The 54,904-nt window shown below is 62.6% G+C and carries 58 protein-coding genes (2 of these 58 running past the window's edge); 30 read left to right on the top strand and 28 right to left on the bottom strand.

Annotation, left to right across the window (positions count from 1 at the left end; translation table 11 throughout):
- On the top strand, positions 1-359 hold the final stretch of the coding sequence (locus tag ACVTFQ_RS16670; RefSeq protein ID WP_111562616.1) for a Bax inhibitor-1/YccA family protein. 379 nt of this gene lie to the left of the window's left edge; 359 of the gene's 738 nt are visible here — the last part of the coding sequence; its start codon lies off the left edge, out of view; the stop codon is at positions 357-359.
- A 132-nt stretch (positions 360-491) separates the two neighbouring features.
- On the opposite strand, the gene ACVTFQ_RS16665 is transcribed toward ACVTFQ_RS16670, so the two are convergent.
- Complete coding sequence (locus ACVTFQ_RS16665; protein ID WP_111562615.1) at positions 492-962, bottom strand: hypothetical protein; 471 nt, start codon at positions 960-962, stop codon at positions 492-494.
- Positions 963-1,413: 451 nt separating this feature from the next.
- Between ACVTFQ_RS16665 and ACVTFQ_RS16660 the strand changes: the two genes are divergently transcribed.
- A complete protein-coding gene (locus ACVTFQ_RS16660; RefSeq protein WP_111562613.1) occupies positions 1,414-1,971 on the top strand; it encodes a GNAT family N-acetyltransferase in 558 nt (185 codons plus the stop codon).
- Positions 1,972-1,977: 6 nt separating this feature from the next.
- Here ACVTFQ_RS16660 and ACVTFQ_RS16655 read toward each other — a convergent pair whose 3' ends face one another.
- From ACVTFQ_RS16655 to acnA, 3 genes are all read right to left on the bottom strand, one after another.
- Positions 1,978-2,379, bottom strand: a complete 402-nt coding sequence (locus ACVTFQ_RS16655; RefSeq protein WP_111562612.1) for a DUF2794 domain-containing protein — start codon at positions 2,377-2,379, stop codon at positions 1,978-1,980.
- 471 nt (positions 2,380-2,850) lie between these two features.
- Positions 2,851-3,588, bottom strand: a complete 738-nt coding sequence (locus ACVTFQ_RS16650) for a DUF1223 domain-containing protein (protein ID WP_047508816.1) — start codon at positions 3,586-3,588, stop codon at positions 2,851-2,853.
- 255 nt (positions 3,589-3,843) lie between these two features.
- Positions 3,844-6,534 (bottom strand): aconitate hydratase AcnA, encoded by a 2,691-nt coding sequence (gene acnA, locus ACVTFQ_RS16645; protein ID WP_111562611.1) that lies wholly within the window; start codon positions 6,532-6,534, stop codon positions 3,844-3,846.
- 256 nt (positions 6,535-6,790) lie between these two features.
- Between acnA and ccmA the strand changes: the two genes are divergently transcribed.
- The 5 genes from ccmA to ACVTFQ_RS16620 all read left to right on the top strand — a co-directional run bounded on the left by ccmA (position 6,791) and on the right by ACVTFQ_RS16620 (position 10,186).
- Positions 6,791-7,438: a heme ABC exporter ATP-binding protein CcmA gene (ccmA, locus tag ACVTFQ_RS16640; protein ID WP_111562610.1), complete on the top strand. Its 648-nt coding sequence runs from the start codon at positions 6,791-6,793 to the stop codon at positions 7,436-7,438.
- Between the two features lie 442 nt (positions 7,439-7,880).
- Entirely contained in the window at positions 7,881-8,540 is a 660-nt protein-coding gene (gene ccmB, locus ACVTFQ_RS16635; protein WP_111562609.1) for a heme exporter protein CcmB, read from the top strand.
- 47 nt (positions 8,541-8,587) lie between these two features.
- A complete protein-coding gene (locus ACVTFQ_RS16630; RefSeq protein ID WP_111562608.1) occupies positions 8,588-9,349 on the top strand; it encodes a heme ABC transporter permease in 762 nt (253 codons plus the stop codon).
- A gap of 4 nt (positions 9,350-9,353) precedes the next feature.
- Positions 9,354-9,545, top strand: coding sequence for a heme exporter protein CcmD (ccmD, locus tag ACVTFQ_RS16625; protein WP_111562607.1), 192 nt, complete (start codon positions 9,354-9,356; stop codon positions 9,543-9,545).
- The gene (locus ACVTFQ_RS16620; protein ID WP_313760030.1) at positions 9,542-10,186 is read left to right on the top strand and encodes a DsbE family thiol:disulfide interchange protein; all 645 of its coding nucleotides are present in this window, start codon (positions 9,542-9,544) and stop codon (positions 10,184-10,186) included. Before ccmD ends, ACVTFQ_RS16620 begins: the two co-directional genes overlap by 4 nt.
- Before the next feature lie 229 nt (positions 10,187-10,415).
- On the opposite strand, the gene ACVTFQ_RS16615 is transcribed toward ACVTFQ_RS16620, so the two are convergent.
- The 4 genes from ACVTFQ_RS16615 to ACVTFQ_RS16600 all read right to left on the bottom strand — a co-directional run bounded on the left by ACVTFQ_RS16615 (position 10,416) and on the right by ACVTFQ_RS16600 (position 14,422).
- Positions 10,416-10,946, bottom strand: coding sequence for a SixA phosphatase family protein (locus ACVTFQ_RS16615; RefSeq protein ID WP_111562605.1), 531 nt, complete (start codon positions 10,944-10,946; stop codon positions 10,416-10,418).
- 119 nt (positions 10,947-11,065) lie between these two features.
- The gene (gene leuC / locus ACVTFQ_RS16610; RefSeq protein ID WP_111562604.1) at positions 11,066-12,475 is read right to left on the bottom strand and encodes a 3-isopropylmalate dehydratase large subunit; all 1,410 of its coding nucleotides are present in this window, start codon (positions 12,473-12,475) and stop codon (positions 11,066-11,068) included.
- Positions 12,476-12,756: 281 nt separating this feature from the next.
- Positions 12,757-13,581: an amino acid ABC transporter permease gene (locus ACVTFQ_RS16605; RefSeq protein ID WP_111562603.1), complete on the bottom strand. Its 825-nt coding sequence runs from the start codon at positions 13,579-13,581 to the stop codon at positions 12,757-12,759.
- Positions 13,582-13,624: 43 nt separating this feature from the next.
- Positions 13,625-14,422 carry a transporter substrate-binding domain-containing protein gene (locus ACVTFQ_RS16600; RefSeq protein WP_111562602.1) on the bottom strand — a complete coding sequence of 266 codons (798 nt, stop codon included), beginning with the start codon at positions 14,420-14,422 and terminating at the stop codon, positions 13,625-13,627.
- A 443-nt stretch (positions 14,423-14,865) separates the two neighbouring features.
- Between ACVTFQ_RS16600 and ACVTFQ_RS16595 the strand changes: the two genes are divergently transcribed.
- From ACVTFQ_RS16595 to ACVTFQ_RS16580, 4 genes are all read left to right on the top strand, one after another.
- A complete protein-coding gene (locus tag ACVTFQ_RS16595) occupies positions 14,866-15,309 on the top strand; it encodes an SRPBCC family protein (protein WP_111562601.1) in 444 nt (147 codons plus the stop codon).
- Between the two features lie 174 nt (positions 15,310-15,483).
- Positions 15,484-15,846 (top strand): hypothetical protein, encoded by a 363-nt coding sequence (locus ACVTFQ_RS16590; RefSeq protein ID WP_111562600.1) that lies wholly within the window; start codon positions 15,484-15,486, stop codon positions 15,844-15,846.
- 89 nt (positions 15,847-15,935) lie between these two features.
- A complete protein-coding gene (locus ACVTFQ_RS16585; RefSeq protein ID WP_313760032.1) occupies positions 15,936-16,655 on the top strand; it encodes a hypothetical protein in 720 nt (239 codons plus the stop codon).
- A 20-nt stretch (positions 16,656-16,675) separates the two neighbouring features.
- Positions 16,676-16,852, top strand: a complete 177-nt coding sequence (locus tag ACVTFQ_RS16580) for a hypothetical protein (RefSeq protein ID WP_313760033.1) — start codon at positions 16,676-16,678, stop codon at positions 16,850-16,852.
- A 113-nt stretch (positions 16,853-16,965) separates the two neighbouring features.
- Here ACVTFQ_RS16580 and rplS read toward each other — a convergent pair whose 3' ends face one another.
- Positions 16,966-17,502, bottom strand: a complete 537-nt coding sequence (gene rplS / locus ACVTFQ_RS16575; protein WP_047508847.1) for a 50S ribosomal protein L19 — start codon at positions 17,500-17,502, stop codon at positions 16,966-16,968.
- Between the two features lie 541 nt (positions 17,503-18,043).
- Between rplS and ACVTFQ_RS16570 the strand changes: the two genes are divergently transcribed.
- Together ACVTFQ_RS16570 and ACVTFQ_RS16565 are read left to right on the top strand one after the other, a co-directional pair.
- Complete coding sequence (locus tag ACVTFQ_RS16570; RefSeq protein ID WP_111562599.1) at positions 18,044-19,501, top strand: NCS1 family nucleobase:cation symporter-1; 1,458 nt, start codon at positions 18,044-18,046, stop codon at positions 19,499-19,501.
- Positions 19,502-19,640: 139 nt separating this feature from the next.
- Positions 19,641-20,444 carry an exodeoxyribonuclease III gene (locus ACVTFQ_RS16565; protein WP_111562598.1) on the top strand — a complete coding sequence of 268 codons (804 nt, stop codon included), beginning with the start codon at positions 19,641-19,643 and terminating at the stop codon, positions 20,442-20,444.
- Positions 20,445-20,459: 15 nt separating this feature from the next.
- On the opposite strand, the gene ACVTFQ_RS16560 is transcribed toward ACVTFQ_RS16565, so the two are convergent.
- Complete coding sequence (locus ACVTFQ_RS16560) at positions 20,460-20,915, bottom strand: cyclic nucleotide-binding domain-containing protein (protein ID WP_018901914.1); 456 nt, start codon at positions 20,913-20,915, stop codon at positions 20,460-20,462.
- A gap of 2 nt (positions 20,916-20,917) precedes the next feature.
- Positions 20,918-21,601 (bottom strand): response regulator transcription factor, encoded by a 684-nt coding sequence (locus tag ACVTFQ_RS16555; protein WP_018901915.1) that lies wholly within the window; start codon positions 21,599-21,601, stop codon positions 20,918-20,920.
- A 145-nt stretch (positions 21,602-21,746) separates the two neighbouring features.
- Here ACVTFQ_RS16555 and ACVTFQ_RS16550 point away from each other — a divergent pair, with 145 nt between their 5' ends.
- Together ACVTFQ_RS16550 and ACVTFQ_RS16545 are read left to right on the top strand one after the other, a co-directional pair.
- Positions 21,747-22,295: a L,D-transpeptidase family protein gene (locus ACVTFQ_RS16550; RefSeq protein WP_409527885.1), complete on the top strand. Its 549-nt coding sequence runs from the start codon at positions 21,747-21,749 to the stop codon at positions 22,293-22,295.
- A gap of 152 nt (positions 22,296-22,447) precedes the next feature.
- Positions 22,448-23,278: an aldo/keto reductase gene (locus tag ACVTFQ_RS16545; protein WP_111562596.1), complete on the top strand. Its 831-nt coding sequence runs from the start codon at positions 22,448-22,450 to the stop codon at positions 23,276-23,278.
- A gap of 51 nt (positions 23,279-23,329) precedes the next feature.
- On the opposite strand, the gene ACVTFQ_RS16540 is transcribed toward ACVTFQ_RS16545, so the two are convergent.
- The 6 genes from ACVTFQ_RS16540 to ACVTFQ_RS16515 form a co-directional block, all read right to left on the bottom strand.
- Positions 23,330-23,917 carry a DUF2585 domain-containing protein gene (locus ACVTFQ_RS16540; RefSeq protein ID WP_111562595.1) on the bottom strand — a complete coding sequence of 196 codons (588 nt, stop codon included), beginning with the start codon at positions 23,915-23,917 and terminating at the stop codon, positions 23,330-23,332.
- Positions 23,914-24,558, bottom strand: a complete 645-nt coding sequence (locus ACVTFQ_RS16535; RefSeq protein WP_047508800.1) for a septation protein A — start codon at positions 24,556-24,558, stop codon at positions 23,914-23,916. The genes ACVTFQ_RS16540 and ACVTFQ_RS16535 overlap by 4 nt, the downstream gene beginning before the upstream one ends.
- Positions 24,559-24,690: 132 nt before the next feature.
- Complete coding sequence (gene ftsY / locus ACVTFQ_RS16530) at positions 24,691-26,358, bottom strand: signal recognition particle-docking protein FtsY (protein WP_470423912.1); 1,668 nt, start codon at positions 26,356-26,358, stop codon at positions 24,691-24,693.
- A gap of 15 nt (positions 26,359-26,373) precedes the next feature.
- The gene (gene mtaB / locus ACVTFQ_RS16525; RefSeq protein WP_470423911.1) at positions 26,374-27,648 is read right to left on the bottom strand and encodes a tRNA (N(6)-L-threonylcarbamoyladenosine(37)-C(2))-methylthiotransferase MtaB; all 1,275 of its coding nucleotides are present in this window, start codon (positions 27,646-27,648) and stop codon (positions 26,374-26,376) included.
- Entirely contained in the window at positions 27,645-28,556 is a 912-nt protein-coding gene (gene dapF, locus ACVTFQ_RS16520) for a diaminopimelate epimerase (RefSeq protein ID WP_111562592.1), read from the bottom strand. Before dapF ends, mtaB begins: the two co-directional genes overlap by 4 nt.
- A 718-nt stretch (positions 28,557-29,274) precedes the next feature.
- Positions 29,275-30,294, bottom strand: a complete 1,020-nt coding sequence (locus tag ACVTFQ_RS16515; protein WP_111562591.1) for an MBL fold metallo-hydrolase — start codon at positions 30,292-30,294, stop codon at positions 29,275-29,277.
- 315 nt (positions 30,295-30,609) lie between these two features.
- On the opposite strand from ACVTFQ_RS16515, the gene ffh reads away from it, so the two are divergent.
- The 5 genes from ffh (at position 30,610) to trmD (ending at position 34,322) form a co-directional block, all read left to right on the top strand.
- Positions 30,610-32,187, top strand: coding sequence for a signal recognition particle protein (gene ffh / locus ACVTFQ_RS16510; protein WP_112437456.1), 1,578 nt, complete (start codon positions 30,610-30,612; stop codon positions 32,185-32,187).
- Positions 32,188-32,203: 16 nt separating this feature from the next.
- On the top strand, positions 32,204-32,524 hold the full coding sequence (locus ACVTFQ_RS16505) for a chorismate mutase (RefSeq protein ID WP_047508787.1): 321 nt from the start codon (positions 32,204-32,206) through the stop codon (positions 32,522-32,524).
- 51 nt (positions 32,525-32,575) lie between these two features.
- Positions 32,576-32,944 carry a 30S ribosomal protein S16 gene (gene rpsP, locus ACVTFQ_RS16500; RefSeq protein WP_111562588.1) on the top strand — a complete coding sequence of 123 codons (369 nt, stop codon included), beginning with the start codon at positions 32,576-32,578 and terminating at the stop codon, positions 32,942-32,944.
- Between the two features lie 119 nt (positions 32,945-33,063).
- Positions 33,064-33,633: a ribosome maturation factor RimM gene (rimM, locus tag ACVTFQ_RS16495; protein ID WP_111562768.1), complete on the top strand. Its 570-nt coding sequence runs from the start codon at positions 33,064-33,066 to the stop codon at positions 33,631-33,633.
- Positions 33,634-33,641: 8 nt separating this feature from the next.
- Positions 33,642-34,322 carry a tRNA (guanosine(37)-N1)-methyltransferase TrmD gene (trmD, locus tag ACVTFQ_RS16490; protein ID WP_111562767.1) on the top strand — a complete coding sequence of 227 codons (681 nt, stop codon included), beginning with the start codon at positions 33,642-33,644 and terminating at the stop codon, positions 34,320-34,322.
- Between the two features lie 272 nt (positions 34,323-34,594).
- Here trmD and ACVTFQ_RS16485 read toward each other — a convergent pair whose 3' ends face one another.
- On the bottom strand, positions 34,595-35,227 hold the full coding sequence (locus ACVTFQ_RS16485) for a CatB-related O-acetyltransferase (protein ID WP_111562587.1): 633 nt from the start codon (positions 35,225-35,227) through the stop codon (positions 34,595-34,597).
- A gap of 211 nt (positions 35,228-35,438) precedes the next feature.
- Between ACVTFQ_RS16485 and ACVTFQ_RS16480 the strand changes: the two genes are divergently transcribed.
- Positions 35,439-36,080, top strand: a complete 642-nt coding sequence (locus tag ACVTFQ_RS16480; protein WP_111562586.1) for a LysE family translocator — start codon at positions 35,439-35,441, stop codon at positions 36,078-36,080.
- Positions 36,081-36,111: 31 nt separating this feature from the next.
- Here the strand turns inward: ACVTFQ_RS16480 and ACVTFQ_RS16475 are convergent, their stop codons facing one another.
- Positions 36,112-36,543, bottom strand: a complete 432-nt coding sequence (locus tag ACVTFQ_RS16475; protein WP_111562585.1) for a hypothetical protein — start codon at positions 36,541-36,543, stop codon at positions 36,112-36,114.
- Positions 36,544-36,774: 231 nt separating this feature from the next.
- On the opposite strand from ACVTFQ_RS16475, the gene ACVTFQ_RS16470 reads away from it, so the two are divergent.
- From ACVTFQ_RS16470 to ppa, 5 genes are all read left to right on the top strand, one after another.
- Complete coding sequence (locus ACVTFQ_RS16470; protein ID WP_111562584.1) at positions 36,775-38,853, top strand: M3 family metallopeptidase; 2,079 nt, start codon at positions 36,775-36,777, stop codon at positions 38,851-38,853.
- A 422-nt stretch (positions 38,854-39,275) separates the two neighbouring features.
- The gene (locus ACVTFQ_RS16465; protein WP_162718288.1) at positions 39,276-40,853 is read left to right on the top strand and encodes an alkaline phosphatase D family protein; all 1,578 of its coding nucleotides are present in this window, start codon (positions 39,276-39,278) and stop codon (positions 40,851-40,853) included.
- A gap of 135 nt (positions 40,854-40,988) precedes the next feature.
- Positions 40,989-42,806: a translational GTPase TypA gene (typA, locus tag ACVTFQ_RS16460; RefSeq protein ID WP_018902288.1), complete on the top strand. Its 1,818-nt coding sequence runs from the start codon at positions 40,989-40,991 to the stop codon at positions 42,804-42,806.
- A gap of 204 nt (positions 42,807-43,010) precedes the next feature.
- Positions 43,011-43,517 (top strand): GNAT family N-acetyltransferase, encoded by a 507-nt coding sequence (locus ACVTFQ_RS16455; protein WP_111562582.1) that lies wholly within the window; start codon positions 43,011-43,013, stop codon positions 43,515-43,517.
- Between the two features lie 175 nt (positions 43,518-43,692).
- A complete protein-coding gene (gene ppa, locus ACVTFQ_RS16450; RefSeq protein ID WP_018902290.1) occupies positions 43,693-44,229 on the top strand; it encodes an inorganic diphosphatase in 537 nt (178 codons plus the stop codon).
- On the opposite strand, the gene ACVTFQ_RS16445 is transcribed toward ppa, so the two are convergent.
- Together ACVTFQ_RS16445 and ACVTFQ_RS16440 are read right to left on the bottom strand one after the other, a co-directional pair.
- Entirely contained in the window at positions 44,230-44,571 is a 342-nt protein-coding gene (locus tag ACVTFQ_RS16445) for a DUF167 domain-containing protein (protein ID WP_111562581.1), read from the bottom strand.
- Positions 44,538-44,861, bottom strand: a complete 324-nt coding sequence (locus tag ACVTFQ_RS16440) for a YggT family protein (RefSeq protein ID WP_026283700.1) — start codon at positions 44,859-44,861, stop codon at positions 44,538-44,540. The genes ACVTFQ_RS16445 and ACVTFQ_RS16440 overlap by 34 nt, the downstream gene beginning before the upstream one ends.
- A 108-nt stretch (positions 44,862-44,969) precedes the next feature.
- Between ACVTFQ_RS16440 and ACVTFQ_RS16435 the strand changes: the two genes are divergently transcribed.
- A complete protein-coding gene (locus ACVTFQ_RS16435; RefSeq protein ID WP_047508763.1) occupies positions 44,970-46,217 on the top strand; it encodes an MFS transporter in 1,248 nt (415 codons plus the stop codon).
- Positions 46,218-46,480: 263 nt separating this feature from the next.
- Here ACVTFQ_RS16435 and ACVTFQ_RS16430 read toward each other — a convergent pair whose 3' ends face one another.
- The 5 genes from ACVTFQ_RS16430 to ACVTFQ_RS16410 form a co-directional block, all read right to left on the bottom strand.
- Positions 46,481-46,966 (bottom strand): RidA family protein, encoded by a 486-nt coding sequence (locus ACVTFQ_RS16430; protein ID WP_047508761.1) that lies wholly within the window; start codon positions 46,964-46,966, stop codon positions 46,481-46,483.
- A 140-nt stretch (positions 46,967-47,106) separates the two neighbouring features.
- Complete coding sequence (locus ACVTFQ_RS16425) at positions 47,107-47,925, bottom strand: glutamine amidotransferase (RefSeq protein WP_313761092.1); 819 nt, start codon at positions 47,923-47,925, stop codon at positions 47,107-47,109.
- Entirely contained in the window at positions 47,915-48,400 is a 486-nt protein-coding gene (locus ACVTFQ_RS16420) for a tellurite resistance TerB family protein (protein WP_047508759.1), read from the bottom strand. Before ACVTFQ_RS16420 ends, ACVTFQ_RS16425 begins: the two co-directional genes overlap by 11 nt.
- Positions 48,401-48,415: 15 nt before the next feature.
- Positions 48,416-50,047 (bottom strand): heme biosynthesis protein HemY, encoded by a 1,632-nt coding sequence (locus ACVTFQ_RS16415; RefSeq protein WP_181459268.1) that lies wholly within the window; start codon positions 50,045-50,047, stop codon positions 48,416-48,418.
- Entirely contained in the window at positions 50,047-51,375 is a 1,329-nt protein-coding gene (locus tag ACVTFQ_RS16410) for a COG4223 family protein (protein WP_111562579.1), read from the bottom strand. Before ACVTFQ_RS16410 ends, ACVTFQ_RS16415 begins: the two co-directional genes overlap by 1 nt.
- A 240-nt stretch (positions 51,376-51,615) precedes the next feature.
- Between ACVTFQ_RS16410 and ACVTFQ_RS16405 the strand changes: the two genes are divergently transcribed.
- Positions 51,616-52,278 (top strand): helix-turn-helix domain-containing protein, encoded by a 663-nt coding sequence (locus ACVTFQ_RS16405; RefSeq protein WP_111562578.1) that lies wholly within the window; start codon positions 51,616-51,618, stop codon positions 52,276-52,278.
- Entirely contained in the window at positions 52,271-52,687 is a 417-nt protein-coding gene (locus ACVTFQ_RS16400; protein ID WP_111562577.1) for a hypothetical protein, read from the top strand. The genes ACVTFQ_RS16405 and ACVTFQ_RS16400 overlap by 8 nt, the downstream gene beginning before the upstream one ends.
- A gap of 9 nt (positions 52,688-52,696) precedes the next feature.
- Here ACVTFQ_RS16400 and ACVTFQ_RS16395 read toward each other — a convergent pair whose 3' ends face one another.
- Together ACVTFQ_RS16395 and hemC are read right to left on the bottom strand one after the other, a co-directional pair.
- Positions 52,697-53,422 (bottom strand): uroporphyrinogen-III synthase, encoded by a 726-nt coding sequence (locus ACVTFQ_RS16395; RefSeq protein ID WP_111562576.1) that lies wholly within the window; start codon positions 53,420-53,422, stop codon positions 52,697-52,699.
- Positions 53,423-53,428: 6 nt separating this feature from the next.
- Positions 53,429-54,358, bottom strand: coding sequence for a hydroxymethylbilane synthase (gene hemC, locus ACVTFQ_RS16390; RefSeq protein ID WP_111562575.1), 930 nt, complete (start codon positions 54,356-54,358; stop codon positions 53,429-53,431).
- 73 nt (positions 54,359-54,431) lie between these two features.
- Here hemC and tsaD point away from each other — a divergent pair, with 73 nt between their 5' ends.
- Positions 54,432-54,904, top strand: partial view of a tRNA (adenosine(37)-N6)-threonylcarbamoyltransferase complex transferase subunit TsaD gene (gene tsaD / locus ACVTFQ_RS16385; protein ID WP_111562574.1) — the start only. Its footprint extends 622 nt past the window's final position; 473 of the gene's 1,095 nt are visible here — the first part of the coding sequence; it begins with the start codon at positions 54,432-54,434; the stop codon falls past the right edge of the window.

Here is a 54,904-nt window from a genome sequence, read left to right as displayed (position 1 = left end):
AGACCTTCTTCGTGACGGCCGCCTCGTTTGGCGCGCTCTCGCTCTACGGCTACACGACCCGTCGTGACCTATCGGCCATGGGCTCGTTCCTGATGATGGGTCTCTTCGGCCTGATCATCGCCTCGATCGTCAACATCTTCCTGGCCTCCTCGGCCATGCAGTTCGCGATCTCGGTGATCGGCGTGCTGATCTTCGCGGGCCTGACGGCCTACGACACCCAGCGCATCAAGGAAATGTACTACGCCGCCGACGACGCCACCATGGCCGGCCGCAAGGCGATCATGGGCGCGCTGACGCTCTACCTCGACTTCATCAACCTCTTCATGTTCCTTCTGCAGTTCATGGGCAACCGCAAGTAAGATGAAGAGCGAGAGAGGGCGACACTGTCGCCCTTGATCCAGACGACAAGTTCGAGACGATCAGAACCGCTTGCAGCAGGAATGTTGCAGGCGGTTTTTCTTTGGCCGATCGACGGACCTTAGAAGGCTTGCCTAGTTGCCGGCGAAATCGACCGACGAGATATCGACGGACCATTCGAAGTCACTGGGCGAGGGGCGGCCCGGCAGGGTGTCCAGACCTCGGTAACGGTTCAAAGCCCAGCAGCTGCCGTACTCACTATGCGGCGCGATGATCTTGTCGCTGCTGAAATAATCCGAATAGACCTCGCCGCTGAACCCCGGACGCTTCGCAATCAGCCGGAAGCGCACGATATTGACCTGCCGGTCGGAGGCATTCGACAGCTCGACGAAAACCGGCTTGTCCGGATCCTGGCAACCGCTGGTTCCGCTGCTCGTGCCCGACACCAGGCTTGCCGAGTTCAGGCGGTCGGACTGCTGGAAGTAGAGATAGAGACCGACTGCGGCGCCGACACAGGCAAGGGCGGCAACGACGATCAGCGTGTGGCGGGGAAACAGCAGGAAGCAGACCAAGACGATCGGGACCGCGATTACCATGAAAATCATTAGGTCTGCTCCATTTCACTTCTGAGCTAAAGCAGCCAGCCGCAAGAGGCAAGGCTTTGCGAAAGTGGAAGTTGCAATGCTACTCCAGGGGGAAAGTTCTCGGGCTGGGTATCGGGCTGAGCGGTAGACGGAGCGGTGGTGCTCGGCGAAGCAGGCGATGAACAGCCATCGACGCCGTGCGCGTGGAGGCGTGCTTAGATCCTCGGCACAAGGCCGAGGATGACGTCGAGAGCTAGGAAGCTCTTATGTTTCAATAGGTTACTGGCGGAAACCGCACACTCCGCCGTCATTCTCGGGCTCGTCCCGAGAATCTAAGCACGCTTCCGCATATGCGACGTCAATGGACCTCCCGCCCGCAACCACCACAGCCCGTCTGCTTTCCCCTTGCCAACCGCCGCTGCGAATGCTCTTCAAGCAACGAACACCAGCTCTCCAGACATTGGCCCGCCCCATGCCCGTTCTCCTCCGCGACGCCTCCTTCTCCGACATCGACGCCATCACCGCCATCTACCGCGACTCTGTCCTGAATGGCGTTGCGAGCTACGAGATCACCCCACCGGATCGCGACGAGATGGCGGCGCGATACCAGGCCATTGTCGACAAGGGCTACCCCTATATCGTCGCCGTGGACGAGACAGGCGCGCTCGTCGGCTATGCCTACGCGTCGGCCTTCCGCACGCGGCCGGCCTATCGGTTCATGGTCGAGGATTCGATCTATCTAGCGCCGGAGGCGCGGGGCAAGGGTGTCGGCAAGCGGTTGCTGGAGGAGTTGATAGCGCGTTCGACCACGCTCGGTTTCCGACAGATGATCGCCGTGATCGGCGGTGCGCACCCTGCCTCGATCGCGCTGCATGCAAGCCATGGATTCGAGGAAATCGGCCGCATCAAGGGCTCCGGCTTCAAGCACGGGCGCTGGCTGGACACGATGCTGATGCAGCGTGTGCTCGGCGACGGCACCGCGACCGATCCCGATCCAGGCACCTATCCGGCGACGCTGTTTCTGGGTTGATAGCGCCTATTTCTCGACGAGCTTCAGCGACTTGTTGAACACCTTCAGCACCTGCTGCAGGTCGTGGCCGCGCTTCAGGATCTGGCCGTGGGTGTTGACGACGGAATAGGCGCCCTGCTTGGCGGCGAGCTTGGGATTCTTTTCGATACGGAAGAGCGGCATTTCGCCGGAGCGCTTGAAGACGGAGAAGACGGCCAAGTCCTTCAGGTGGTCGATCGCGTAATCCCGCCACTCTCCCTCGCCGACCATGCGCCCGTAGATCCACAGGATCGCATCCAGCTCTCGCCGGTGAAACGTCACTGGCAACGGGTCCTTGCTCTGCTTGAAGTCCCTGATATCCACGACGACGGGGGAATCGCTGTCGGTGGCCCGATTATTCCCACGCCGCAAATCCGGCTGATCTGTCATCAGTCTCGAATGCCTCCGTTCGTGACACGCGGGTGACAGTTTGCCTTAGCCTTTACAAATTGCAAGCGCGGCCTCGCGCGCATTAAGCATAGTCTGTGCAATCTGCCGCGTGCCGCATTTCAGTCAAAACAGCGCCTCAATTAAAAATGAAATTCGCTCGCACTTGACCGGCGCATCCTCAGCGGATTCGCCGACACTGAATTCTGCGCATCGTCTTTCGGCACTTTGGAGGAGATGTGACTGTTTGGCGCCAGCGCGCCAAAGGGCCCGGCTGACCGTATCGACCTTAACCCCAGCCCCGAATACGATCAGTCGGGCCGCCCCGCTTCCACCTGATAAGACAGATGAAATTCTTGGAAGCGTGTCCCAATCCTTCGGATTCGCTAGTCACGCTTCAAGTCTTTGGTTTGTCGCATGTCGTCGCCGCAAAACCGCTGCACGCTTTTGCGCGACATGCTTATGCCTAACGGCTCAGATGTTCTTGCCGGCCATGACGACGGTGGCGCCAAGGATCGCCGATGGCGTTCCGTCCGTCGTTGACGACTGCAGCAGCACCGCGCAGCCCTCGAGATCGGGCTTCTGCAGCACGGTGGCCGGCAGCGTCAGTTTTGTTTCCTTGCCGTCCCACATGCCAACCGTTTCGACATCCGAAACGCTGTGCGTATAGGCGATCTTCTGGCCGCTGTTTTCGCCCTTTTGCACTTCGATCGTCTTTTCGCGATCGAAATAGACCATGACGACACTGGCCTTGCCCTGGCCGGGGGCGACGTTGATCTCGAGCTGATCGCCCTTGACCTCGGCCTTGATCGGAACGGTCAGACCTTCGCCACCGGTCAGAAAGCCGTCGACCTTCTTCTCGATGCCGCCGATATCCGAGCCCATGACATGATCGCGGCCGTTCACCACCACCTGCGGCGTGTAGACATTGGCGCGGCCCATGGTCTTCGCATAGCCGTACTGGCGCTCGGTGTTTTCCTTTGAGCTCAGCGTGTCGGCCCAGCCCATGTAGTTCCAGTAATCGACATGATAGGCGAGAGCGATGACGTCGCCGCGCTCAACGAGCTTGCGAAAGGCCGCGTCAGCGGGAGGGCAAGAGGCGCAACCCTGGGAGGTGAACAGTTCGACCACGCCTTTGGGCGCCTCCTCGGCGAGCAAAGGGCTCGCCAGAGCGACACCTGCAATCAGCGAAATCAAAAACCGCGGCGACATTGCACCTCTACCTCTTTTCCTCTCCCACCCTTGCCGGACCAAAAAGGTTGGCAGGGTCTCCATCTCTTCAACCTAGAGATAATCGCTCCCGATCCAAACGAAAAATCACGAACGGGTGAGACAGAGCCCGCGTGGGACAACTCCGCAACACTTCGCCGTGAGGCCGGCCCCTCATAGCCCTCCAGACCACGAAAAAGCCGCCGGAAATCGCTTTCCGGCGGCCATTATCAGGCATTTCTTAAAAATCAGCGCCGATCAGGCCGCGAGATCCCGCAATACCGTCTGCAGGATGCCGCCATTGTTGAGGTAGATCACCTCGTCGAGCGTATCAACGCGCGAGAGCAGCGGAACGTCCTTCACGGTGCCGTCGCCATAGGTGATTTTCGCGATCTTCCTCTCGCGCGGCTTGATGTTCTCAAGCCCCTCGATGGTGACCGTCTCGTCGCCCTTCAGCCCCAGCGTCGCCCAGGTCGTACCCTCTTCGAACACGAAGGGGATGACGCCCATGCCGACGAGGTTCGAGCGGTGGATGCGCTCGAAGCTCTGCGCGATCACCGCCTTGACGCCGAGCAGGTTGGTGCCCTTCGCCGCCCAGTCGCGCGACGAGCCGTTGCCATATTCGACACCGGCGAAGATGACGAGCGGCACGCCCTCGGCCTTGTACTGCATGGCCGCGTCGTAGATCGATTCCTCCTCCTTAGACGGATAATGGATGGTGTAGCCACCTTCCTTGCCGTTCGGGCCGAGCATGTGGTTGCGGATGCGGATATTGGCAAACGTGCCGCGCATCATCACCTCGTGATTGCCGCGACGCGTGCCGTACTGGTTGAAATCGGCGACGCCGACATTGTGCTCCAGCAGATAGGCGCCGGCTGGCGAGGCAGCCTTGATCGAACCGGCCGGAGAAATATGGTCGGTGGTGATCTTGTCGCCGAAGAGACCGAGGACGCGGGCGCCCTTGATGTCGGAGACGCCGGAACCGGTCTTGCCCATGCCGACGAAGTAGGGCGGGTTCTGAACATAGGTCGAGTTGTCGTCCCAGGCATAGGTCTGGCCCGGGGGAACCTGCACGGCCTGCCAGTTGGCATCACCCTTGAAGACGTCGGCATACTTCGTCTCGTAGAGTTCGCGGGTGACGTACTTCTGGATGAAAGCCTGCACCTCGTGCGAGGTCGGCCAGATATCCTTGAGGTAGACGGGGTTGCCGCTCTGGTCCTCGCCGATCGGTTCCTTGGTCAGGTCCTTCTGCACCGTACCGGCCAGCGCATAGGCGACGACGAGCGGCGGCGAGGCCAGATAGTTGGCCTGCACGTCGGGCGAGATACGGCCTTCGAAGTTGCGGTTGCCGGAGAGAACGCCCGAAACGATCAGGCCCTTGTCGTTGATCGTCTTCGAGATCGGCGCCGGCAGCGGACCGGAATTGCCGATGCAGGTCGTGCAGCCGAAGCCGACGAGGTTGAAGCCGAGCTTGTCGAGATCGGCCTGTAGGCCGGACTTCGCCAGATACTCGCCGACCACCTGCGACCCAGGCGCCAGCGAGGTCTTCACCCACGGCTTGGTCTTCAGCCCCTTGGCAACGGCGTTGCGGGCAAGCAGGCCGGCGGCGATCAGGACTGATGGGTTCGACGTGTTCGTGCAGGACGTGATGGCGGCGATCGCCACGTCGCCATGGCCGAGATCGAAATCCGTGCCTTCCACCGCATAGCGGTTGGAGAGCTGGCCGGGCTTCTTGTAATCGGCATCCATCGAGCCGGCGAAACCGGACGCGATGTTTTCCAGCGGGATGCGGCCTTCCGGACGCTTCGGGCCGGCCATGGCAGGCACGACGTCGCCGAGATCGAGCTCCAGCGTATCGGTGAAGACGAGATCCGAGCCATCGCCCTCGCGCCACATGTCCTGCGCCTTCGAATAGGCTTCGACCAGCGCGATGCGGTCATGCGAGCGGCCGGACATGGTGAGGTAGTTGATGGTTTCGCCATCAACAGGGAAGAAGCCGCAGGTGGCGCCATATTCCGGGCCCATATTGCCGATCGTCGCGCGGTCGGCGAGCGGCATGTTGTCCATGCCGGGGCCGAAGAACTCGACGAACTTCGAGACCACGCCCTTCTTGCGCAGCATCTGCACGACCATCAGCACGAGGTCAGTGGCGGTCACGCCTTCCTTGAGCTTGCCCGTCAACTTGAAGCCGATGACTTCGGGAAGGAGCATCGACACCGGCTGGCCAAGCATGGCCGCTTCCGCCTCGATCCCGCCCACACCCCAGCCGAGAACGCCGAGACCGTTGATCATCGTCGTGTGGCTGTCCGTGCCGACGCAAGTGTCAGGATAGGCGATCGTCTCGCCGTCTTCTTCCTTCGTCCAGACGGTCTGGCCGAGATATTCGAGATTGACCTGGTGGCAGATGCCGGTGCCGGGAGGCACGACGCGGAAATTCTGGAAGGCCTGCTGGCCCCATTTCAGGAAGCGGTAGCGTTCGCCATTGCGCTGGTATTCCAGCTCGACATTCCTGGAGAAGGCCTGCGGCGTGCCGAATTCGTCGACGATGACGGAGTGGTCGATGACGAGATCGACAGGCACCAGCGGGTTGATCTTTTCCGGATCGCCGCCGAGCGACACCATCGCGTCGCGCATCGCCGCAAGGTCGACCACGGCGGGAACGCCGGTGAAGTCCTGCATCAGAACGCGCGCCGGGCGATAGGCGATTTCGTTTTCGACCGTGCCCTTGTTGTTCAACCATTCCGCGACGCCAAGGATATGTTCCTTGGTGACAGACTGGCCGTCCTCGAAGCGCAACAGGTTCTCAAGTAGAACCTTCATCGAATAGGGAAGCTTGGAAACGCCGGGCAGGCCGTTTGCCTCGGCCTTCGGCAGGCTGAAATAGACATAATCCTTACCATCGACGGTAAGGACGGAACGACAGTGGAAACTATCAAGTGATTTAGACACGAGAGACCCCGTTTCTGATCGCGAACACAATTGTGCGGACGCCTATGCACTAAAGGCACATCAGGATGCGGGTACGGCCATTTCCGCGGTCCGCACATGAAGTCAGACCTCATGTTCGGCGCTAGGATGAAATTCACGCCGACCGCTGGCGTGGTAATCCACATATAGATAACTTCGGCAAAAGCTGCCAGAGAGGGACCAACCATTTCTGATTTTTTTGCATCGCATGACTGAAAACGTGAACCCCGGAACCCCCATGCATCTCCAAGCCTCCGATCTCGCTGCCTTCAGGGGCGAAGAGCTGATTTTCGAAGGCGTGTCCTTTACCCTGGAATCTGGTGAAGCCCTGGTTCTGACTGGCAAAAATGGCTCCGGAAAATCGACCCTGCTGCGCGTGCTGGCAGGCCTGCTGCGCCAGGAAACGGGCACGATCACCGTCACCAATGCGAACGGCGACACCGATATCCGGCTCCCCGAGATCAGCCACTATCTCGGCCACCGCAACGCCATGAAGAGCGAGCTGACGGTGGAGGAGAACCTCGCTTTCTGGCGCCGCTATCTCGGTAATGCCGACGGTGGCACCGGCATGTCGATCGAAGACGCCGCCGATGCGGTAGGGCTGTCAGGGATCACCCATCTCCCCTTCGGCTACCTCTCCGCCGGCCAACAACGCCGCTTCGCCTTCGCCAAGCTGCTTGTCTCCCACCGCCCCGTCTGGATTCTCGACGAGCCGACGGCGGCGCTGGACGCCAGCGCCGACCAACTCTTCGCCGGGTTGATCGAGGCGCACCGTTGGGCTGGCGGCATCGTGATTGCGGCGACGCATCAGCCGTTGGGGCTGAGCGATGCGCGAGAGTTGCGGATGGCGGGGTTTTCGGGCGTGAGTGCGGGGGTGTGGGGGTGATGGCGATGGTTGCGAGAGACATGGTTGTTGCTCAGCGGGTGCGGCCCCCTCATCCGACCCTTCGGGCCACCTTCTCCCCGTTGGGGAGAAGGGGAGGTCGGCGCGAGCGGCTCACCACGAGTCCCTTCTCCCCCACGGGGAGAAGATGCCGGCAGGCAGATGAGGGGGCCACGAGCACTGAGTGTTCTAAGCGCCGTCGCGCCAGGATTACCCCCCTCTGCCCTGCCGGGCATCTCCCCCACAAGGGGGGAGATCGACTCGTTGCAATGGCATCCCCAAACAACGAAGGTAGAGCGAGCGGCCGCGCCCAGCCAATCTCCCCCCTTGTGGGGGAGATGCCCGGCAGGGCAGAGGGGGGTATCCCACCCACCAACCTCTCGAACACCCCACCCACCACCCTCGCCACAGGCCGCCACCACCCCACCCCAAAGAGGGCCCACCCATGACCGCCCTCCTCTTGCGCGACCTCAAGCTCTCCATCCGCGCCGGCGGCGGTGCCCTCGTCGGCGTGCTGTTCTTCCTCACCGTCGTCGCCGTGATCCCCTTCGGCGTCGGTCCGGATCTAGCGCTGCTCGCCCGCATCGGCCCGGCCATCGTCTGGATCGGCGCGCTGCTCGCGGCCCTGCTCGGCCTCGACCGCCTGTTCCAGGCCGAACGTGATGATGGCGCGCTCGATCTGATGCTGATGCAGGAAACGCCGCTGGTCTTGACCGTTCTCGTCAAGTGCCTCGCCCACTGGCTCGCCACCAGCCTGCCGCTGGTGATCGCCTCGCCGCTGCTCGGCCTGTTCATGAACATGAGCGAGAAGGCGATCGGCGCGACCATGCTGACGCTCTTCGTCGGCACGCCCGCCATCACGCTGATCGGCGCGGTGGGCGCAGCAGTTGCCGTGGCACTTCCGCGCGGCGGCCTGCTGGTGTCGATCCTGGTGCTCCCGCTCACCATCCCGGTGCTGATCTTCGGCGTCAGCGCGACTTACGCAGCGGTCGAGGGACCGGCCCCCTTCATGCCGCCCTTCCTGATCCTGATCGCGCTCACACTGTTCTTCGCCGTCATCGGCCCGGCGGCAGCGGCGCTGGCGCTCAGGAACACATCGGATTGATCATCGGCTTGATTGCCCGTGGCGGCGGATCGCGCTAAGGAGACGGCATGACCGAGAATAGCCTTGCCATCACCAAATTCAGCGATCTCGCCAACCCCACGCGGTTCCTGGCGCTCGCTTCCCGCCTCATTCCGTGGATGGCCGGGTTCACCGCCCTCTGTTTTATCGTGGGGCTGTATCTCAGCTTCACGACCGAAGGCGACTACCAGCAGGGCGAAACCGTCCGCATCATGTATATCCACGTGCCGGCGGCCTGGCTGTCGATGATGGGCTACACGATCATGAGTCTCTCGGCGATCGGCACGCTCGTCTGGCGCCACCCGCTGGCCGATGTCTCGGCCAAGGCCGCAGCCCCGCTCGGCGCCGCCTTCACGCTGATCGCGCTCGTTACCGGCTCGCTCTGGGGCAAGCCCATGTGGGGGACGTGGTGGGTCTGGGATGCGCGGCTCACCTCCGTCTTCATCTTGTTCTTGATGTATCTCGGCCTGATCGCGCTCAACCGCGCCATGGAAGACCCGAGCAAGGCGGCCCGCCTCTCGGCCGTGCTGATCCTCGTCGGCTTCGTCAACATCCCGATCATCAAGTTCTCCGTCGACTGGTGGAACACGCTGCATCAGTCGGCAAGCGTGCTTCGCATGGACGGCCCGGCGATCGACCCGGAATTCCTGCGTCCGCTGCTGGTCATGGCAATCGCCTTCACCATGCTCTTCCTGACGCTGCATGTGATGGCGATCCGCAACGAGATCTGGCGCCGCCGGATTGCCGCCCAGCGCCGGCTCGCCGCGCGCCTGGCAAGTCGCGAGGGTTAAAGAGATGACACAGTCCTACGCCTTCTACGTCTATGGTTCCTACCTCTTCGCCGGCCTGATCACCATTGGTGTGACGCTCTGGACCTGGCTCGACGGTCGCGCCCGCCGCCGCGAACTCAAAGCGCTCGAAGCCTCCGGCATCCGCCGCCGCTCCGCCCGCGCCAAGGATGCGCCCGATGCGAAGGCCAACGCATGACTGACGCGCCGAACACCAAGCCGACGCAGTCCACGCAATCCGCCGCGCCCGGCACGCCAAAGGAAAAGCGCGGCCTCGGCCGCTACGCCTTCGCGCTGATCCCGCTTCTCGTCTTCGCCGGCATTGCCGGCACGGCGGGCAAGATGCTCTACGACCAGGATGTGCACGGCAAGAACATCTCCGAGATCCCCTCGGCGCTGCTTGGCACCAAGGCCCCCTCGCTCGACCTGCCGCCGCTTGAGGGCGCCAACCTGCCGGCGCTCACCGACGCCGCCGTCAAGGGCAAGCTGACACTGGTCAACGTCTTCGCTTCCTGGTGCATTCCCTGCCGCGAGGAGCATCCGATATTGAAGGAACTGGCGAAAGATAGCCGGCTCAACATTGTCGCGATCAACTACAAGGACAAGAACGACAACGCGCTGGGCTTCCTCGGCGAACTCGGCAACCCCTACAAGGCGATCGGCGTCGACCCCAAGGGCCAGGCCGCGATCGACTGGGGCGTCTACGGCATCCCCGAAAGCTACCTCGTCGGGCCGGATGGGACGATCCTTTACAAGCGCGTTGGACCGTTCGACGATATCAGTTTGAAAGAGGGGCTTTATCCGGCGATGGAGAAGGTTTTGGGGAAGGCGGGGTCGTAGGGGGAGTTGGTTCTGGGGGATAGAGTAAGCCTTTGCGCTTGTAGCCCCCTCATCCGACCCTTCGGGCCACCTTCTCCCCTATGGGGCGAAGGGGAGGTTGAGCGAGCGGCCCGCTCCCAAGTCTCTTCTCCCCAGCGGGGAGAAGGTGCCGGCAGGCGGATGAGGGGGCTCCGGGCGCCAACGCCAGCCACGGCAAAACGCGCCAACGCCAACCACAACCCAACCCCGATCACCCCACCAAAGACCGCGGCACCACAAACCTCTCCAACACCCCACTCCCAGCGGCCACATCCCCCCAAGCCACCGCAAAATCGATCACCGCCAAGGCCCCCGTCGGAAGCTTCTCCCTGACCTCGGCAAGCCTCTCCCCATCCGAAACAAGATCGATCGCCAGCTCCTGCAACCCCGGATTATGCCCAGCAACCAGCAGCGTCCGAACCGAAGCATCGACACCACGGATAACCCCCGCGATCCGCTCCGCCGCCGCCTCATAGATCTCCCCCACATCCCGCCGCTCGATATCATCAGGCAGTTCGGCGCCGACGAGCGCCCAGCTCTCCTGCGTGCGCCGCGCCGTGGAGATCAGCGCCAGATCGGGAACCAGCCCCTCGCGCGCCATATAGCGCCCCATCAGCGGCGCAGCCTTCAAACCACGACCGCCGAGCGGACGATCATGGTCGTCGACGCCTTCGGGCCAGGCGGATTTGGCGTGGCGTAGCAAAAGCAGGCGGTATCGCGGGAGCGTGGTGTCTGGTGTCATGATGCTCTCCGGATGAGGAATGGGAGTAGTAACCCCATGAACGAGAAAGGACAGGCCAAGCCTGTCCTTTCCAATTCATGCAACCGACCCCTCCCTTCACCGGGAGGGGTCGAAAGTTCTTAGTTCCACTCGCGGATATCGACGAAGTGGCCGGCGATGGCCGCTGCTGCTGCCATGGCGGGCGACACCAGATGGGTGCGGCCCTTGAAGCCCTGGCGGCCTTCGAAGTTGCGGTTGGAGGTCGAGGCGCAACGCTCGCCCGGCTTCAGGCGGTCGTCGTTCATGGCCAGACACATGGAACAGCCAGGCTCGCGCCAGTCGAAACCGGCTGCCTTGAAGATCTTGTCGAGGCCTTCGGCTTCCGCCTGTTCTTTGACGAGGCCGGAGCCCGGGACGATCATGGCGCTGACGGTGCCGGCAACGGTCTTGCCTTCGACGACCTTGGCGGCGGCGCGCAGGTCCTCGATGCGACCGTTGGTACACGAGCCGATGAAGACGCGGTCGACGGCGATGTCGGTGATCTTCGTGCCCGGCTTCAGGCCCATGTAGTCGAGCGCGCGCCACTTCGAGGTACGCTTGTTCTCGTCGGCGATTTCATCCGGGTTCGGAACGATGCCCTGCACCGAGATGACATCCTCGGGCGAGGAGCCCCAGGAGACGATCGGCGGCAGTTCGGCGGCGTTGAGCGTGACGACACGGTCGTAATGCGCGCCTTCGTCCGACTTCAGCGTGTTCCAGTATTTAATCGCCTGGTCGAGCGTCTCGCCCTTCGGCGCGCGCGGCTTGCCCTTGATGTATTCGTAGGTGACGTCGTCAGGCGCGATCAGGCCGGCGCGAGCGCCGCCTTCGATCGACATGTTGCAGATCGTCATGCGGCCTTCCATCGACAGCGCGCGAATGGCTTCGCCGGCATATTCGATGACGTAGCCGGTGCCGCCTGCGGTGCCGATTTCGCCGATGATGGCGAGCACGATGTCCTTGGCGGTGACGCCAGCGGGCAGCACGCCGTCGACCTGCACCAGCATGTTCTTCGCCTTCTTCTGGATCAGCGTCTGGGTGGCCAGAACGTGTTCCACTTCGGACGTGCCGATGCCATGCGCCAGCGAGCCGAAGGCGCCGTGCGTCGAGGTGTGGCTGTCGCCGCAGACGATCGTCATGCCCGGCAGCGTGAAGCCCTGCTCCGGTCCGATGATGTGGACGATGCCCTGGCGCTTGTCGCTCGCCGAATAATATTCGACGCCGAACTCGGCCGCGTTGATCGCCAGCTGCTCGACCTGGATGCGGCTTTCCTCGTTCTTGATGCCGAGGTGGCGATCGGGCGAGGTCGGCACGTTGTGGTCGACGACCGCGAGCGTCTTTTCAGGCGCGCGAACCTTGCGGCCCGTCATGCGCAGCCCTTCGAAGGCCTGCGGCGAGGTGACTTCGTGGACCAGGTGGCGGTCGATGTAGAGAAGACAGGTGCCGTCGTCCTGTTGATCGACCAGGTGGTCGTCCCAGATCTTGTCGTAGAGGGTACGAGGTGCGCTCATGGCGATACATCCGTTATTATGCAAAGGGCGTTTGCTTGCAGTGGGGGTATGGAGCTTGGTGGCGCATAGGCCACCGGCCGTCGGTCGATCAGAAAGGGATCAACGAAGTCGGCTGTTGAGCGCACCGGAAACGGTCGCAAAGAAGCGTGCCGGCAGGCGGTAGTGATCCTGCAGCACGAAAATATGCGCCCCAATGCAACTGAACTTGGATTCCATGAGCAGTCACTTACCAATTTTTCCGATGCTCGGCAATTCGATTCATTAGCGCGATCGCCTGAGCTTTATCGCCGTCCGTCTCTGCCGCGCATCCGCTTCTCGATCTGCCTGAGGCCAAGCGATAGGCCGATCGTCAGGATCAGGTAGATATAGGTGACGATCGAATAGGTTTCAAAGAAGCGGAAGGAGCCGGACGCATAGATCTTGCCCATCTGCGTGATGTCGGACACCCCGAGCACCGAGACCAGCGAACTATCCTTCACCATCGCCACGAAATCGTTCGACAGCGGTGGAAAGATCACCTTGATCGCCTGCGGGAAGACCACGAGCCGGAAGCGATGGTAGCGCGACAGGCCGAGCGCCTTTGCGGCTTCGATCTGCCCCTGATCGACCGACTGGATGCCGGCGCGGAACACTTCGGCGATGAAGGAGGAATAGCCGATCATCAGCGCGATGATCGCCCGCCACATCAAGGAGAAATCGCGCACCAGCACCGGCTCCGCAAGCCCGGCATTCACCAGCGGCGCGGTCAGGAAATTATAGGCGGCAACAAAGGCCGGCGCGCCGACGAAGGCGACGTAGAACAGAAGCACCAGCATCGGGATGCCTCTGATAACCTCGACATAGAAGCGGGCGATCTGGCGCAGCGCGACGCTGTCCGATAGCCCGAGCAGCGCTATGCCGAGCCCAAGCAGCGTCGCCAGCGCGAAGCCGACGAGCGTCACGAAAATGGTGATGCCGACGCCATTGAAAACGGTGCGGAACACCTGCGTATAGACATCGTTGGCGATGATGACGGCGGCGAGCGTAAGGCCGATCACGACAAGGGCGACCAGCCACCAGGGATAATCGCCCCTCTCCTGGCCCCGCGGGTTTGGCTGCGGAGCCATCATGCTTCAGTCCGTGCGCGGCAAGCGATTGAAAAAGACGGGATCATTGACCCATCTTGTAGTCGAGGAACCATGTCTTGTTGAGCTTGTCGAAGGTGCCGTCGGCCTTGAGGCTCGCAATCGCCGCATTGACGGGACCGACCAGATCGGAGCCCTTCGGGAAGATGAAGCCGAAATCCTCGGTGCCGAGCGGCCCGCCGATCACCTTCAGCCCGCCATTCGACGCGTCGACATAGCCCTGCGCCGCGACGCTGTCGGTCAAGACCACGTCGACATCGCCGGCTTTCAGCGCCTGCACCGTGGCGCCGAAGGTCTCGAACAGCTTGATGCGCGGGTTCTGCTCATTGCCGTCAAGAATCTCGTAGACGGCGGCATAGAAGGGCGAGGTGCCCGGCTGCGCGCCAACGAGGCCGTCATTGAAGGCGCCGAAGGTCTTGGCGTCGGTAAAGCGCGTCTCGTCGCCGCGCACCAGCATGAACTGCTGCGAGCGCATGTAGGGATCGGAGAAGTCGACCTTGGCCTTGCGGTCGTCCTTGATGGTGATCCCGGTCATGCCGATGTTGTACTGATTGTCCGACACCGCCTGGATCATCGCGTCCCAGCTGGTGTTCTGGTACTCGACCTTGAAGTTCAGCCGCTTGGCGATCTCGTTCATCGCATCATATTCCCAGCCGATCTGCTTGCCCGTTTTCGGATCGACGAACTGCAGCGGCGGATAGGCGTTCTCGGTGACGACCACGACGGTCTTGCCCTTCAGATCGGGAAGCTCGGCGGCGGCAGCAGCGAGCGGCGAAAGAGCGAGTGCGGTCAGTCCGGCAAGGACGGTGCGACGAAACAGCATGAAATATCTCCCCAAAATAGCGCTCGCGGAAACTGTCATGTTTGCAAAGCCGCTGGCAAGGGGATTGGCGTGCGCGGATGGGGGAAATCGGGAATGACGGTTTAAAAATGGGGGCGTTTGGAGAATGGTAGGCGTAACGGCGCGATCGGCGTCCGTAGCCCCCTCATCCGCCTGCCGGCACCTTCTCCCCGCTGGGGAGAAGGGGAGATGCCGCGCTGTCCCGGCCAAGATAAAACGCTACATGTTTGGTGAGGGGCGCACAACGCCAGCCACCAGCCCCTTCGCCCCAGCGGGGAGAAGTGCCGGAGCGCAGCGAGGCGATGAGGGGGCCACACGGCAAAACACTGGCCACCTCCCCCCTTGAACAAAATCGCAATCGGATGTCGGATCACCCACCGCTCGCCCGTCCTTAGGGTCTCGCATCAACTTCGGAGGAACACCCCATGCCAAGCACCATCCGCCTGCACCGCGTTCTCGCCACCAAGCCGGAGAAGGTCTACCGCGCCTTCATCGAAGCCGACGCGATGGCCAAGTGGCTGCCGCCGAACGGCTTTACCTGCAGCGTCCACCATTTCGAGCCGACCGTCGGCGGCACGTTCAAGATGTCGTTCCGCAACTTCACATCAGGCAACAGCCATTCCTTCGGCGGCGAATATCTCGAGCTCGTTCCCGGCGAACGCGTGCGCTATGTCGACCGCTTCGACGACCCCAATCTGCCGGGCGAGATGGAAGTGACGGTCGACCTGAAGAAGGTCTCCGTCGGCACCGAGATCAACATCACCCAAGCCGGCATCCCCGACCTCATTCCGCCGGAAGCCTGCTATCTCGGCTGGCAGGAATCGCTGCGCAACATGGCCCGGCTGATCGAGCCGGAGATTGCGGAGTAGGCGTGAAGCCTGCTCGCCGACTTCCGCAAGACCCCTCCCCACAAGGGGGAGGGGTTGGGGAGGGGCCTTCGCCCCACCCATCACGCCCTCACCCAACGACCAAATGCGTCTTTTGATTGCATTAACGCAGAACTGCTATCCCGGCGTCGCAATAATCGTCGTCACGGAGCCAGCATGACACCCCGCCCTTCGGATTTCGCCACCGCCGGCTGGGCCTACGGTCCGACGGAAACGGCGTCCGCCCTCTGCGCGCTGGAGGCAGCCGGTATCCGGGTGCTTGCGCACACGCTTCACCACACGACAATGGTTCCCCACTTCATGACGGCGCTTGGCGGTATCGAGCTTCGCGTTCCCTCGGCCGATGCCGAAGCCGCGCGGGAAGTCCTCGCGTCCATTTCGTTTTCAAGTCCGCGCGGCAACATCTGGCTGCGCGCGGTGGGCGGCCTTGTGCTTCTGCTCTGGATCGGGATGCCGCTGCCGGCAAGCGGCCTCTATGGCGTGCGCCCCGTTGCCGCCCCTCAAAGGATCGAGCCCTAGTCGCAGCGCATTCGCCGCGCCACCCTTCGTGACATGATCAAATGCACGGCGAAGTTTTTGTATTTTAATATTTATTGACGGAGACGATTTTGAGCAAGTTCAACCCCATCCGAATGCATGAGGTGATGCCTGGGAGTATCAACCGCGTGGTTCGCACCGAGTACGATCCGGCCAGTCCGATGGGCAATATTGCTGCATATCAGATTCACAGTGCCGTCTCTGCCTTCCTGGTGCGTTATGACCAGCAAACAACGCCTATTCTTCCACGTGCGCTTGAGTGGCTGGACAAGGCCATCGAGGGAAAGGAAGAGGAAAGGTTTGGTGGTCTTCCCTGTGCGCATCGCGTAACCCTGCACTGGGCCAAGGCCCTTGGCCAGTGGATGCACGGCAAGGGAAACGACGAAGCGTCGTGGAAAATCGCACAGGACGCACAAATTGAATACATGCGGACCGGCTTTACCAAGGTATTGGGTCCCGACAAGTTTGATTACAAGCTCCAGCGTTTCGTCCGCCAGGAAACCAGAGGCCTGCCGTATAGCAGAGGAATGCTGCTCACCTACGGCACTCTCGATGATTTCATGGCGTTCAGCTTTCAGGCCGGACAGTACGAAACCGCGGTCGAAGAGTATGAGCGACACTTGAAGCCGAAAGTGCCATCGCTCAAGGCAACGTTAAAGCCAAGGGCTTTTGCCTATGCGCTGTGCTTGAACAAGTTGGGACGGGCGCGGCTTGACGAAAATGACCTCTTTGAGGCTGGGCGGCGAATGTTGCAGGCCAATCTTGAGGAAGAATGGTTGGGATCGGGCTAGATAGGCGCGCGGCCACATGGTTGAAGATCGTCTATTGGCACCACGACCAAACCCTGACACCGCTCGAGACCATCCTCAAAGCCTATGACGACATGCCGAACGTGCCTTTGCCCGATTTCATGCTGGCGCCCCAGGCGGAACCGGCTTCCCCGCGAACGCGGTGGGCGCGGCTATTGGAAAGGCTGCGGTTCAAGTGAGGCTTCGCATTCGTCAATCGCACGACGATTTGCTCTAAATCACGCCACCACACCACCAAAACAAAAAAGGCGACCCGGAGGTCGCCTTTTTCGTCAATCCTTGCGGATGAAGCTTATTCCGCTGCCGGCTCGGCTGCGGCGGCTGCTTCAGCGGCTGCTGCCTTTTCGGCGGCTTCCTGTGCTGCCTTTTCGGCTGCCAGAGCCTGAGCAGCTGCAACCTTTTCAGCTTCCAGACGTGCCTTTTCCTGGGCGAGAGCGGCGCGCTCGGCGTCGTTGAGCTTGCGGGCGCGAACGCCGGTGTCTTCAACGATACGAGCCGACTTGCCGCGACGGTCGCGCAGGTAGTAGAGCTTGGCGCGACGGACCTTACCGCGGCGAACGACTTCTACGCTTTCGATGGCAGGCGAGTAGACCGGGAATACGCGCTCGACGCCTTCGCCGTAGGAGATCTTGCGGACCGTGAAGTTTTCCTGCAGACCGCCGCCGGAGCGAGCGATGCAGACGCCTTCGTAGGCCTGTACGCGGGTACGCGTGCCTTCCGTGACCTTCACGTTGACGCGGACGGTATCACCAGGAGAAAATTCCGGGAGCGTGCGCTTGGCTTCGATCTTGGCGACCTGTTCGGCCTCAAGCTGCTGAATGATGTTCATGTGTCAACCTCATTGTTGGTTCGACAACCAGAGCGCCCGGCGATCGATCCTTGGTCTAGCCTCGGATCTATGCCTCTGTGAGGCAGGGGCGAATGCGTCTGTCTTTCTTTGCTTGGTTGATGGGAGATTCCCATTCCGGGGGTGCGCATACTCTATCACGCGGGCTTTGTCACCCCTTGCGCGTGAGATTCGTCAGGAATAGCGGCACTGTGCGCAAGGCGGGACCTTGCGATGTCGCTGCTGTCGGCGGGTGTGATACCCCCCTCTGCCCTGCCGGGCATCTCCCCCACAAGGAGGGAGATCGACCCGTGGCAACGGCATCCCCAAACAATTGAGGTGGAGCGAGTGGCTGCGCCCAGCCAATCTCCCCACCTGTGGGGGAGATGCCCGGCAGGGCAGAGGGGGGCGCCTCACGGCACAGCGCCAGCCTGAACACCCCACCCCCGGTGCATTATTTGATTAAATATTTGTTAAATGCCCAAATCGGGAGCAAGTTCGATTGTGGCCATTTTGTGGCCCGCAAATCCTAGGAGGGGATTACATGACATCTGGCAATCCGTCGCCCTCGTTGTACAACGAGGATCTGGCGCCCGCTCGGGAGAGGAAGTGGGGCGCCTTCAGCATCTTCAACGTCTGGACCTCGGACGTTCACAGCCTGTGGGGCTATTATCTCGCCGCCAGCCTTTTTCTTCTGTGCGGCAGCTTCATCAATTTCGTCATCGCCATCGGCCTCGGCTCGCTGGTCATCTTCGTGCTGATGAGCCTCGTCGGCAATGCCGGCGTGAAGACGGGCGTGCCGTTCCCGGTGCTGGCGCGCGCCTCCTTCGGCACCTTCGGCGCCAATGCGCCGGCGCTGGTGCGTGCGGTGGTCGCCTGCTTCTGGTATGGCGCGCAAACGGCGGCCGCATCGGGCGCCATCGTGGCGCTGTTGATCCGCCACGAGAGCATTCTCGCCTTCCACCAGAACAGCCATTTCCTCGGCCACTCGACGCTGGAAGTGATCTGCTACGTCATCGTCTGGGCGCTGCAGCTCCTGATCATCCAGCGCGGCATGGAAACGGTGCGCAAGTTCCAGGATTGGGCCGGACCGGCCGTCTGGATCATGATGCTCGTCTTGGCCGTCTATCTCGTCGTCAAGGCAGGCACCTTTTCCTTCGGCAGCGAAATCCCGCGCGACGTGCTGATCGAAAAGACCAAGGATGCCGGCGTCCCTTATGAACCGGGCACCTTCCCTGCGCTCGCCGCCGTCGCCGCCACCTGGATCACCTATTTCGCCGCGCTCTACCTGAACTTCTGCGACTTCTCGCGCTACGCCAAGGACGTGAAGACGCTGCGAAAGGGCAATCTCTGGGGCCTGCCGATCAACCTGCTCGCTTTCTGCCTGGTGGCAGGTGTCACGACCACGGCGGCCTTCACCGTCTATGGCGAGGTGCTGCTGCATCCCGAAGCCATCTCGGCCAAGTTCGACAGCTGGTTCCTGGCGCTTCTGGCGGCACTCACCTTCGCGGTGGCGACGCTCGGCATCAACGTCGTCGCCAACTTCGTCTCGCCTGCCTTCGACTTCTCCAACGTCTTCCCGCGCCACATCAGCTTCAAGCGCGGCGGCTATATCGCGGCGTTGATCGCGCTGGTGCTCTACCCCTTCGCCCCCTGGGAGACGGGTGCCGCCCACTTCGTCAACTTCATCGGCTCGACCATGGGGCCGATCTTCGGAGTGATGATGGTGGATTATTATCTCATCAGAAAGGGCGAACTCGACGTCGCGGCGCTCTACCGCGAAGATGGCGAATTCCGCTTCCAGAGCGGCTGGCACGTCAACGCCTTCATCGCGTTTGCGATCGGCGCGCTGTTCTCGTCGATCCTGCCGACTTTCACGTCTGTTCTGCCGGAATGGTGGGGCACCTATGGCTGGTTCTTCGGCGTCGGCATCGGCGGCGGGGTCTATTATCTCCTGCGCATGACCACCCGCGGCTCCGCAGTCGGTGCCGCCTCGCGATAAATAGAGTGCCCGGCTTCGGCCGGGCATTTTTCTTTGCGAAGGATGCGGATGCCTTCACCCATTTTCTTCACCCCCATCCGTTCCATCCACACGCCCTTTGCTCTAAAGCCCTTCCAACAGAATTGGAAAAGGCAGCGCAATGGGCTTCTCGATCACCACCTGGAACATCAATTCGGTCCGGCTGCGCATGCCGATCGTCGAGCAGCTCTTCCTCAAGCATCGCCCTGATATCATCTGCCTGCAGGAAACCAAGGTGCCGAACGAGCTGTTCCCGTTGGCGCCGTTGAAGGCGATGGGCTACGAGCATGTGATCATCCATGGCCAGAAGGGCTATCACGGGGTGGCGATCGCATCGCGGTTTCCGCTGGTCGAGGATCACAGCACCGATTATTGCAAGGTCGGCGATGCCCGGCATATCTCGGCGGTGTTCGAGCGCGGCGGCAAGCGTATCCGCATCCATAATTTCTATGTGCCCGCCGGTGGCGACGAGCCGGATCGGGCGATCAATCCGAAATTCGGCCACAAGCTCGATTTCATCGAGGAGATGAAGCTCTTGAAGGCTGATGGCGAGGCCAATACCTCGGCGATCCTGGTGGGCGATCTCAATATCGCGCCGATGGAGCACGACGTCTGGTCGCACAAGCAGTTGCTTAAGATCGTCAGCCACACGCCCGTCGAGACCGAGGGCCTGCTTGATGTCATGAAGCGCGGCCAGTGGCTCGACCTGATGCGTCAGAACGTGCCCGACACGCAGAAGCTCTATACGTGGTGGAGCTATCGCGCCAAGGATTGGGAAGCGGCCGATCGTGGCCGGCGTCTCGACCATATCTGGTCGTCGCGTGACCTCGGGCCGCATCTGCAGCGCATCGAGATCCTGAAAGAGGCGCGCGGCTGGGACCGGCCATCCGACCACGTGCCGGTGACGGCGCATTTCGATCTTTAAACGTAGGCAGGCGCCTCAGGCGAAGCGGTGAAGCTCGGCGGCGGCCTTGGCCGCCAATGCCGCGATATTGTCGCGGATGCGCTGTTGGATCAGCAAAGCCGCATCCGGATATTCCTCGATCAGCCGGTGAAACAGCGCGCGGGTAATGCGGATGATCGCCGTGTCCTCGCGGGCGATCGCCGTGAACTTGCGCTCGACGAGCGTGACCAGCGCAAGCTCTGACAAAAGCGTGCCGGACCCGACCACGGCCTGAACCTCAGGCTTGTTGTCGCGTCCGGTGTGGCTCAGTTCGACACTGCCGCTGACGATGACGTAGGCGCTGTCGGCGGGAGAGCTTTCGCGAAAAAGCATCTGCCCGTTCGAGATCACGCGCCGATCCGCGCCGAAGGCGATCAGCCGCAGCTGATCCTCCGACATTCCGTTGAAGAGCGGAAGCTGCGCGAGCAGCTGGATATCGTCATTCAGCGCCATGATTACGGAACGATCTTGTAGCCGCCGTTTTCCGTGACCAGGATTTCGGCGTTCGACGGATCGCGCTCGATCTTCTGGCGCAGGCGGTAGACGTGGGTTTCGAGCGTGTGGGTGGTGACGCCGGAATTGTAGCCCCAGACCTCCTCGAGCAGCACGTCGCGGGTCACGACCTTCTGTTCGGCGCGATAGAGATAGCGGATGATCGCCGCTTCCTTTTCGGTGAGGCGGATCTTCTGGCCGTTCTCCGTGGTGAGCAACTTCTGGCTCGGCTTGAAGACATAAGGCCCGACGCTGAAGGTGGCGTCCTCACTCTGCTCGTGCTGGCGCAGCTGCACGCGGATGCGGGCAAGCAGAACCGCGAAGCGGAACGGCTTCGTCACATAGTCGTTGGCGCCGGCCTCGAGGCCGAGAATGGTATCTGAATCGGTGTCATGGCCCGTCAGCATGATGATCGGCGCCTTGAGGCCGCCCTTGCGCAGAAGCTTCACAGCCTCGCGTCCATCCATGTCGGGAAGGCCCACATCCATGATCAGGAGATCGATGGCCGTCGCGCGGGCGCGTTCGACACCCTTGGCAGCCGTGGATTCCTGGAGAACCGTGAACTCGTCATAGAGCGAGAGCTGCTCCGTGAGGGTCTCGCGGAGGTCGTCGTCATCATCCACCAACAAAATGGTGCGTGCTGTCATGCGGCTATGTCCCTCGCCATCTGGTCTCCTTACTCCTACGCCAACTTGAGAGTGTTGGCAAAGATCAGGATACCAAGCTGTTGTCGTATATGGTGCTATATGATTTCAATCATCGCCCCGGCAATTGCAAAAACATGTGAGAAACATGGAAAAAACAAGGCGGAAACCGTCTATACAACCAACGATCATCACGGTTAGACCGGCACCGGGGCAGAAAAGCCGGGCTTTGCTGCAATTCGGCACAGTCGTGGTGCCCGCGGCGGTTGGTCGCTCGGGGCGTACCACACGCAAGCGTGAAGGCGATGGGGCCACGCCGATCGCCGAAATGCGGCTGATTTCGGGCTTTGCGCGCGGCGAAAAAACCTCCGGTTTGCGAACGCGGCTACCGATTCGCCTTATTCGCGAGAACATGCTCTGGTGCGATCAGCCTGATGACGCCAACTACAACAGACCAGTCAAGGCGCCGTTTAGCAAAAGTCACGAAAAGATGAAGCGCGACGACGGGCTCTATGACGTCTGTCTCGTCATGGACTGGAACATCACCGCGCGTGCCCGCAATCGCGGCTCGGCGATCTTCTTCCATCTCATCCGTCCCGGCTACCAGCCGACGGAGGGCTGCATCGCCATTCACCCGCGCGACATGAAGCGGATCCTGCCCTACTTGCGCAAGGGCACCGTCGTCAGGGTTTTGTAATCCCGGAATAAGAGAGCAGGGGTGATATCGCGGGCCGCCTGACCTATATGCAATCCGACCGACGCCCGGGCTGAAAGGCGTTTCGGGAAACGGCGGGATAGCCGCCGTTCAACCACGCCCCGTTCCATTCATCGCTTTCGCGGAGATTTATTGTGGCACAGCAATCCATCATTACGTTTCACGACGGACATTCCATTCCCCAGGTCGGCCTCGGCGTCTGGCAGACGCCCAACGACATGGCGGCACCCGCGGTGCGCGCGGCAATCGAAGCCGGCTATCGCCATGTCGATACGGCCGCCGTCTATGAAAACGAAGAGGGCGTCGGCGAGGGTATCCGCTCGTCGGGTATCGACCGCAAGGACGTCTTTCTCACGACCAAGCTCTGGAATGCCGACCAGGGCTACGACACGACGCTGAAGGCATTCGACAAGAGCCTGAAGCGCCTCGGTACCGATTATGTCGACCTCTACCTCATTCACTGGCCGGCGCCGAACCGCGACGCCTATGTCGACACGTGGAAAGCCTTCATCAAGCTGCGCGAAGAGGGCCGGGCGAAGTCGATCGGTGTCTCAAATTTCTACCCTGAACATATCGAACGACTGATTGCCGAGACCGGCGTCGTGCCCGTCATCAACCAGATCGAGCTGCATCCGGACTTCCAGCAGAAAATCGCGCAGGAAGCGCACAAGAAGCTCAACATCGCCACGCAGTCCTGGAGCCCGCTCGGCCAGGGCAAGCTGATCGCCCACCCAGTTCTCGCCAAGATCGCCGAGAAGCACGGCAAGACGCCGGCGCAGGTGATCATTCGCTGGCACATGGATAGCGGCCTCGTCGTCATCCCGAAATCGGTGACGCCGTCGCGCATCGTCGAGAACTTCCAGGTCTTCGACTTCAAGCTCGATGGCGACGACATGGCCGAGATCGCCAAGCTCGACAGCAGCTCGGCGCGCATGGGTCCGGACCCGAAGACGGCGACGTTCTAAGGATTTGAATTAGGGTTTGGGCCTGGAGCCGGCTGTAAGTTACTAGCTGCTCTAGGCCCCGCCCTGCCACGTCTTCACCGCCTCCAGCGGCCAGACCAGCATCAGCACGTTGAGCGTCAGGTTGTCCCGGATCATGTAGCCGGTGAAGATCTCGAAGACGATGGCGATCGTAACAGTTAGCCAGACCGGCGCGCGCCAGGCGAAGAAGAAGCCGAGCACCATGAACACCGTGTCCATCGCCGAGTTCAGGATGCTGTCGCCGTAGTAATCGAGCGAGATGGTCGCCGTGCGATAGCGGTCGATGATGATCGGGGAATTCTCCAGCAGCTCCCAGCCGGATTCGATCACCAGCGCCAGAAGCAGCTTCATCGCGATCGGCTTGCCGCGCAGCACGAGATGCGCCAGGCCGTAGAACAGGAAGCCGTGGATGATGTGGGACGGCGTGTACCAGTCCGACATGTGCTGCGAGTTGCCGCTGGAATTGACGGTCCCCTCCCACAGCTTGACGTAGCCGCAGGTGCAGATCGGCGTGCGCCCCATCAGATATTCGGCGACGATCTGCGCGATGAGCACGCCGAGGCAGGCGATGAACCAGTAGGTCTGGTGTTTGGCCCTGTCAGTCGCCTGCAGCGCCGTCACTGGCCGGCCTCGCCCTCGGGCGCGATCGTGTGCTTCATGATCAGCGGCATCTGCGCCAGCGTGAACAGGATGGTGATCGGCATCGTGCCCCAGACCTTGAAGGCTACCCAGGTGTCGTCGGAGAAATTGCGCCAGACCACTTCGTTGAGCACCGCCAGGAACAGGAAGAACACGCCCCAGCGGATGGTGAGCTTGCGCCACCCCTCGGCGTCGAGCTGGAAGGCGGCGTTGAAGACATAGCCGAGCAACGACTTGCCGAAGAGCAGCCCGCCGAGCAGCGTGAGGCCGAACAGCGAATTGATGATCGTCGGCTTCATCTTGATGAAGGTCTCGTCCTGCAGATAGATCGACAGCGAGCCGAAGATCAAAACGACGATGCCCGAGACGAAGGGCATGATCGGCAGATGGCGGAGCACCACCTTGGAGATGACGAGCGAAATGATCGTCGCCGCCATGAACAGCGCGGTCGCCACGAAGAGCGGGCCGCCGAGCGAGGCGAGGGCGGGGAATTTTTCCACCAGCCAGGGGCCGCGCAGATTGGCGAAGAAGAAGATCAGCAACGGCCCGAGCTCCAGCGCCAGCTTGAGCATCGGGTGATGCTTGTCTGTCGCCGACGGGGTGATATCGCTCTCGGTCGTCATGAGGTCCCTAATCCGTTCCCTAATCAGTCTTTGTCGTCAGTTCTTATCGTCAGTCTCTATCCCGGACGCTTGCGCGCCCTTGCGGGCATATCTGTGGCATCAATCGCTTTTGACGGCAATGGTGCGACTTGATCAGCCCCGCGCGTCGCCGAGGCCGGCGATCGCATGGGCGAAATCCTCGGCCTCGAAGGGCTCCAGATCGTCCACACCCTCGCCGACGCCGATGAAATAGACCGGCAGCTTGTGCTTGGCGGAGATGGCGACGAGGATGCCGCCGCGCGCCGTGCCGTCGAGCTTGGTCATGATCAGGCCGTTGACGCCCGCGACATTGCGGAAGATCTCGACCTGGCTCAGCGCGTTCTGGCCGGTGGTGGCGTCGAGCGTTTGCAGCACGGTGTGCGGTGCGTCCGGATCGAGCTTGCCGAGCACGCGCACGATCTTCTCTAGCTCGGCCATCAGCTCCGTCTTGTTCTGCAGCCGGCCGGCGGTGTCGATGATCAGCACATCGCACTTCTTCTGCTTCGCCTGCTCGAAGGCATCGTAGGCAAGCCCCGCCGCATCGGCGCCGAGCTTGGTGCCGATGAATTCCGACTTGGTGCGGTCGGCCCAGATCTTCAACTGCTCGATCGCCGCCGCGCGGAACGTATCGCCGGCCGCGACCATCACCTTCAGCCCGGCGCCGGAAAGCTTGGCGGCGAGCTTGCCGATGGTGGTGGTCTTGCCGGTGCCATTGACGCCGACGACGAGGATGACATGCGGCTTGTGGCTGAGATCGAGCTGCAGCGGCTTTGCCACCGGCTTCAACACCTTGGTGATCTCGGCCGCCATGATGCGGCTCACATCCTCGCCCGACACGTCCTTGCCGTAGCGCTCCGACGCCAGCGTATCGGTGACGCGCAGCGCCGTCTCGACGCCGAGATCGGCCTGGATCAGCAGGTCTTCGAGATCCTGCAGCGTGTCGTCGTCGAGCTTGCGCTTGGTGAAGAGCGCCGAAATCTGGCCGGTCAGCTGCGACGAGGTGCGGGCGAGGCCGGCGCGCAGGCGCTGGAACCAGTTGAGCTTGGCTGGCGTCACGATGGTGACGGGTTCGGGGGTCTCGGTGGCGGTGGAGAAGCCCTTGGGGAGGATGGGGGTGTCGGAGTCGGTCGGCGTTGGTTCGGGGGCGTCGATAGAAGCTGGCTCGGCGGGTGCGATACCCCCCTCTGCCCTGCCGGGCATCTCCCCCACAGGTGGGGAGATTGGCTGGGAGGGCTCGCTCGTTTCATTCTCGACCGTTTCGTCGATCTCGTCCGCAGTGTCTGCGACCGGCTCAGCCTTGCCACTCTCATCAACATCAGAGGTCTGGTCGGAAGCTTCCCGCGAGTCGATCTCCCCCCTTGTGGAGGAGATGTCCGGCAGGACAGAGGGGGGTACCGCACCCACTGAGCCAACGTCTTTCGCCTCAGCAACAGGCTCCGCCTCCGCCTCAGCCTCCAGCAAGGACAACGGCACCAGCCCGACATCATCGGTCGTAAGCGCCGTCGGCAAATCCTCGGAAACCTCGTCTTCGGCAACACTCTCGCCATCGGCCGAAGGCCCACCGGCCGTCTCCACCTCCTCCGGCAACACCGGATCGGCCGCAACAGGCAGCTCCTCCACCGGCGCCGACCGCACCGGCGCCGTCACGTCAGCAACAGGCGCCTCCGCGACCGGCTCGACCGCAACCTCGGCGGCCTTGGTCTCGACCGTATCCGGCGCCTGCTCTTCCGCCGTCTTGTCGGGGCCGAAGGTGAAGACCTTTTTGATGAAGCTGAACGCCATGAGAATTCCGTCAGATCAGGCCGCAGAGGCGGCCGTCAGTTGCATGTCGAGGTGCTTGCCGTTGTGGCCGACGATGTCGACCTCGACCAGCGCGCGGGGGCTTAAGCCCGGCGCTGCGACAAGCGTGAAGTTTTCCGTATGCGCCAGTCCGTTGTTTTCCACCAGCAGCCATTGCCGCGTGCCGACCATGCGATCGAGATGGGACTGGTGCAGCATATGTCCAGTGGCGCGCAGCCGTGCGGCCCGCTCCTTGACGAGCGCCCGGTCGAGCTGCGGCATACGTGCCGCCGGCGTTCCCGGTCGCGGGCTGTAGGGGAAGACGTGGAGATGCGCGATCCGTGCGTCCTCGGCGAGCCTCACGGCATTGCCGAACATCTCTTCCGTCTCGGTCGGGAAGCCGGCGATCATGTCGGCGCCGATCGAGATCTCCGGCCGCAGCCTTCTGACCTCGTTGACGAAATGAAGCGCTTCGGCGCTGGAATGCCTGCGCTTCATCCGCTTCAGGATCATGTCGTCGCCATGCTGCAGCGACAGATGCAGATGCGGCATGAAACGCGCTTCGTCGGCGATGAGATCAAGGAGATGCCGGTCCGCCTCGATGCTGGCGATCGACGACAGACGGAGACGCCGGATGTCGGGCACCTGCTTCAGAAGCGTCTTCGCCAGCAGCCCGAGCGTCGGCTCGCCCGGCAGGTCGGCGCCGTAGCTGGTGGCGTCGACGCCCGTCAGCACGATCTCGCGATAACCGCTCTCGGTGAGCTTGCGCGCCTGATCGACCACCGATCCCATCGGCACCGAGCGCGAATTGCCGCGGCCATAGGGGATGATGCAGAAGGTGCAGCGGTGGTCGCAGCCGTTCTGCACCTGGATGAAGGCGCGCACGTGGCCGTCGATGTGCTTGACCATCTGCGGCGCGGTCGCCTTGACGCTCATGATATCGTTGACGCGCAGCTTCTCTTCGGCCGAGACGCCGAAATCCGGCAGTGCGCGATAATTTGCGCTCGCAAGCTTCTCTTCGTTGCCAAGCACCGCGTCGACCTCGGCCATCTCGGCGAAGGTGTGTTTCTCGGTCTGCGCGGCGCAGCCGGTGACGATGATGCGGGCATGCGGATTGTCGCGACGCGCCCGGCGGATCGCCTGGCGCGCCTGGCGCACGGCTTCGCCGGTCACGGCGCAGGTATTGACCAGAATGGCGTTGTTCAAGCCCGCCTTCTCGGCCTCGGCCCGCATCACTTCGGATTCGTAGGTATTCAGACGACAGCCGAAGGTGATGACCTCGACCCCGCTCACTTGGCTTCCGCCCCCGGAGCCTCGACCGCCTCATCGCGCTGCCAAGCGCCGGTCACGGGATCGACGGTGCCGGACCATTCCCATTCGGCCGGACCGGTCATGACAACATGGTCGTCCTCACGCCATTCGATGGTGAGCGGCTGCCGGCTTGGCGCGGTGGCGACGTCGATCGTGACCTTGCGGCCTGTGCGGCCGGTGCGCGCGGCGGAAACGCCGGCGGCGCAGGCGGCCGAACCGCAGGCAAGCGTCAGGCCTGCGCCGCGTTCCCAGGTGCGGGTGCGCAGGCTTGCATCGGACGTCACCTGCGCCAGCGTGATGTTGGCCTTCTCGGGAAACATCGGATGGTTTTCGAGCAGCGGCCCGAAGCGCTCCAGATCGAAGCTCATCGGATCCCTGTCGACCCAGAAGATCGCATGCGGATTGCCGATCGACATGGCCGAAGGCGAATGCAGCACGGGATTGTCGATCGGCCCGATCTGCAGCTCGATACGGCTGGTATCGAAGAACTCTTCCGCGAGCGGGATCTTGTCCCACTGAAACACCGGCCTGCCCATGTCGACCGAGATCGTCCCGTCCTCGTGCTCGGCGGCATTCAGGATGCCGGCGACGGTCTGGAAGGTGAAGACCTTCTGGCCTGTTTCGGCCGACAGCGCCTGCACCACGCAGCGCGTGCCGTTGCCGCAGGCCTGCGCCTTGGTGCCGTCGCAGTTCAGGATATCGATCCAGGCATCGGTGCCTTCGGCCTTCGGATCGTGGATCGCCATGATCTGGTCGAACTCAGTCTCGGCATCCGCATTGAGCGCGATCGCGGCCTCGGGTGTGACCTTGTCCTTGCGCCCGCGCATGTCGACAACCAGGATCTTGTTGCCAAGCCCGTTCATCCTCGCGAATTCGACCGTTGCGCTCATTGTCTCATGTCCATGTGTGTTTGGGCTGTATATGGCGGAAATACGCGGGAATTACCAGTGGCGGCGTGCGCGTCCCATCCGCTCGCTCCGTCAGCGTGACGACGGGGAAAATTTCGAACGTCGGACAAGAAACATCCCGACATTATCAGCATGATAGCCGAATTCGACGCATCCCGTTATCCCCATCGTCCGCAATCGCCACACACTGGTGACGTCATCGGATAGGGAGCCGGGTTCGCGAACCGTTAACGCCAAGGTTGGCATCCGGCGTTCGGTGATGGTTGTCAGAGGTGGTTCCAAGGCCGTCAGGGCCAAGGGATCATCCGGCAAGGAAAGGCCGAGAGACGCTCCTGTCGGCCCGGACGAACCGGAAACCTTGAAGCAATCGGGCAGGTGGAAACGCCTGACACACATACCAACTATATAATGCCGCCTGCCCGTTCCCGTTTTTAGGTCCGCCGCCGTCGCCGAGTCTTGCTCGGGCGCGGGGGTTTGTGGTGTCGTGGTGGTGCCAAGTGTCCACGCACGTCGAGCAAGTGGGACCGTGCTTAGATCCTCGGGACGAGCCCGAGGATGACGATGGAGAGGGTGGCGTTCTCTAGTAAAATATTGAAATTTTGATGCAAAATACATTCTCGACGTCATCCTCGGGCTTGTCCCGAGGATCTAAGCACGCAGCCCAGACTTCAACGGTCATGGATGCGAAAACCACCTCCCATCACCCCAGCGGCACATCAAACACCTCGCCCGCCCTCAGCGGCCGGAACCGCTCCCTTGCCACCCCATGCTCCCGCAACGCAGCCTCCAGCGCCTTCACCGGCGCGTCCATCGCCTCGTCGGTCAGCTGAAACGTCGCGAAGTGGTGCCCCGCCACATGGACGGCGTTGGCTAGCTGCATGCCGCGGACGGCTTCGTCGGGGTTCTGGTGCTGGCCCTTCATGAACCAGCGCGGCTCGTAGGCGCCGAAGGGCAGGATGGCGAGGCGGAAGGGGCCGTGTTTCTCTCCAGCCGAGCGATAGTTGATGCCCTCGTGAAAGCCGGTGTCGCCGACGTGGTAAATCTTGCCCGATGGAGTCGAGATGACGAAGGAGGCCCAGAGCGCCATGCTGCGGTCACCAGTTCCGCGCGCCGACCAGTGGTGCGCCGGCTCGGCGTCGATGGCGATGGCGTCTGATATCGCGATGCGGTCGCCCCAGTCCATGACGGACATCTTGGCGTCAGGCGCGGCGCGGCGGATGATCGTGTCGTTGCCGAGCGGCGTGACGAAGTGCGGGCGGTGGGCGGCCTGCAGCCGCTTCAGCGTTACGACGTCGAGATGGTCGTAGTGATTGTGCGAGACGAGCACGAGGTCGATCTTGGGCAGGTCCTCGAAGCGGATGCCGGGGGCCGTCACCCGCTTCGGACCGGCGAAACTGAAGGGGCTGACGCGGTCCGACCAGACGGGGTCGGTCAGGATGTTGAGGCCCGCCACCTGCACCAGCATCGAGGCGTGGCCGACCATCGTTACCCTCAGGCCGTCGCCTTCGATACGCTCTTCAGGTTTTGCCTGCGGGAAGGGGCTCGGCACTTGCTTTTGCCAGCTCTGCCGCTCGCCGTTGAACTGCCAGCGCAGCATGGCGCGGAAGCCTAAAGGGGCGATGCCGCCGGGATTGAAGAAGCGGGTGCCGTCGAAATGATCGGTGACCGGGCCTTGGTAGTAGGGGTTCTTTGGTTTCGATGGGGGTTTGGCGTTTGCCATGCGGTGGGAGCCTTGTCGCCGTGGTATGCTGTTCGGGCTTCTGCATTTGGGTTGCCGTAGCGGCTTTTGAAAGTCCGAAAACCGCTTATTTCCCCTGATTGCCTTGACTCCGGCGGTTTTCCTGTTTACCGCCGCTCAATCTGCGACGAGCTTCAAGACTCGAGCCACCGACCGGGACCCGCAAAGGTATAAATCGATCCCGGAGGTCCACACCCGACAGCGCGATGCGCCCTCGGGTCCTTTTTGGCTATGCGTCTTGTTTTCGTCAAGGAAAAGCACAAGGTTTCCCTATCCGGAAATCACAAGGAAGAGCCGATGTTTGAGAACCTCCAGGACCGTCTTGGATCCATTCTGAATGGACTGACAGGCCGTGGCGCGCTTTCGGAAGCCGATGTTTCCGCAGCGCTACGCGAGGTTCGCCGTGCGCTTCTGGAGGCCGACGTCGCGCTCGACGTGGTGCGCGCCTTTACCGATCGCGTCCGTGAAAAGGCCGTCGGCGCCGAGATCCTGAAGTCGATCAAGCCCGGCCAGATGGTCGTCAAGATCGTCCATGACGAGCTGATCGAGATGCTCGGCGGCGAAGGCGTGGGTGTCGACCTGCATGCCGCTGCCCCCGTCGTCATCATGATGGTCGGTCTGCAGGGCTCCGGCAAGACGACGACATCTGCGAAGATCGCCAAGCGGCTCACCGACCGCGAGAAGAAGAAGGTCCTGATGGCGTCGCTCGATACGCGACGCCCGGCCGCCCAGGAGCAGCTGCGCCAGCTCGGCGTGCAGACCAATGTCGACACGCTGCCCGTCATTGCCGGCCAGTCGCCGACCGATATCGCCGCGCGCGCCGTACAGGCAGCCCGGCTCGGCGGCCACGACGTCGTCATCCTCGACACCGCCGGCCGTACGCATATCGACGAGCCCTTGATGGTCGAAATGGCCGACATCAAGAAGAAGTCGAACCCGCATGAAATCCTGCTGGTCGCGGATAGCTTGACCGGTCAGGACGCTGTCAACCTGGCGCGCAACTTCGACGAACGCGTCGGCATCACCGGCCTCGTGCTGACCCGCATGGACGGCGACGGCCGTGGCGGTGCGGCGCTCTCGATGCGCGCGGTGACCGGCAAGCCCATCAAGCTCATCGGTGTCGGCGAGCGCATGGGCGAACTCGAAGAGTTCCACCCGCGCCGTATCGCCGACCGCATTCTCGGCATGGGCGACATCGTTTCGCTGGTCGAGCGCGCCGCCGAAAACATCGACGCCGAAAAGGCGGCCGCCATGGCCGCCAAGATGGCCAAGGGCAAGTTCGACCTCAACGACCTCGCCGACCAGCTGCGCCAGATGCAGAAGATGGGCGGCATGGGCGGCATCATGAGCATGATGCCCGGCATGGCGGGCATGAAGGACAAGATGGCCTCTGCCGGCCTCAACGACAGCCTGTTCGGCCGCCAGCTCGCGATCATCTCCTCGATGACCAAGGCCGAGCGCGGCAACCCCGACATGCTCAAGCATTCGCGCAAGAAGCGCATCGCCGCCGGCTCCGGCACCGACGCCTCCGACATCAACAAGCTTCTGAAGATGCACCGCCAGATGGCGGACATGATGAAGATGATGGGCGGCAAGGGCAAAGGCGGCATGATGAAGCAGATGATGGGCGGCCTTGCCGGCAAGATGGGGCTTGGCGGCCTCGGCGGCGGCATGGGCGGCATGCCCGATCTCTCCAACATCGATCCGAAGCAGCTCGAAGCCTTGCAGAAGCAGGCGGAAGCGGCCGGCCTCGGCAAGCCGGGCGGCGGCATGCCGGGCCTCGGTGGCGGTGGTTTGCCAGGTCTCGGCGGGCCTAAGCTGCCCGGCCTCGGCGGTGGTTTCCCTGGCCTTCCCGGCCTGCCAAAGAAGAAGTGAAGGGGTCGCCCAGACTATGACTGATCCTGAGATCAAAGCCCAGCTCTCCAGCTATCGCCAGTCGATCGATAATATCGACGCGGCGCTGGTGCATATCCTGGCCGAACGGTTCCGCTGCACCAAAGAGGTCGGCGTTCTCAAGGCCAAGTACAAGTTGCCGCCGGCAGACCCGGCGCGCGAGGAATACCAGATCGAACGCCTTCGCCACCTGGCCAAGGATGCCAATCTGGATCCGGATTTCGCCGAGAAGTTCCTGAACTTCGTCATCAAGGAAGTCATCCGGCATCATGAGCAGATCGCAGCGGACCACGCCGAAAACGGCGCTGCTGCAAAGTAACAAGGCCGCTTCAAGAAAAAGCGGTTCAGACACATCCAAGGAGTAAAGAAAATGGCACTGAAAATTCGTCTCGCACGCGGTGGTTCCAAGAAGCGCCCGTACTACCACATCGTTCTCGCTGACGCCCGTTCGCCGCGCGACGGCCGCTTCCTCGAGAACCTCGGTTCCTGGAACCCGATGCTCGCCAAGGACAACGATGCCCGCGTCAAGCTCGACGCCGACCGCATCGCTCACTGGATCGCACAGGGCGCACAGCCGACCGACCGCGTTCTGCGCTTCCTGAGCGAAGCTGGCCTTGCAAAGCGCGAAGCCAAGAACAACCCGGAAAAGGCAAAGCCCGGCAAGCGCGCTCAGGAGCGTGCAGCTGAAAAGGCTCAGAAGATCGCCGACGCTGCAGAAGCTGCTGCTTCCGCGGAATAATTCCGGGCTTCGGCCTTGATCGAACGGGCGGCATGGCGACATGCCGCCCGTTTTCGTTTCCATTCCCGTTCACTTCGGTTATGACGAACCAAACCTCCGGCTTCGACATTAGGGACGCCATGACAAAGCTTGAAAATCCGGTGCTGATGGCAACGATCGGTGGCGCGCAGGGGCTGCGCGGCGAAGTGCGCGCCAAGTCCTACAGCGCCGATCCGACCGCGCTCGGCGATTACGGCCACCTGCACAGCATGGACGGTCGCACCTTCGAGGTGCTTGAGATCCGCGAGATGAAGAATGTCGTCGTCGTGCGCTTCCGGGGGATCAACGACCGCAACGCCGCCGAGGCGCTGAACGGTCTGGAGCTCTATATCGACCGCGACAACCTGCCCGACGACGAGCTTGAGGAAGACGAGTTCTTTTATGCCGATCTCGAAGGCCTCGAAGCCGTCGACGACCAGGGCGTCAGCTATGGCACCGTCACCGGCATCTTCGATTTCGGCGCCGGCGACCTGCTCGAGCTCAAGGGCCCCGGCAAGCGCCCGGTGTTGATCCCGTTTTCGGAAGCCTCGGTGCTGGAGATCGACCTCGAAGCCGGCAAGATCACCATCGATCCGCTGGCCTCAGGTCTCGTCGACAGCGACGACGACGGTCCGTCGTTTACGCCTGATGAGCCGAAGAAAAAGAAGTGAGCGATAAGATGGCCTTCCGGGCGACTGTCCTGACACTCTACCCGGAGATGTTTCCCGGCCATCTCGGCTATTCGCTGGCCGGCAAGGCGATGGAGCGCGGCCAGTGGGCGCTTGAGCCCGTGCAGATCCGCGACTTCGCCACCGATAAGCACCGTACCGTCGACGACACGCCGGCCGGCGGCGGCGCCGGCATGGTGCTGAAGCCCGACGTGCTCGCCCGCGCCATCGACACCGTCTCCGAAAACGACATCCGCCCGCGCCTGCTGATGAGCCCACGCGGCAAGCCGCTGACGCAGAAGCGCGTGCGCGAACTGGCAGCCGGCGAGGGCGTCATTATCGTCTGCGGCCGTTTCGAGGGTGTCGACCAGCGGGTGATCGACGCGCGCCAACTGGAAGAAGTGTCGATCGGCGACTACGTGCTCTCGGGCGGCGAACCGGCAGCACTGACGGTGCTCGACGCCATCGTCCGCATCCTCCCCGGCGTCATGGGCAACGACCTCTCCGGCCTGCACGAAAGCTTCGAGGGCGGACTTTTGGAACACCCGCACTACACGCGTCCGCAGGAATGGGAAGGCCGCGAGATCCCCGCTGTGCTGACATCGGGCAACCACGGCGCGATCGAGAAATGGCGGCGCGAGCAGGCGGTGACGCTGACCCGCGAACGGCGGCCGGATCTGCTGGACGAGTAGGCTTCCTGCTGCCGAGTCGAGCACCAGCGGTAAATCATTGAAACGGAAAGATTAACTCCACACGCGGCGTCATCCTCGGCCTTGTGCCGAGGATCTGAGCACGTCGCTCAGAATGCAACGTGAATGGACACTTGGTGAGGGGGTGCGGCATCGCGGAAGGGATGCCAGGTGTCCACTCACGTCGAGCTCGTGGAGGCGTGCTTAGATCCTCGGCACAAGGCCGAGGATGACGCCGAGAGATTTTTTGCGGTTTTATTTCAATAGGTTCGGCGTTATGCCATCTTCAGCGCCGCGAGGTCGCCTCTCTCAAGAGCAGCCAGGTTCGCCTCGATCTTGTCCAGGGGCCAGTCCCACCAAGCGATCTCAAGCAGTTCATCGATGACGGCCGTAGGGTATCGCATGCGGATGATCGTGGCCGGGTTGCCGCCGACGACGGCATAGGGCGGAACGTCACGGGCGACGACCGATCCGGCGGCGATGATGGCGCCAGACCCGATCCGCACACCCGGCATGATCGCCGCGTCATGGCCTATCCAGACGTCATGCCCGACAACGGTATCCTTCACCGGCAGGTCCTTGTAGCCGAAGGTTTCCGGTTTGAAGATCCGAAACGGGTAAGTGGTGAAGCCACTCATCGGATGGTTGGCCGAACTGGTGATGAAGTAGCTGCCACGGGCAATCTGCACGAATTTTCCGATGACAAGGCGCTCGCGGACGCCATGCCCGAGATAGGGCGCGAGCATGCCGGCTGTGTCTTCCGGTTTGCCCGAGTGGGTGTAGTAGCTGTAGTCGCCGATTTCCATGCGCGGGTGATCAATGACGTTCTTTAGATAGACGGTATCGCTGTAGATGGTGCCATCCGGGAGGGTGATCGGGTGGACGGCGGTCGCGTCTAGAATGGGCATCGGGAAACGGCTTTCCTCATGAAACCAGCGTAATCAATGGCCAAGGCTAATCCGCGCGATCCGCGAAATCCATTGCGGCGGCGGAACGTGGTCATCAATAGTTTGAATGAGGTTGGGCGACTTGCTTCGACGATCCCGGCGGGGTTTTCTCGCGCCCGCTTGACGTCCCCGCCACACCGCATAATCTCCGTCTTTTCACGGGGGATTCTTCATGACGCAATCGCTGCTCGCGGGCGCCTTTCTGGCTGCACTTCTTTACGTGCTCATTCCCGGGCCGGCGTTTCTGGCGCTGCTGGGGATCGGGGCCGGGCAGGGGAGAAGGGCGGGGGCGCAGTTTGTCTGTGGGCATCTGGTCGGCGATACGCTGTGGGCGTCGCTGGCGCTGGTGGCGATCATCGGCGCCAAGACGATCGGGACCTTCGTGTTCGATGCGCTGGGGCTCGCCTGCGGCTTCTATCTCGCCTGGATCGGCTGGAACGCGTTTCGCGCCAAGCCGAAGGGCGAGGGGCAGGCGCTGATGGTGGTCGAGCGGCCGTTTCGGCGCGGGCTGATCTTCGGCGTCACCAATCCGAAGGGCTATCCGGTGGCGCTGGCGACATTCACGGCGCTGGTGGCGGGCTCGGCGAGTGCCTTGCAGTTTCAGACGCTGCCGGTGCTTTTGGCCGTGTCGTTCCTCGGCTTCATCGTCGCCGACATGATCCTGATCGCCATCGTCGGCACAGGCGCCGTGCGGCGCTTCTACCGGGCGCATGAGCGGCTGATCGTGCGCTGCTCGGGCGTGCTGTTCATGGGGTTTGCCGCGCAGGCTCTGCTGCACGCGACGCCGGGGCTGATGGGGTGGCGCAAGGCTTGATGCGCCATCGCCTGGCGCAATCGCTATCGCGTCAGACGTCGAGGAAGCTGACGACCGATTTCAGGGTCTTCACCGTCTCGGGATCGCCGATCGACATGGCGATCTGCAGCTGGTCCTTGTAATAGTCCCTGAAGTTGAAGCTGGTGCCGTCGGTGACGTCGGAGAGATCGAGAATGTTTCCCGAGGGGTCGATGGTGCGCATCGGCAGCGGTTCGGAGATCGCCGCATAGGTGTCCTGGTCGAGCGTGCCGTTGTCGAAATTCTGGCGCGCGTGGTTGCGCAGATCGGCGGCGGTAATGGCCGAAAAATCGGGTTGCGCCGATGTCGCTTCGTCGATCCTGAAGGTCGATGAAGCGCTCGAAACCGAGCTGAAAGTTTCGGTCAAGCTGTTGTTAAATTGCGAATTATCGGAATATTTCCGGAACGATAAATTCGGCGAAAACCGCAGTGATGTGATTTCCATTGCCCGCATCCATGATTAAAAAAGATTAAGCGAAAATACCGTGTGCGCCGCACAATCGTCAATCGTTAACAAATAGTTAATTCTTATATAGCATTTTTAGGGATCAACTTCTCGTATAGGTGGCGCGGCCGCTCGCCCAAGGTGGCGATACCAATCGCCGTGCTGCCTTCCTATATTGGCTTTCGAGACAACACGCCCCGCCGAACAAGCCCGCCAAACAAGGATGTCCGTATGCCCGCCAACAACCCCGCTCTCACCGACTGGAACGGCCTCAATGGTCTGCCGCGCTTCGAGGCGCTGAATGACGGCGATTTCGCGCCGGCTTTCGATGCGGCCCTTGCCCGGCACGAAGAGGAGATCGATGCGATCGCCGACAATCCCGAAGCGCCCACCTTCGGCAACACGATCGTGGCGCTGGAGCTTGCGGGCGACGATCTCTCGCGGGTGTCGGCGCTGTTCTGGAACCGCGCCGGGGCGCATACCAATGACACGATCCAGGCGCTGGAGCGGGATATCTCGCCGAAGATGTCGCGGCATTATTCGAAGATCGGCATGAATGCGGCGCTCTTTGCGCGCATCGACACGCTGTGGGAGGCGCGCGAAACGCTCGGGCTGACGCTGGAGCAGACGCGGGTGCTGGAGCGCCACTGGAAGGGTTTCGTCAAGTCGGGCGCCAAGCTCGAGAAGGCGGAGCAGGAAAAGCTCGCGGGGATCAACGAGACGCTGGCGGGGCTCGGCACGCAGTTCGGCCAGAACGTGCTTGCCGACGAGAAGGGCTGGGCGCTGATCCTTTCAGACGGCGATGATCTCGCGGGCATTCCCGATTTTCTCAAGGACGCGATGGCGGCGGCGGCGCGTGAGCGCGGCGAAGAGGGCAAGTTCGCAGTGACGCTGTCGCGCTCGATCATCGAGCCGTTTCTCACCTTCTCCGAGCGCCGCGAACTGCGCGAACAGGCGTTCAAGGCCTGGGTGGCCCGTGGCGAGAACGATGGCCCGTCGGACAATCGCGGCATCATCCGCGACACGCTTCAACTCCGCGCCGAGGTGGCGAAGCTGCTCGGCTACGGCAATTTCGCCGAGTTGAAGCTCGACAACACCATGGCGAAGACGCCTGACGCTGTGAACGATCTTCTGAAGAAGGTCTGGGTCAAAGCGGTGAAGCGCGCCGGCGAGGAAGAGGCGGATATCGCGAGCCTGATCGCCGACGAGGGCAAGAACCACGAGGTCATGCCGTGGGACTGGCGGTTCTACGCCGAAAAGATCCGGGCCCAAAAGTTCAATTTCTCCGAGGCGGAACTGAAGCCCTATCTGCAGCTGGAAAAGATCATCGACGCCTGCTTCGACGTGGCGGGGCGCCTGTTTGATATTCACGCGGTGGAGAAGAAGGGCGTTGCCGCCTATCACCCCGATGTCCGCGTCTTCGAAATCCGCGATCGCGACGACAAGCTGGTGGCGATGTTCCTCGGCGATTATTTCGCCCGCTCGTCGAAGCGCTCGGGCGCCTGGATGAGCGCGTTCCAGTCGCAGCACAAGCTGCCGCTGAAGAATGGTGCTCAGGGCGAGCTGCCGATCATCTACAATGTCTGCAACTTCGCCAAGCCGGCCGAGGGCAAGCCGGCGCTCTTGTCGCTGGATGATGCTCGCACGCTGTTCCACGAATTCGGCCATGCGCTGCACGGCATGCTCTCCAACGTGACCTACCCTTCCGTGTCGGGCACCGGCGTGTCGCGCGATTTTGTCGAACTGCCGTCGCAGCTTTACGAGCATTGGCTGACGGTGCCTGAGATCCTGAAGCAGTACGCCGTGCATTTCGAGACCGGCAAGCCGATGCCGCAGGATTTGCTCGACAAGGTGCTGGCTGCGCGCAGCTTCAATGCCGGGTTCAACACGGTGGAGTTCACCTCGTCCGCTCTGGTCGACATGGCGTTTCATACGCGGGACGAGGTTGCCGATCCGATGGCGGTGCAGGCCGAGGTGCTGAAAGAGCTCGGCATGCCGAAGTCGATGGTGATGCGCCACGCCTCGCCGCACTTCCAGCATATCTTCGCCGGCGGTTATTCGGCGGGCTATTACTCCTACATGTGGTCGGAAGTGCTCGACGCCGATGCGTTTTCGGCCTTCGAGGAGACGGGCGATGCGTTCAATGGCGAGATTGCGCGAAAGCTGCGCGATCACGTCTATTCGGTGGGCGGGTCGGTCGATCCGGAGGATACCTACCGGGCATTCCGCGGCAAGCTGCCGAGCCCGGATGCGATGCTGGTGAAGCGTGGGCTGGCGACGTTCGAGGAGTTGGCGGGGAGTGATGCGTAGGTTGTTTGTTTGATGTTGGGGTGGGGTAGCGGCTCTTGCGATTGAGTTGATACCCCTTCGGGCTTTGTGGGTGTGATACCCCCCTCTGCCCTGCCGGGCATCTCCCCCACAGGTGGGGAGATTGGCTGGGCGCGGCCGCTCGCTCCACTCTCATTGTTTGGCTGAGAGCAGACCACGAGTCGATCTCCCCACCTGTGGGGGAGATGTCCGGCAGGACAGAGGGGGGTAATCCTTGGCCGCAGCGTAAGCGAGAGCCGGCGCCTCGGATAGCCAAGCGAGACGCAAACCCCACCCATCCCAACACAAAACTGTCGCCAAACCTTCGGAAAACCGTCATGGCGGCGTCAAGTGGGTGACATGTGGGGTGGGCATAGGCGGGGTGCGGGAGATCGTCCCGATTGCCAAGCCGGATGCGCCACCCGATGACACTGACGGAACCGACTCGCCGCCGTTTCTTATCCTCGATGGGAGCGGTTGGCGGATTTGCCGTGGCGGGGCTGGCGATGCCCTATTATGCGCGCGGATCGTCCAGCCGGCCGGTGTTTACCTCGGGCGTGCAGTCCGGCGATGTCGATCAGACCTCGGGCGTCATCTGGACGCGGGTGGATCGGCCGTCGCGGCTCTTCGTGGAATACTCGACATCAGACAAGTTCTCCAACGCCGTGAGGCTGCCGCCGATCGATGTCACGCCTGACAGCGACCTGACCGCGAAGCTGTTGCTCCAGGATCTGCCTGCCGATCAGGAGGTGTTCTATCGTTTCCGGGCGGCGGATATCCAGGACATCAACAGCCGGTCGGAGCCGATCCTCGGGCAGTTTCGCACCGCGCCCGTCTCCCGCCGCGATATCCGCTTCGTCTGGTCGGGCGATACGGTGGGGCAGGGGTGGGGGATCGATGAGGAGGGGATGCGGACCTATTCGACGATCGCCTATCACCGGCCGGATTTCATGATCCATTCCGGCGACACGATCTATGCCGACAATCCCGTTCCCGACGAGATTTCGCTGCGCGGCGGCGGGGTCTGGAAGAACCGAGTCGTCACCGAGGCCAAGCGCGAAATCGCCCAGACGCTCGACCAGTTTCGCGGGCAATGGACCTATAATCTGCTCGATGAGCATGTGAAATCGCTCAACGCCGTCTGCCCCATCTTCTACCAGTGGGACGATCACGAGGTGCTGAACAACTGGTCGCCGTCGACCGATCTCAGCCATGACGATCGCTACAAGGAGAAGTCGGTCGCGGTGCTTTCGGCACGGGCGGCACGAGCCTTTCACGAGATGACGCCGACGCGCCATGTCGCGGCCGAGCCGGGGCGGATCTATCGCAAGGTTTCCTATGGGCCGCTGCTCGACGTGTTCTTCGTCGATCTGCGCTCCTATCGCGGGCCGAACAGCCATGGGCTGGACGAAAAGCTTTCGCCGCAGTCGCGGATATTCGGCGAGCGGCAGGTGGCGTGGCTGAAGCGCGAACTGGTGCGCTCGACGGCGACGTGGAAGGTGATCGCCTGCGATCTGCCGATTGGTCTCGTCATCTGGGACGATTATGGCAACCGGCGCGGAGCAGAATCGATCTCCAATGGCGACAATGGCGCGCCGCTCGGTCGCGAGCTCGAATTCGCCGATCTCCTGCGCTTCATCCGCGATGCCGGGATATCGAACATGATCTGGCTGACGGCCGACGTGCATTACGCGGCGGCGCATCACTATAGTCCCGAGCGGGCGAAGTTCCGCGAGTTCCTGCCGTTCTGGGAATTCGTGGCCGGACCGTTGCATTCGGGCACCTACGGGCCGCAGGAGCTCGACATGACCTTCGGGCCAGAGGTCAAGTTCATGAAGGCGGCGCCCGGTGGGACCGAGCAGAACCTGCCGCCATCAGCAGGCATGCAGTTCTTCGGTCTCGTCGATATCGATGGTGCCAGCGAGCAGCTGACGGTGCGGCTGATGGATCGCAACGACCAGGAGCTCTGGCGGGTGGTGCTCGACCCCGAAAGGACGAGCTGATGCGATCCGTGCTATACGTGCATTCCTCTCATTCCAGGCTCCCCCCTTTCGCATTCGCGAAAAACACTGTAAGAGCCGCCCCAATGCAATTGGCGCCCTCCCAGCGTGGCGCCCCAGCCTCAGAGATATAGACATATGGCACTTCGCAACATCGCGATTATCGCGCACGTTGACCATGGCAAGACGACACTGGTCGACGAGCTCCTGAAACAGTCCGGTTCGTTCCGCGAAAACCAGCGCGTTGCGGAACGCGTGATGGACTCGAACGACCTGGAAAAGGAACGCGGTATCACGATCCTTGCCAAGGCGACCTCGGTCGAGTGGAAGGGTGTTCGCATCAACATCGTCGACACCCCCGGCCACGCCGACTTCGGTGGTGAAGTCGAGCGTATCCTGTCGATGGTGGATGGCGCGATCGTTCTGGTCGATAGCTCTGAAGGCCCGATGCCGCAGACGAAGTTCGTCGTCTCCAAGGCGCTGAAGGTCGGCCTCCGTCCGATCGTCGCGATCAACAAGATCGACCGTCCCGATGGCCGCCACGAGGAAGTCATCAACGAAGTGTTCGACCTCTTCGCCAGCCTCGACGCCACCGACGAACAGCTCGACTTCCCGATCCTCTACGGTTCCGGTCGCGATGGCTGGATGAACTTCAATCCTGAAGGTCCGAAGGATGAAGGCCTGGCGCCGCTGCTCGACCTCGTGCTCAAGCACGTTCCGGAGCCGAAGGTTGCCGAAGGCCCGTTCACGATGATCGGCACCATCCTGGAAGCCAACAACTTCCTCGGCCGTATCATCACCGGCCGTATCAATTCCGGCTCGATCAAGCCGAACCAGGCTGTCAAGGTTCTCAGCCAGGACGGCAAGACGATCGAAACCGGTCGTATCTCCAAGATCCTCGCATTCCGCGGCATCGAGCGCACCTCGATCGAAGAAGCACATGCAGGCGACATCGTTGCCATCGCCGGCCTCTCCAAGGGCACGGTTGCCGATACCTTCTGCGATCCGGCTGTCAACGAAGCGCTGACCGCGCAGCCGATCGACCCGCCGACCGTTACCATGTCCTTCATCGTCAACGACAGCCCGCTCGCCGGCACCGAAGGCGACAAGGTTACCTCGCGCGTCATCCGTGACCGCCTGTTCAAGGAAGCCGAAGGCAACGTCGCGCTGAAGATCGAAGAAGCCGAAGGCAAGGATTCGTTCTACGTTTCCGGCCGCGGCGAATTGCAGCTCGCCGTTCTGATCGAAACCATGCGCCGCGAAGGCTTCGAGCTTGCCGTGTCGCGTCCGCGCGTCGTCATGCACAAGGACGAGAGCGGCCAGACCATGGAGCCGATCGAAGAAGTCGTCATCGACGTCGATGAAGAGCATTCTGGCGTCGTCGTTCAGAAGATGTCCGAGCGCAAGGCCGAAATGACCGAGCTGCGTCCTTCGGGCGGCAACCGCGTTCGCCTGGTGTTCCACGCTCCGACCCGCGGCCTGATCGGCTACCAGTCGGAACTTCTGACCGACACGCGCGGCACCGCCGTGATGAACCGCCTGTTCAAGGACTACCAGCCCTACAAGGGTGAAATCGGTGGCCGCACGAACGGCGTTCTGCTCGCAAACGCTGCCGGCGAAGCTGTTGCCTACGCCATGTTCAACCTGGAAGATCGCGGCCCGATGATGATCGAGCCCGGCGAAAAGGTCTACATGGGCATGATCATCGGCATTCACAGCCGCGACAACGACCTTGAGGTCAACGTCCTCAAGGGCAAGCAGCTCACCAACATCCGCGCTGCCGGCAAGGACGAAGCCGTCAAGCTGACGCCGCCGATCCGCATGACGCTCGACCGCGCGCTCTCCTGGATCCAGGACGACGAGCTGATGGAAGTGACGCCGAAGTCGATCCGTCTGCGCAAGATGTATCTCGACGCCAACGACCGCAAGCGCTTCGCCAAGGCGAAGACCGCCTAAGTCGAACAGGCTTACACGAGACTTCGAAACCCCGGCCATCGCGCCGGGGTTTTTATTTTGTGCGGTTCGCCGAATCCTTCTTGTCGCAATAGTTAAAAAAGCGTTAAATTTCAGCCGTCGTCCACATGTTAACCCTGTGGGCAATCCGGCTGAATGCGTTAGCGCATATGGTTAATTGTCCGCGACCGGGCCAGAGTAAGCGTTATGAAGACGTTGTCGATCGATGTTCGGCGGGCCGAGCCGCATGATTCCCGAGCTATCTCGGAGGTGCACCGGCTTGCGTGGAAACATACCTATGCCGGCATCATTCCGCACAAGGCGCTGACGCAGATGGTGGAGCGCCGCGGCGAGAGTTGGTGGCGCAAGGCGACACGCGGTCCGGCGACGCTTCTGGTGCTCGATGTCGCCGGAACGGTTGCCGGCTATGCAACGCTTGGTCTCAACCGCGCCCGCGCGCTGCCGCAGGAAGGCGAGATCTACGAGCTTTATCTGCGCCCCGAATATCAGGGCATCGGCCTCGGCCACATGCTGTTTTCCGAAGCGCGGCGGCTTTTGAAGTCGCTCGGCTGCAAGGGCATGGTGGTCTGGTGCCTGGAAGAGAACGAGGGCGGCGCGGACTTCTATCGCGGCCATGGCGGCATCGATTATTGCGAGGGTACCGAAACCTTCGACGAAAAGCCCTTGAAGAAGATCGGCTTCATCTGGAACTGAGCGATCTGCTCAACGACAAGGTGCGGGGAGCCAAGTTTTGGCCTCTGCCCAGTTTTCCGGCATTTTGAAGGCCAGATCATAAAACAATCATGTGCCTGCGCGGTCTTGCTATGTTGCTTCGCGGCATGAATCCGATTATCTGGCTGCGAAGATTTCACGTCGCGGGAGTAATCGCATGCGCATCGACGCCATTGCCATTGGCAAGAACCCACCTGAGGACGTCAACGTCATCGTTGAAGTTCCCGTCGGTGGCCACCCGATCAAGTACGAGATGGACAAGGACGCCGGCACGCTGGTTGTCGACCGTTTCCTCTACACGCCGATGACCTACCCGGGTAACTACGGCTTCGTACCGCACACGCTGTCCGAGGACGGCGACCCGATCGACGTCCTGATCGCCAGCACCCGCCCGCTGGTTCCAGGTTGCGTCATCAACGTGCGCCCGATCGGCGTTCTGAAGATGGAAGACAATTCCGGCAAGGACGAGAAGATCATCGCCGTGCCGTCGCCGAAGCTGACCATGCGCTACGACAAGGTCAAGGACTACACGGATATGCCCGAGATCACGCTCAAGCAGATCGAGCACTTCTTCGAGCACTACAAGGATCTGGAACCCGGCAAGTGGGTGAAGATCTACGGCTGGGGCGACGCCAAGGAAGCCGGCCAGCTCATCCTCGAGGCGATCGAACGCGCCAAGAAGGAAAAGGCCTGATTACAGGCCGAGTAAAGCTTCCAGCTTTTTGATGATATCCTCCGGCTCGGCATCGATCCGGAGGATTTTTTTACGCGACGTGTCGCCGGAGACGAGGTTCACCGAGGACTTCGCGAGGCCGAGCTGCTTGGCCACAAGCGCGACCAGCGCCTTGTTGGCCTTGCCCTTCTCGGGAACGACCGAAACGCGGGCCTTCAGATAGGCCCTGCCGTCGGCATCCAGCTCAATACCATCGATCTGATCCCGCCCGCCGTTCGGCGTCAGCCGTACAGCGAGCAGGAGATGATCGTCGAAGGCCTGCCAGGGCCTTATCGCAACACCATCGGCACGATGGTGTTCCACATGAACGAGCGGATGAAGAAGATGATGAGCAGCAGGATGATCGGCGAGATGTCGATGCCGCCGAGGTTCGGCAGCACGCGACGGATCGGGCGCAGCACCGGTTCGGTGACGTTGTAGAGGAACATGCCGACCGAATTGACGAACTGATTGCTGGAATTGATCACGTTGAACGCGTAGAGCCAGGAGAAAATGGCGCTGGCGATCAAGATCCAGGTGTAAAGATTCAAAGCCAAATCAATGGTTTGAAAAAGCGCAAGCATCGCAATCTCCAGTTCGTTGTTGACAGACATGTAGACATTGGCGACTAAACCGGCAAGAGCCGTGTGCAATGCTGCGGCAATTCATGTTTAACGGGCGCGTCGGGGAACGATATTTCGTCCGTTTGTTGGAAAGACATCATGTCCATCTCGGCTCACGGCGACCGCTTCGCGGCCTTCCGGCACTCCTCCTACACCCGCTTCTTCTTCGCGCGCTTTCTCTTGTCGTTTTCGCAGCAGATCGTTAGCGTCGCGGTCGGGTGGCAGATGTACGACCAGACGGGCAGCGCCATCTATCTCGGCCTGATCGGGCTGGTGCAGTTCCTGCCGTCGCTGCTGCTCATCCTCGTCACCGGCTCGGTCGCCGACCGCTATAACAGGCGGGCCATCGCTTCGCTGTGCTCGCTGGTGGCCGCCCTTTGCACGCTGACGCTGCTTGGGATGACCATGACGGGCACCTTCTCGCCCATCCCTGTTTTCGCGGTGCTTCTGGTCTTCGGCATCGAGCGTGCCTTCATGTCGCCGGCGGTGCAGTCCTTGGCGCCCAATCTCGTGCCGGCCGATGATCTCTCGAACGCGATCGCGTGGAACTCGTCCTCCTGGCAACTCGCCTCGATCACCGGCCCCGTCATCGGCGGCCTGCTCTACGGCATCAATGCGCATACGGCCTATACGGTGGCCGTGGTGTTCGCGGGCCTCGGGGCGGGGCTGCTCTTCCTGATCCCGAAGCCGGCGCAGAAAACCACGGGCGAGGCGAAGAGCTGGGACATGATCCTCGGCGGCTTCAAGTTCATCCGCACCGAGAAGGTGGTGCTGGGCGCGATCTCGCTCGATCTCTTCGCGGTGCTGCTCGGCGGCGCCACGGCGCTGATGCCGATCTTTGCGCGCGATATCCTGACGCTCGGCCCCTGGGGCCTCGGCCTGCTGCGCTCCGCACCGGGTGTCGGCGCGATCATCATGGCGGTGCTGCTTGCGACCTATCCGCTGAAGCATCGCGCCGGGGTCTACATGTTCGTCGGTGTGGCGCTGTTCGGGCTGGGGACGATCGTCTTCGGCCTATCTGACAATGTCGAGCTCTCGATCGCGGCTCTGGCGCTGATGGGCGCGGCCGACATGGTGTCGGTCTATGTCCGCGAGAGCCTGATCGCGCTCTGGACGCCCGACCAACTGCGCGGCCGCGTCAACGCCGTCAACATGGTGTTCGTCGGGGCGTCGAACGAGCTTGGCGAGTTTCGTGCGGGGACGATGGCCTCGGTGTTTGGTGCTGTGCCGGCGGTTGTCATCGGCGGGATCGGGACGCTGGTTGTGGCGGCGCTGTGGGCGAGCGGGTTTCCGCAGTTGCGGAAGATCGATACGCTGGATGCGCCGGAGCATGTGACGCGGGGGTAGTTTTGGGGGGGCGTTGTGCTGTGGGGACGCCGTGGGCTTTGTGCCGTGGGATACCCTCAGGGGCGTCGTGCCGTGTGATACCCCCCTCTGCCCTGCCGGGCATCTCCCCCACAGGTGGGGAGATCGACTCGTTGCGGCGGCATCGCCAAACAATGACTGTTGGAACGAGCGGGTGCGTCTAGCCGATCTCCCCCCTTGTGGGGGAGATGCCCGGCAGGGCAGAGGGGGGTAACCCACGGCACAACGCCCGCACGGCTCAACCCTCACCCCGAAATCATCACCTCCGCCTCGATCTCGACCGGGAAATTCAGCGGCAGGCCGGCGACGCCGATGGCGGAGCGGGCGTGGCGGCCGACGTCCTGGCCGAAGACGTCGTTGATCAGCTCGGTGAAGCCGTTGATGACGGCGGGCGGATTGGAGAAGTGGGGGGCGCAGTTGACCATGCCGAGAACGCGGCACCAGCCGGTGATGCGGTCGAGGCTGCCGAGTTCGCGCTTCAGGCTGCCCAGCATGGCGAGCCCCACCTTGCGGGCCGAGGCGTGGGCTTCCTCGATCGTGACAGTGTCGCCGACGACGCCGAAGGGGCCTGATGGCGAGCCGTCGGGGTTCTGCGGGCCGTGGCCGGAGATGAAGGCCCTGTTGCCACGAACGTTGACCCAGGGAAAGGGCAGCGTCATGTGCGAGGGCAGTTTCAGCGGCTGGGGCAGGACGAGGCCCAGCGAGACAAGCTTCTGTTCGTAGTTCGACATGCTGTTCCCCTGACATGGCTGCGGTCATGGCGGCGCTTGGCGCGACCAATCGGCCGGATCGTGGATCGGAACCTGTTTCTGCTACTAAAATGCCGTCGAAGTGACGTCGCACACCATAGCACGACGCGCGGGGCTCCGCATCAGGCCGTCAGCGTGGCCTTGGCCGAGGGCGCTGATTTCGGCTTCTTGCCCTCGAAGACGAGATCGAGGAATTCGTTGAGCCAGGCCTTGAGCGGCGCGTCGAACAGCATGCGGCCTTCAAGGTGCTCGCGGCCCTGTTGCGCGTTGGGGAGGATGAAGCGGTGGGCGCCGTGGACGACCCAGCGGTGCATCATGGCGCGCGTCAGTTCGGCGTGGAACTGCAGCGCCCAGGCGTGGCCGTTATAGCGGAAGGCCTGGTTCGGGTAGACATCGCCTTCGGCGAGCAGATCGGCGCCGCGCGGCAGATCGAAACCTTCGCGGTGGAAGTGGTAGACCATCCGCGGCCAGTGCATCAGCTGTCGGCCCTTTTCGGTCGCGCGCAGCGGATACCAGCCGATCTCGGTGGTCTCGTCGGCATTGGCCGCGACCTTGCCGCCGAGATGGCGGACCAGCATCTGCGCGCCGAGACAGATGCCGAGCAGCGGCTTCTTCTCCTTCAGCGGCACATTGAGCCAGCTGATCTCGGCCTTGACGAAGTCGTCGGGATCGTTGGCGCTCATCGGGCCGCCGAAGACGACGGCGCCGGCATGCTCGGCAAGCGTTATCGGCAGCTTCTGGCCTAGCACCGGGCGGCGGATGTCGAGGGGATAGCCCTTCTCGGCGAGCAGCTGGCCGACGCGGCCGGGGCTGGAGCTCTCCTGATGCAGCACGATCAGGACCGGGCGTTTGCCTTCGATGCTTGAACCCGGGTCGTTGGGGTCTATGGCGCCGGGGCCGGCAATGCCGGTGCCCGCCGCGCCTGTACTGTCAGTCGGCATCGTCTTGCACCACATCGATGCCGGTGACGCGCTTGGCTGCTTCCTGGCGCTTCTGGATGCGCTCGCGGGCCGAGACGCCGAGAAGCTCGGCGATGCGCCAGATGGCGTCGTCCTCCATCTCGCTGCGCTCGCCATCGGCATAGACGATGTCCCAGAGGATGCCGATCAGCTCCAGGCGCTGCTCGGTGTCGAGATGGCGCTTCAGGTCGGAGGTGAAGCGGTAGTAATCGACGGCGTCGCTTTCGGCTTCCTGGCCGGCGGCAATCAGCGCGTCGAGCTGCTTGCCGTCGAGACCGTACTGGTCCTTCAAGAGCGTGCGCAGACGCTTCTTCTCGCTGTCCTTGATCTGGCCGTCGGCCTCCATGACCTGCATGCAGAGCGCGGCCACCGCGATGCGGGGATCATCGGGGGCGAAGCTGCTCTTTTGGGTGTCTGCGGTCAGGTTCTGAAAAAATGCCTGGAAGCGTTCGAACATACGGGTCCTGTTTGGCTAGAAGAGGCGAAGCCGTGTCTTGGGTTCTGGCTCGGCCGATGGATTGCGCACGCCCGGATCATCCGGCAGGCCGCCGAAGAAGGGGCGCGGTTCGGGGGCGTCGGCAGGCTTGCTCGCGGTTGCCGGCTCCTTCGGGGCCGGCTTCGGCTTGGAGGGCGCGGGTGCTGCCGGCGTCTCGGCCACCGGGCGGGCGGCCTTGGCGATGGTCGCGGCGCGCTCGAGCTCGATGATGCGGTGATCGCCGGCGGCACTATCTGATCTCACGTCGCGCACCGGCGGCAGGCTCTTCAGCGCGCTGTCGATGGAGATGACGGAGCCTTCCTCGACCGGGCCTTCGACCTGGCCGAACGGCGCCTTCCAGACGAAGGCGTCGAGCTTGCCGGTGACGGGCGAAAGCGGCAGCCATTTTTCGGAGACATAGCCGTCGGCCACCCATGCCGGATCGCGCGGCGCCTTCAGCGCCTGGGCGAGCCAGTGGCGGATGCGGCCCTGGTCGCCGGTGTCGGCTTCCTCGATATCGGCGAGCAGCAGGAAGGCTGCCTCGCGCGGCTCGATGCGGGCGGCGGCCTCGGCCTTGGCGCGGGCCTTGGCGAAATCCCGGATGTCGAGTGCCGCCTGGGCGACGATCAACAGCGATTCGATGTTGTTGGGGCGGAGCGCTTCCAGCTTTTCGGCGCGCTTCAGCCGGTCGGCAAGCGAATCGCCGCTGCGGGCGCGCACATAGGTGGCGCCGATCTCGGGATGCGGGTTGGTCTTCCAGGCCTGCTCAAGAATGGAGGCTGCCTTGCGCAGCTTGTCTTCGCGAAACAGCGCCTTGGCGGCAATGATCGCTGCCGGCTCGAAATCGGCCGAGAGTTTCAGCGCATGCGTGGCGTCGTCGCGAGCGCCTGATGGATCGTTCTCCAGCTTCTCGTCGGCGCGGGCGGTCAGCAGCACGGCGCGCAGCCGGTCGGCCTCGGCCTTTTCGATGACGCGGGCGGCCTTCTGCTGCTCAAGCAGGCGGATCGCATCGTCCCAGCGGCCGGACTGGCTGCGGTATTCGAGCGTCGCCTGGGCGGCCCAGGGCAGATAGGGCGCGTTGTCGGCCGCCTTTTCGGCATATTGCCGGGCAGCCTCGTTGGCGCCGAGGCGCTTGGCCTCGAGATAGAGGCCGCGCAGGCCGAGTTCGCGGGTTTCGGGATCCTCGACCATCGCCTCGAACTTGGCGCGGGCCTCGTCATGCCGACCCTCGATCAGGGCTGCCTGGGCTTCGAGCAGCGCGATCAGTGGCTCCTGGTCGGCGCGGATCAGGCCGCGCGAGCGGGCGGCCATCTTGCGGGCCATCAGCGCATTGCCAGCGCCGGCGGCGATCAGGCCGGTCGAGAGCGCCTGGTAGCCACGGTCGCGCTTGCGGGCGCGGAAATAGCGGGTGACGGAATGCGGCGAGGTCCAGATGACGCGCACCAGCCACCAGGCGACCATGACGACCGCGATCAGCGCGATGATCGCGGTTGCGGCGACGATCAGCCGGGTCTGATAAAGCTGGCCTTCCCAGATCAGCGAGAGATCGCCGGGGCGATCGGCAAGCCAGGAGAAGCCGTAGCCGAGGACGAGCACGAGAAGCGCGAAGACGACGAGCCTGATCATGATCAGCCCTCCTTGCCGGTGCCTGAGACGGCCTTCGACAGCGCGCTGCCGACCAGTTCCTCGACGCGGATGCGGGCATCCAGCGATTGCTTGAAGGCGGCGGACGCCTGCTTGGCATCTGCCGGCAGCGTGGTCCACTCGTTGGCCGCACCCGGCAGGTCGCCGTTTTTCACCTTGTCTTCCATGCGCGCGGCAATAGCCTCGACGCTGTCGCCCTGGATGTTGCCGACCGGGCGCACGCTGACCAGCGACTTGGCGCCAGCCATCAGCCGGTCGGACCAGCTCTCGTTCGGATCGGCCTTGTTGACGCTGCCGACGATCGCGGTCGCGACATCGGGCGCCTGGCGGATCAGCTCGGCGCGCGAGGGTACGCCGGTTTCGGCGAAATTCTTGAGATCGGCGACGACGGGATCATCGGGCGAAACGCCGGTATAGGTGTCGAGTTCTGCCACGAAAGGTCCGCCACGATCGATCGCCGCCTTCAGGCCGGCCGCGGCGATCGCCTTGGCGACGGCGACGTCCTGGCGTGGCTCATTGAGCTTCTGTTCGGCGGCGGTGAGGCGCTGTTCGAGCTCGGCGCCATTGGTGGCACGCTGCTCGGTCGCCTGGCTGACGGCGCCGCGCAGCTGGTCGAGCTGGGCGGTGAGATCCGATATCTTCTGGTTCAGCGCATCGACGGTGGCGCTATCGGTGCCCGACGCGGCTGCCTGAGGCGCCTTGGCGGCGGTCTCAAGTGCCGCGATGCGGCTTTCGAGCGCATCATTGGCCGGCGCTGCCTGCGGTGCGGCGGCGAGGTTGGCGACGGACTGCTTGAGGCCGTCGATTTCGCCGGAGAGGTTGGCGATCTCGGGCGAAGCCGTCTCAGGGGCCGAAGAGCCGGGCAGGAAGCCTGCATACTGAATGGCGCCGGCGCCGATCAAGGCGATCAGCCCGCCGACGATGCCGGCGGCGATCAGCCCGGACGTGCCGCCAGATTGGCGCGGCGGCTCGCTCTTTGCGGGCTCCACGGGTTCGGGCGCATGATTATAGGGCGGCAGTTCGGGATCCGGCGCCTTGTCATAGGCGAAGGGCTCCGCCGTCTCTTCAACAGGAGCGTCGGCCTTGGCCTTCGCGGCGTTGCTCTCGTCGATAGCTTCATCGGGAACGATCGATTCGCTGGTCTCCGGCGGTGCTTCGACTACCTCGTCGGCTGCCTTGCCGATATCCGGGCCGGCATCATGCCGGATGTCCTTGCTGGCACTCTCTTCCGAGGCAATCTCCTGCGCATCCAAGTCGATCGTGACCGGCTCGTCGGTGCTCTTCGAATGGCGGGGCGGATTTCCTGGTGCCATGAGACCCTCATAATTCTTACAGTGGTTCGAAAGTAGTCAGTGAGGCCGGTGAAGGAAAGAGGCCAGATGAAATTTGCAAAATTAGGTCGCGACCTTGGCTGAAATCTGACCGGTTTGCGGGGCGGACCGGGTGGCGTTGTCAGGATCGAGGGAAAGGTTTAATAATAGGTCGATTGATTTAATATCAAGCCAATTGGTTCTTTATCGGATCATCTGTTGAGATGTTGGAGGTGTTGAACGGTGGTGAGAACCATTGCGCAAAGCGCCATCAGGAACCCTGTCGACGTCATCTTCGGGGTGGATTCGAATGTGCGTGTCCTGCGCGTGCTGGCGCGCCATGGCGGGCTGCTCTCCGCTGCCGATATCAGCCAGCGCGCGGCCTTGTCGAAGAGCAGCACGCGCCTTGGGCTGCTCTCGCTGGAGGATAACGGTGTCATCTTCGCCGAGGGGGCGGGATACAGCCGGCTGTATCGGCTGAATGCCGAGCATTATCTCGCCGACCAGATACGAAGTCTCTTCGCCGCCGAGGATCGGCGGTTTGCCGATATCGTCGAGGCTGTGAAGGATAGCGCCGACAGCAAGGCGTCGCTGGTCAAAAGCTTATGGATCTACGGCAGCGTTGCGCGCGGGGAGGATCGGCTTGGCAGTGACTTGGACGCCGCTGTGGTGGCCGACGCCGGAGACCTCGCGGTGGTGGTCGAGACCATCAGGGATAGTCTGGCCGCGCATTCCGGGCGGCTCGGTTTCACCGCAAGCGTCGTCGGTCTCGATATGTCCGATGTCGAGCGGCTCGCGCGTGATCGTGATCCCTGGTGGGCCAATGCGGTTGCGGATGCGATCGTGCTGTCGGGCAGGCGGCCGGAGGAGCTTGCCGCCTTGGCTGGGGCCGGTGCGGATGGTTAGATCGAGGCCGGGCAAGAAGACGGATACGACTTATGTCTCGGCGCGGCTTGCCGTTGCGCGAGCCTACCTGAAGGATGCCCGGAACAGCAATGCGTGGGCGGACCTCGGCGATCTCGGAAACACGTCCATTGCGACGTCAATCAATTGCGCCATTGCCTATGCCGATGCAATCACGGCCAGGTATCGCGGGGAGATCAATCAGGGCGACCATGGGGCGGTGATCAAGCTGCTTCGCGCGGCACTCGGCAATGCATTTCCGAAACACCAGGAGACAAACCTTCGCGCGCTTCTGGAGCAGAAGGACGAGGTGCAATACGGGGCGCGCGCGAAGTCGCGGGACGATGCCGCACGGGCGCTCGTTCGGCTTGAGGAGTTTGTTGCCTGGGCGGAAACTCAACTCATGAAATGACTGCGCAGCTCACAGAAGCGACAACAGGGCTGTCTCATCCGGGCTGTCGGGCGTGGCGGATTGGCCCTGCAGGGTCGGGGGGATGGCCTCAGCGATGGCCGGGCTGAGGCAGAGGAGGCGGACGCCGATGAGGGCGTCGAGATTGGCGGATATTTCCTTGAGGGCGAAGAAATCCTCGGCGGTGCGGCGGGAATAGAAGAGGATCGCGTCGGGTTCGTGGGCTGAGAAGAGTTCGCGGAGCAGCTGGTCGGGGATGTCGAGGCGGCGCATGCGGTAGCATTCGACGGTGGTGACGGTCAGGCCAAGGTCTGCGGCGCGGGTCTCGAAGGTTTCGGCGCGGGGGAAGCCGGCTAGGTAGAGGAGGTTGGTCTTCTTGTCCGATTGCGCGGTGTCGCGTTGCGCGATGCGGTCGGCGAGGTCGGCGCCGTCGCCGGTGGAGGCGGTGACGTCTCTGAAGCCGGCTGCCCTTGCTTCTTCGGCGGTGGCGTCGCCGACGGCGTAAAGGGGGCGGGAGAGATATGGGGCGAGGTCATCGGGGCGTTCGGTGAGAACGCGGATGGCTTCGGCGCTGGTGACCGATATCGGGCCGTCGGAGTTGGCGAGCGCCGTGAAGGCGGCGTCCGGGTCATGGGCGGGAGCCGATAGCGGCAGCATGATCGGCTCGTGCCCCATCTCCGCCAGCCGTTTTGCGGTGCGCTCGCCCGGATGCGGTGGACGGGTGACGAGCACGCGCATGCGCCGTCAGCTCCAGCTGTCGAAGAACGACGTGCCGGCGCGGGCGCGGATATCCTGGCCGGCACGGGTGCCGAGCGCTACCGCGTCGCGGCGATGGCCGTCGATGGTGATGGCGTGCTGGCTGCGGCCATCGGGGGTGATGATCAGGCCGTGCAGGCGGATCTGGTCGCCTTCGCAGACGGCATAGCCGCCGATCGGCGTGCGGCAGGAGCCATCGAGTGCGCCAAGGAAGGCGCGCTCGCAGGAAACCGTGTCGTAGGTCCTGATATCGTTGATCGGGGCGAGCAGCGCGTCGGTGACCGTGTCGCCGATGCGGCTTTCGATGCAGATCGCGCCCTGGGCAGGTGCCGGCGGGAAGGTGTCGGGGTCGAGGATGTCGGTGATGACCTCGACCTTGCCGAGCCGCTTCAGGCCGGCGAGCGCCAAGAGCGTCGCGTCGACCTGGCCTTCGTTCAGCTTGCGCAGGCGGGTGTCGACGAGGCCGCGGAAGGTGATGACGTTGATATCGGGGCGCATGCGGCGGATCAGCGCCTGGCGGCGCAGCGACGAGGAGCCGACGGTGGCGCCATGCGGCAAGTCGATCAGCTTCGGGGCGGTGCGGCCTACGACAGCATCGCGAATGTCTTCGCGCGGCAGGTAGGCGGAGAGACAGAGCCCCTCGGGCAGCGTCGTCGGCATGTCCTTGGAGGAGTGCACGGCGATGTCGAGGTCGCCGCTCGAGAGCTTCTCTTCCAGTTCCTCGGTGAACAGGCCCTTGCCGCCGATCTCCGACAGCGAGCGATCGGTGATGCGGTCGCCCTTGGTCGAGAGCACCACGATCTCGAACATTTCCTCGGGCAGATTATGGGCCGCCATCAGCCTGTCTCGAGCTTCGTTTGCCTGGGCGATCGCCAGCGGGCCGCCTCTGGTGCCGATCCGGAAAGGTTTTGTTTGCATCCGCATTGATCCGTTGTTACCGGAGTTTCTCGTAAACAGGTTTCAGACCCATCGCAATCAACGATCAGGCACCATGGCTCCCTTTCTGCGTATCCTCGGCATCGAAACAAGCTGCGACGAAACCGCCGCCGCCGTTGTCGAGCGGGATGCGAAGGGCGTGCCGACCGTGCGCTCCGATGTGGTGCTGAGCCAGCTCGAAGAGCATAGCGCCTATGGCGGCGTGGTGCCAGAAATCGCCGCGCGCGCCCATGTCGAGGCACTCGATACGCTGATCGACGAGGCTTTGAAACGCGCCAATGTGTCGCTGTCCGACATCGATGCCATCGCCGCGACCTCGGGTCCGGGGCTGATCGGCGGGCTGCTTGTGGGGCTGATGACCGGCAAGGCGATCGCAAAGGCCTCCGGCAAGCCGCTCTATGCGGTCAACCATCTCGAGGGCCATGCGCTGACGGCGCGGCTGACGGATGGGCTTTCCTTTCCCTATCTGATGCTGCTCGTTTCCGGCGGGCATACGCAGCTGATCCTGGTGCGCGGGGTCGGTGAATA

It is taken from the genome of Rhizobium sp. O111 (genome assembly GCF_055616315.1).
This window is presented reverse-complemented; position numbering and strand designations above follow the sequence as displayed.

What these genes read in the sequence shown, in the direction of transcription:
- rimM (WP_111562768.1), top strand. Translation starts at nt 33,064, where the DNA reads ATGACAAAGCTTGAAAATCCGGTGCTGATGGCAACGATCGGTGGCGCG.
- ACVTFQ_RS16455 (WP_111562582.1), top strand. Translation starts at nt 43,011, where the DNA reads ATGAAGACGTTGTCGATCGATGTTCGGCGGGCCGAGCCGCATGATTCC.
- ACVTFQ_RS16620 (WP_313760030.1), top strand. Translation starts at nt 9,542, where the DNA reads ATGACTGACGCGCCGAACACCAAGCCGACGCAGTCCACGCAATCCGCC.
- rplS (WP_047508847.1), bottom strand. Translation starts at nt 17,502, where the DNA reads ATGAACATCATTCAGCAGCTTGAGGCCGAACAGGTCGCCAAGATCGAA.
- ACVTFQ_RS16555 (WP_018901915.1), bottom strand. Translation starts at nt 21,601, where the DNA reads ATGACAGCACGCACCATTTTGTTGGTGGATGATGACGACGACCTCCGC.
- ACVTFQ_RS16550 (WP_409527885.1), top strand. Translation starts at nt 21,747, where the DNA reads ATGGAAAAAACAAGGCGGAAACCGTCTATACAACCAACGATCATCACG.
- ACVTFQ_RS16395 (WP_111562576.1), bottom strand. Translation starts at nt 53,422, where the DNA reads ATGCGCGTGCTCGTCACCCGTCCACCGCATCCGGGCGAGCGCACCGCA.
- ACVTFQ_RS16560 (WP_018901914.1), bottom strand. Translation starts at nt 20,915, where the DNA reads ATGGCGCTGAATGACGATATCCAGCTGCTCGCGCAGCTTCCGCTCTTC.
- ACVTFQ_RS16425 (WP_313761092.1), bottom strand. Translation starts at nt 47,925, where the DNA reads ATGCCGACTGACAGTACAGGCGCGGCGGGCACCGGCATTGCCGGCCCC.
- ACVTFQ_RS16595 (WP_111562601.1), top strand. Translation starts at nt 14,866, where the DNA reads ATGCCAAGCACCATCCGCCTGCACCGCGTTCTCGCCACCAAGCCGGAG.
- ACVTFQ_RS16440 (WP_026283700.1), bottom strand. Translation starts at nt 44,861, where the DNA reads ATGTCTGTCAACAACGAACTGGAGATTGCGATGCTTGCGCTTTTTCAA.
- leuC (WP_111562604.1), bottom strand. Translation starts at nt 12,475, where the DNA reads ATGAGCGCACCTCGTACCCTCTACGACAAGATCTGGGACGACCACCTG.
- ACVTFQ_RS16615 (WP_111562605.1), bottom strand. Translation starts at nt 10,946, where the DNA reads ATGACACCAGACACCACGCTCCCGCGATACCGCCTGCTTTTGCTACGC.
- ACVTFQ_RS16665 (WP_111562615.1), bottom strand. Translation starts at nt 962, where the DNA reads ATGATTTTCATGGTAATCGCGGTCCCGATCGTCTTGGTCTGCTTCCTG.
- rpsP (WP_111562588.1), top strand. Translation starts at nt 32,576, where the DNA reads ATGGCACTGAAAATTCGTCTCGCACGCGGTGGTTCCAAGAAGCGCCCG.
- ACVTFQ_RS16605 (WP_111562603.1), bottom strand. Translation starts at nt 13,581, where the DNA reads ATGGCTCCGCAGCCAAACCCGCGGGGCCAGGAGAGGGGCGATTATCCC.
- ACVTFQ_RS16430 (WP_047508761.1), bottom strand. Translation starts at nt 46,966, where the DNA reads ATGTCGAACTACGAACAGAAGCTTGTCTCGCTGGGCCTCGTCCTGCCC.
- ACVTFQ_RS16565 (WP_111562598.1), top strand. Translation starts at nt 19,641, where the DNA reads ATGGGCTTCTCGATCACCACCTGGAACATCAATTCGGTCCGGCTGCGC.
- ACVTFQ_RS16420 (WP_047508759.1), bottom strand. Translation starts at nt 48,400, where the DNA reads ATGTTCGAACGCTTCCAGGCATTTTTTCAGAACCTGACCGCAGACACC.
- ACVTFQ_RS16535 (WP_047508800.1), bottom strand. Translation starts at nt 24,558, where the DNA reads ATGACGACCGAGAGCGATATCACCCCGTCGGCGACAGACAAGCATCAC.
- ACVTFQ_RS16600 (WP_111562602.1), bottom strand. Translation starts at nt 14,422, where the DNA reads ATGCTGTTTCGTCGCACCGTCCTTGCCGGACTGACCGCACTCGCTCTT.
- ccmD (WP_111562607.1), top strand. Translation starts at nt 9,354, where the DNA reads ATGACACAGTCCTACGCCTTCTACGTCTATGGTTCCTACCTCTTCGCC.
- dapF (WP_111562592.1), bottom strand. Translation starts at nt 28,556, where the DNA reads ATGAGCGCAACGGTCGAATTCGCGAGGATGAACGGGCTTGGCAACAAG.
- ccmB (WP_111562609.1), top strand. Translation starts at nt 7,881, where the DNA reads ATGACCGCCCTCCTCTTGCGCGACCTCAAGCTCTCCATCCGCGCCGGC.
- ACVTFQ_RS16480 (WP_111562586.1), top strand. Translation starts at nt 35,439, where the DNA reads ATGACGCAATCGCTGCTCGCGGGCGCCTTTCTGGCTGCACTTCTTTAC.
- ACVTFQ_RS16470 (WP_111562584.1), top strand. Translation starts at nt 36,775, where the DNA reads ATGCCCGCCAACAACCCCGCTCTCACCGACTGGAACGGCCTCAATGGT.
- ACVTFQ_RS16660 (WP_111562613.1), top strand. Translation starts at nt 1,414, where the DNA reads ATGCCCGTTCTCCTCCGCGACGCCTCCTTCTCCGACATCGACGCCATC.
- ACVTFQ_RS16465 (WP_162718288.1), top strand. Translation starts at nt 39,276, where the DNA reads ATGACACTGACGGAACCGACTCGCCGCCGTTTCTTATCCTCGATGGGA.
- ACVTFQ_RS16650 (WP_047508816.1), bottom strand. Translation starts at nt 3,588, where the DNA reads ATGTCGCCGCGGTTTTTGATTTCGCTGATTGCAGGTGTCGCTCTGGCG.
- ACVTFQ_RS16655 (WP_111562612.1), bottom strand. Translation starts at nt 2,379, where the DNA reads ATGACAGATCAGCCGGATTTGCGGCGTGGGAATAATCGGGCCACCGAC.
- ACVTFQ_RS16435 (WP_047508763.1), top strand. Translation starts at nt 44,970, where the DNA reads ATGTCCATCTCGGCTCACGGCGACCGCTTCGCGGCCTTCCGGCACTCC.
- ACVTFQ_RS16475 (WP_111562585.1), bottom strand. Translation starts at nt 36,543, where the DNA reads ATGGAAATCACATCACTGCGGTTTTCGCCGAATTTATCGTTCCGGAAA.
- ACVTFQ_RS16505 (WP_047508787.1), top strand. Translation starts at nt 32,204, where the DNA reads ATGACTGATCCTGAGATCAAAGCCCAGCTCTCCAGCTATCGCCAGTCG.
- ACVTFQ_RS16570 (WP_111562599.1), top strand. Translation starts at nt 18,044, where the DNA reads ATGACATCTGGCAATCCGTCGCCCTCGTTGTACAACGAGGATCTGGCG.
- ccmA (WP_111562610.1), top strand. Translation starts at nt 6,791, where the DNA reads ATGCATCTCCAAGCCTCCGATCTCGCTGCCTTCAGGGGCGAAGAGCTG.
- ftsY (WP_470423912.1), bottom strand. Translation starts at nt 26,358, where the DNA reads ATGGCGTTCAGCTTCATCAAAAAGGTCTTCACCTTCGGCCCCGACAAG.
- trmD (WP_111562767.1), top strand. Translation starts at nt 33,642, where the DNA reads ATGGCCTTCCGGGCGACTGTCCTGACACTCTACCCGGAGATGTTTCCC.
- ppa (WP_018902290.1), top strand. Translation starts at nt 43,693, where the DNA reads ATGCGCATCGACGCCATTGCCATTGGCAAGAACCCACCTGAGGACGTC.
- typA (WP_018902288.1), top strand. Translation starts at nt 40,989, where the DNA reads ATGGCACTTCGCAACATCGCGATTATCGCGCACGTTGACCATGGCAAG.
- ACVTFQ_RS16400 (WP_111562577.1), top strand. Translation starts at nt 52,271, where the DNA reads ATGGTTAGATCGAGGCCGGGCAAGAAGACGGATACGACTTATGTCTCG.
- ACVTFQ_RS16630 (WP_111562608.1), top strand. Translation starts at nt 8,588, where the DNA reads ATGACCGAGAATAGCCTTGCCATCACCAAATTCAGCGATCTCGCCAAC.
- hemC (WP_111562575.1), bottom strand. Translation starts at nt 54,358, where the DNA reads ATGCAAACAAAACCTTTCCGGATCGGCACCAGAGGCGGCCCGCTGGCG.
- ffh (WP_112437456.1), top strand. Translation starts at nt 30,610, where the DNA reads ATGTTTGAGAACCTCCAGGACCGTCTTGGATCCATTCTGAATGGACTG.
- ACVTFQ_RS16485 (WP_111562587.1), bottom strand. Translation starts at nt 35,227, where the DNA reads ATGCCCATTCTAGACGCGACCGCCGTCCACCCGATCACCCTCCCGGAT.
- ACVTFQ_RS16410 (WP_111562579.1), bottom strand. Translation starts at nt 51,375, where the DNA reads ATGGCACCAGGAAATCCGCCCCGCCATTCGAAGAGCACCGACGAGCCG.
- ACVTFQ_RS16515 (WP_111562591.1), bottom strand. Translation starts at nt 30,294, where the DNA reads ATGGCAAACGCCAAACCCCCATCGAAACCAAAGAACCCCTACTACCAA.
- ACVTFQ_RS16590 (WP_111562600.1), top strand. Translation starts at nt 15,484, where the DNA reads ATGACACCCCGCCCTTCGGATTTCGCCACCGCCGGCTGGGCCTACGGT.